General features: G+C 40.9%; 50 protein-coding genes, 1 riboswitch and 1 other annotated feature (1 of these 52 running past the window's edge). Of the genes, 43 read left to right on the forward strand and 7 right to left on the reverse strand.

The window, feature by feature from the left end; all coding sequences use genetic code 11:
* The first annotated feature begins 97 nt into the window (after positions 1-97).
* The 14 genes from PTI45_RS12165 (at position 98) to lipB (ending at position 19,643) form a co-directional block, all read left to right on the forward strand.
* Positions 98-2,092 (forward strand): heparinase II/III domain-containing protein, encoded by a 1,995-nt coding sequence (locus PTI45_RS12165; RefSeq protein ID WP_083243502.1) that lies wholly within the window; start codon positions 98-100, stop codon positions 2,090-2,092.
* 107 nt (positions 2,093-2,199) lie between these two features.
* On the forward strand, positions 2,200-4,167 hold the full coding sequence (locus PTI45_RS12170; protein WP_139129247.1) for a glycosyl hydrolase: 1,968 nt from the start codon (positions 2,200-2,202) through the stop codon (positions 4,165-4,167).
* Positions 4,168-4,469: 302 nt separating this feature from the next.
* Positions 4,470-5,402 (forward strand): carbohydrate ABC transporter permease, encoded by a 933-nt coding sequence (locus tag PTI45_RS12175; RefSeq protein ID WP_069327862.1) that lies wholly within the window; start codon positions 4,470-4,472, stop codon positions 5,400-5,402.
* A gap of 122 nt (positions 5,403-5,524) precedes the next feature.
* Positions 5,525-6,313, forward strand: coding sequence for a carbohydrate ABC transporter permease (locus PTI45_RS12180; RefSeq protein ID WP_069327984.1), 789 nt, complete (start codon positions 5,525-5,527; stop codon positions 6,311-6,313).
* A gap of 46 nt (positions 6,314-6,359) precedes the next feature.
* Positions 6,360-7,679, forward strand: a complete 1,320-nt coding sequence (locus PTI45_RS12185) for an ABC transporter substrate-binding protein (RefSeq protein WP_069327863.1) — start codon at positions 6,360-6,362, stop codon at positions 7,677-7,679.
* Positions 7,680-8,203: 524 nt separating this feature from the next.
* Positions 8,204-10,039: a cache domain-containing sensor histidine kinase gene (locus PTI45_RS12190; RefSeq protein WP_175425175.1), complete on the forward strand. Its 1,836-nt coding sequence runs from the start codon at positions 8,204-8,206 to the stop codon at positions 10,037-10,039.
* Positions 10,040-10,097: 58 nt separating this feature from the next.
* Positions 10,098-11,708 carry a response regulator transcription factor gene (locus PTI45_RS12195; RefSeq protein WP_175425176.1) on the forward strand — a complete coding sequence of 537 codons (1,611 nt, stop codon included), beginning with the start codon at positions 10,098-10,100 and terminating at the stop codon, positions 11,706-11,708.
* The gene (locus tag PTI45_RS12200; RefSeq protein ID WP_069327866.1) at positions 11,705-12,922 is read left to right on the forward strand and encodes a glycoside hydrolase family protein; all 1,218 of its coding nucleotides are present in this window, start codon (positions 11,705-11,707) and stop codon (positions 12,920-12,922) included. Before PTI45_RS12195 ends, PTI45_RS12200 begins: the two co-directional genes overlap by 4 nt.
* A 232-nt stretch (positions 12,923-13,154) precedes the next feature.
* Positions 13,155-13,370 (forward strand): hypothetical protein, encoded by a 216-nt coding sequence (locus tag PTI45_RS12205; protein ID WP_069327867.1) that lies wholly within the window; start codon positions 13,155-13,157, stop codon positions 13,368-13,370.
* Between the two features lie 184 nt (positions 13,371-13,554).
* Positions 13,555-14,979, forward strand: a complete 1,425-nt coding sequence (gene lpdA / locus PTI45_RS12210) for a dihydrolipoyl dehydrogenase (protein WP_069327868.1) — start codon at positions 13,555-13,557, stop codon at positions 14,977-14,979.
* A gap of 311 nt (positions 14,980-15,290) precedes the next feature.
* Complete coding sequence (locus tag PTI45_RS12215) at positions 15,291-16,319, forward strand: thiamine pyrophosphate-dependent dehydrogenase E1 component subunit alpha (RefSeq protein WP_069327869.1); 1,029 nt, start codon at positions 15,291-15,293, stop codon at positions 16,317-16,319.
* Complete coding sequence (locus tag PTI45_RS12220) at positions 16,319-17,305, forward strand: alpha-ketoacid dehydrogenase subunit beta (protein WP_069327870.1); 987 nt, start codon at positions 16,319-16,321, stop codon at positions 17,303-17,305. Before PTI45_RS12215 ends, PTI45_RS12220 begins: the two co-directional genes overlap by 1 nt.
* A gap of 100 nt (positions 17,306-17,405) precedes the next feature.
* Positions 17,406-18,875: a dihydrolipoamide acetyltransferase family protein gene (locus tag PTI45_RS12225; protein ID WP_069327871.1), complete on the forward strand. Its 1,470-nt coding sequence runs from the start codon at positions 17,406-17,408 to the stop codon at positions 18,873-18,875.
* A gap of 75 nt (positions 18,876-18,950) precedes the next feature.
* Positions 18,951-19,643 (forward strand): lipoyl(octanoyl) transferase LipB, encoded by a 693-nt coding sequence (gene lipB, locus PTI45_RS12230; protein ID WP_069327872.1) that lies wholly within the window; start codon positions 18,951-18,953, stop codon positions 19,641-19,643.
* Here the strand turns inward: lipB and prli42 are convergent.
* Entirely contained in the window at positions 19,638-19,733 is a 96-nt protein-coding gene (gene prli42, locus PTI45_RS23910; RefSeq protein WP_137220660.1) for a stressosome-associated protein Prli42, read from the reverse strand. The genes lipB and prli42 overlap by 6 nt on opposite strands.
* 139 nt (positions 19,734-19,872) lie before the next feature.
* Here prli42 and PTI45_RS12235 point away from each other — a divergent pair, with 139 nt between their 5' ends.
* The 7 genes from PTI45_RS12235 to PTI45_RS12265 all read left to right on the forward strand — a co-directional run bounded on the left by PTI45_RS12235 (position 19,873) and on the right by PTI45_RS12265 (position 26,530).
* Positions 19,873-21,012: a M20/M25/M40 family metallo-hydrolase gene (locus PTI45_RS12235; RefSeq protein ID WP_069327873.1), complete on the forward strand. Its 1,140-nt coding sequence runs from the start codon at positions 19,873-19,875 to the stop codon at positions 21,010-21,012.
* 44 nt (positions 21,013-21,056) lie between these two features.
* Positions 21,057-21,617 (forward strand): NUDIX hydrolase, encoded by a 561-nt coding sequence (locus PTI45_RS12240; protein ID WP_083243505.1) that lies wholly within the window; start codon positions 21,057-21,059, stop codon positions 21,615-21,617.
* The gene (locus PTI45_RS12245) at positions 21,614-22,813 is read left to right on the forward strand and encodes an endonuclease Q family protein (RefSeq protein ID WP_069327875.1); all 1,200 of its coding nucleotides are present in this window, start codon (positions 21,614-21,616) and stop codon (positions 22,811-22,813) included. Before PTI45_RS12240 ends, PTI45_RS12245 begins: the two co-directional genes overlap by 4 nt.
* Before the next feature lie 142 nt (positions 22,814-22,955).
* Complete coding sequence (gene fur, locus PTI45_RS12250; RefSeq protein ID WP_069327876.1) at positions 22,956-23,429, forward strand: ferric iron uptake transcriptional regulator; 474 nt, start codon at positions 22,956-22,958, stop codon at positions 23,427-23,429.
* Between the two features lie 90 nt (positions 23,430-23,519).
* Positions 23,520-24,419 carry a site-specific tyrosine recombinase XerD gene (gene xerD / locus PTI45_RS12255; protein ID WP_069327877.1) on the forward strand — a complete coding sequence of 300 codons (900 nt, stop codon included), beginning with the start codon at positions 23,520-23,522 and terminating at the stop codon, positions 24,417-24,419.
* A 28-nt stretch (positions 24,420-24,447) separates the two neighbouring features.
* A complete protein-coding gene (locus PTI45_RS12260; protein ID WP_069327878.1) occupies positions 24,448-25,638 on the forward strand; it encodes a phosphopentomutase in 1,191 nt (396 codons plus the stop codon).
* 67 nt (positions 25,639-25,705) lie between these two features.
* Positions 25,706-26,530 carry a purine-nucleoside phosphorylase gene (locus PTI45_RS12265; RefSeq protein ID WP_069327879.1) on the forward strand — a complete coding sequence of 275 codons (825 nt, stop codon included), beginning with the start codon at positions 25,706-25,708 and terminating at the stop codon, positions 26,528-26,530.
* A gap of 370 nt (positions 26,531-26,900) precedes the next feature.
* Here PTI45_RS12265 and PTI45_RS23720 read toward each other — a convergent pair whose 3' ends face one another.
* The gene (locus tag PTI45_RS23720) at positions 26,901-28,457 is read right to left on the reverse strand and encodes a M14 family zinc carboxypeptidase (RefSeq protein WP_083243506.1); all 1,557 of its coding nucleotides are present in this window, start codon (positions 28,455-28,457) and stop codon (positions 26,901-26,903) included.
* A gap of 282 nt (positions 28,458-28,739) precedes the next feature.
* On the opposite strand from PTI45_RS23720, the gene lysA reads away from it, so the two are divergent.
* From lysA to scpB, 11 genes are all read left to right on the forward strand, one after another.
* A complete protein-coding gene (lysA, locus tag PTI45_RS12275; protein WP_069327880.1) occupies positions 28,740-30,071 on the forward strand; it encodes a diaminopimelate decarboxylase in 1,332 nt (443 codons plus the stop codon).
* 260 nt (positions 30,072-30,331) lie between these two features.
* Positions 30,332-30,763 carry a peptidylprolyl isomerase gene (locus PTI45_RS12280; protein WP_069327881.1) on the forward strand — a complete coding sequence of 144 codons (432 nt, stop codon included), beginning with the start codon at positions 30,332-30,334 and terminating at the stop codon, positions 30,761-30,763.
* A gap of 153 nt (positions 30,764-30,916) precedes the next feature.
* Positions 30,917-31,966 carry a Kiwa anti-phage protein KwaB-like domain-containing protein gene (locus PTI45_RS12285; protein WP_069327882.1) on the forward strand — a complete coding sequence of 350 codons (1,050 nt, stop codon included), beginning with the start codon at positions 30,917-30,919 and terminating at the stop codon, positions 31,964-31,966.
* A gap of 27 nt (positions 31,967-31,993) precedes the next feature.
* The gene (locus PTI45_RS12290) at positions 31,994-32,656 is read left to right on the forward strand and encodes a hypothetical protein (RefSeq protein ID WP_069327883.1); all 663 of its coding nucleotides are present in this window, start codon (positions 31,994-31,996) and stop codon (positions 32,654-32,656) included.
* A gap of 30 nt (positions 32,657-32,686) precedes the next feature.
* Positions 32,687-34,288: an amidohydrolase gene (locus tag PTI45_RS12295; RefSeq protein ID WP_069327884.1), complete on the forward strand. Its 1,602-nt coding sequence runs from the start codon at positions 32,687-32,689 to the stop codon at positions 34,286-34,288.
* 467 nt (positions 34,289-34,755) lie between these two features.
* Positions 34,756-34,916, forward strand: a riboswitch (FMN riboswitch).
* 462 nt (positions 34,917-35,378) lie between these two features.
* Positions 35,379-36,479, forward strand: coding sequence for a bifunctional diaminohydroxyphosphoribosylaminopyrimidine deaminase/5-amino-6-(5-phosphoribosylamino)uracil reductase RibD (gene ribD, locus PTI45_RS12300; RefSeq protein ID WP_069327885.1), 1,101 nt, complete (start codon positions 35,379-35,381; stop codon positions 36,477-36,479).
* Between the two features lie 42 nt (positions 36,480-36,521).
* Positions 36,522-37,193: a riboflavin synthase gene (ribE, locus tag PTI45_RS12305; protein ID WP_069327886.1), complete on the forward strand. Its 672-nt coding sequence runs from the start codon at positions 36,522-36,524 to the stop codon at positions 37,191-37,193.
* 263 nt (positions 37,194-37,456) lie between these two features.
* Positions 37,457-38,098 (forward strand): 3,4-dihydroxy-2-butanone-4-phosphate synthase, encoded by a 642-nt coding sequence (gene ribB / locus PTI45_RS12310; RefSeq protein WP_083243508.1) that lies wholly within the window; start codon positions 37,457-37,459, stop codon positions 38,096-38,098.
* Between the two features lie 24 nt (positions 38,099-38,122).
* Positions 38,123-38,590, forward strand: a complete 468-nt coding sequence (gene ribH / locus PTI45_RS12315; RefSeq protein WP_069327887.1) for a 6,7-dimethyl-8-ribityllumazine synthase — start codon at positions 38,123-38,125, stop codon at positions 38,588-38,590.
* Between the two features lie 143 nt (positions 38,591-38,733).
* Complete coding sequence (locus tag PTI45_RS12320) at positions 38,734-39,528, forward strand: segregation and condensation protein A (protein ID WP_069327888.1); 795 nt, start codon at positions 38,734-38,736, stop codon at positions 39,526-39,528.
* Positions 39,497-40,234, forward strand: coding sequence for an SMC-Scp complex subunit ScpB (scpB, locus tag PTI45_RS12325; RefSeq protein WP_083243509.1), 738 nt, complete (start codon positions 39,497-39,499; stop codon positions 40,232-40,234). Before PTI45_RS12320 ends, scpB begins: the two co-directional genes overlap by 32 nt.
* A gap of 112 nt (positions 40,235-40,346) precedes the next feature.
* On the opposite strand, the gene PTI45_RS12330 is transcribed toward scpB, so the two are convergent.
* The 3 genes from PTI45_RS12330 to PTI45_RS12340 form a co-directional block, all read right to left on the reverse strand.
* Positions 40,347-41,357: a FecCD family ABC transporter permease gene (locus PTI45_RS12330; RefSeq protein ID WP_139129248.1), complete on the reverse strand. Its 1,011-nt coding sequence runs from the start codon at positions 41,355-41,357 to the stop codon at positions 40,347-40,349.
* Positions 41,354-42,370, reverse strand: coding sequence for a FecCD family ABC transporter permease (locus PTI45_RS12335; protein WP_069327889.1), 1,017 nt, complete (start codon positions 42,368-42,370; stop codon positions 41,354-41,356). The genes PTI45_RS12330 and PTI45_RS12335 overlap by 4 nt, the downstream gene beginning before the upstream one ends.
* Positions 42,371-42,447: 77 nt before the next feature.
* The gene (locus PTI45_RS12340; RefSeq protein WP_069327890.1) at positions 42,448-43,398 is read right to left on the reverse strand and encodes an iron-hydroxamate ABC transporter substrate-binding protein; all 951 of its coding nucleotides are present in this window, start codon (positions 43,396-43,398) and stop codon (positions 42,448-42,450) included.
* 340 nt (positions 43,399-43,738) lie between these two features.
* Between PTI45_RS12340 and PTI45_RS12345 the strand changes: the two genes are divergently transcribed.
* From PTI45_RS12345 to PTI45_RS12360, 4 genes are all read left to right on the forward strand, one after another.
* On the forward strand, positions 43,739-46,372 hold the full coding sequence (locus PTI45_RS12345) for a beta-mannosidase (protein ID WP_069327891.1): 2,634 nt from the start codon (positions 43,739-43,741) through the stop codon (positions 46,370-46,372).
* A 152-nt stretch (positions 46,373-46,524) separates the two neighbouring features.
* A complete protein-coding gene (locus PTI45_RS12350) occupies positions 46,525-47,247 on the forward strand; it encodes a pseudouridine synthase (RefSeq protein ID WP_069327892.1) in 723 nt (240 codons plus the stop codon).
* Between the two features lie 48 nt (positions 47,248-47,295).
* Complete coding sequence (locus tag PTI45_RS12355) at positions 47,296-48,012, forward strand: response regulator transcription factor (protein ID WP_069327893.1); 717 nt, start codon at positions 47,296-47,298, stop codon at positions 48,010-48,012.
* Positions 48,013-49,431: a HAMP domain-containing sensor histidine kinase gene (locus PTI45_RS12360; RefSeq protein ID WP_069327894.1), complete on the forward strand. Its 1,419-nt coding sequence runs from the start codon at positions 48,013-48,015 to the stop codon at positions 49,429-49,431.
* Between the two features lie 201 nt (positions 49,432-49,632).
* Here the strand turns inward: PTI45_RS12360 and serA are convergent, their stop codons facing one another.
* Positions 49,633-51,225 carry a phosphoglycerate dehydrogenase gene (gene serA / locus PTI45_RS12365; RefSeq protein WP_069327895.1) on the reverse strand — a complete coding sequence of 531 codons (1,593 nt, stop codon included), beginning with the start codon at positions 51,223-51,225 and terminating at the stop codon, positions 49,633-49,635.
* A gap of 213 nt (positions 51,226-51,438) precedes the next feature.
* Positions 51,439-51,668: a binding site (T-box leader), on the reverse strand.
* Between the two features lie 234 nt (positions 51,669-51,902).
* Here serA and PTI45_RS12370 point away from each other — a divergent pair.
* A complete protein-coding gene (locus tag PTI45_RS12370; RefSeq protein WP_069327896.1) occupies positions 51,903-52,496 on the forward strand; it encodes a type II CAAX endopeptidase family protein in 594 nt (197 codons plus the stop codon).
* Positions 52,493-52,936, forward strand: coding sequence for a hypothetical protein (locus tag PTI45_RS12375; protein ID WP_069327897.1), 444 nt, complete (start codon positions 52,493-52,495; stop codon positions 52,934-52,936). Before PTI45_RS12370 ends, PTI45_RS12375 begins: the two co-directional genes overlap by 4 nt.
* A gap of 104 nt (positions 52,937-53,040) precedes the next feature.
* Here PTI45_RS12375 and PTI45_RS12380 read toward each other — a convergent pair whose 3' ends face one another.
* Positions 53,041-53,946, reverse strand: coding sequence for a polysaccharide deacetylase family protein (locus PTI45_RS12380; protein WP_069327898.1), 906 nt, complete (start codon positions 53,944-53,946; stop codon positions 53,041-53,043).
* 398 nt (positions 53,947-54,344) lie between these two features.
* Here PTI45_RS12380 and PTI45_RS12385 point away from each other — a divergent pair, with 398 nt between their 5' ends.
* From PTI45_RS12385 to PTI45_RS12405, 5 genes are all read left to right on the forward strand, one after another.
* On the forward strand, positions 54,345-54,956 hold the full coding sequence (locus PTI45_RS12385) for a genetic competence negative regulator (protein ID WP_069327899.1): 612 nt from the start codon (positions 54,345-54,347) through the stop codon (positions 54,954-54,956).
* Positions 54,957-55,088: 132 nt separating this feature from the next.
* Positions 55,089-55,787: a glutamic-type intramembrane protease PrsW gene (prsW, locus tag PTI45_RS12390; RefSeq protein WP_069327900.1), complete on the forward strand. Its 699-nt coding sequence runs from the start codon at positions 55,089-55,091 to the stop codon at positions 55,785-55,787.
* Between the two features lie 195 nt (positions 55,788-55,982).
* Positions 55,983-56,627, forward strand: a complete 645-nt coding sequence (locus PTI45_RS12395; protein WP_069327901.1) for a flagellar brake protein — start codon at positions 55,983-55,985, stop codon at positions 56,625-56,627.
* Positions 56,628-56,738: 111 nt separating this feature from the next.
* Positions 56,739-57,440, forward strand: a complete 702-nt coding sequence (cmk, locus tag PTI45_RS12400) for a (d)CMP kinase (protein ID WP_069327902.1) — start codon at positions 56,739-56,741, stop codon at positions 57,438-57,440.
* A 3-nt stretch (positions 57,441-57,443) separates the two neighbouring features.
* Positions 57,444-57,671, forward strand: the start of a protein-coding gene (locus tag PTI45_RS12405; RefSeq protein ID WP_069327903.1) for a lysophospholipid acyltransferase family protein. 351 nt of this gene lie beyond the right edge of the window; only the first 228 of its 579 coding nucleotides appear in the window; it begins with the start codon at positions 57,444-57,446; its stop codon lies beyond the right edge, outside the window.

Below are 57,671 nucleotides of genomic sequence, written 5' to 3' on the forward strand. Positions count from 1 at the left end.
ATATGAAAAATTCATAATAGATATACATTTATCGTTGAAAGCGGTATCTTCAAAACAATCAACAATCAACAATCACAATATCAATGAGGTGAATTGAATGAGCATGTCTGCCAACGCTTCAACGTTTGCGTGGGGTGTAGATCATTTACAGCAACGATTACAAGATACATTAACAGATCCTGATTATGAAGTATGGTGGAGAGAGCTACAGAATCTAGCCAATCAAGCATTGATTACACCTATTCCGGTACTGACCTTTGAAGCATTTCGTGAATTTGCTGATCATGGAGGACGTGAAGAGTACCAGCGACTTTATTTTGAAAAAAGAGGACGTATTGGAGCACTGGCTATTGTCAGCTTGAATACAACCGATGATGTGACCTGTTACATAGAAGCATTGGAAGAAGCATTATGGGATATATGCAATGAGTACACATGGTGCTTGCCTGCGCATCTGCCTCCGTCGAATGAAGGTACAGAGCGAGCCGTATGGGAAGAAATAGATTTATTTGCAGCAGAGACAGTAGCCATGGTAGCAGAACTATATACTTTATTCGAGGGTCGGCTCGATAGTCGCATAATGAAGCGGATAGAACTCGAAGTGCAGCGACGGATATTTAAGCCGATGAGTGATCCTGAGCAACTTTTCACATGGGAAACAGCAGATCATAATTGGTCAGCGGTCTGTGGATCAGGATGTGGGATAGCGGCATTGTTGTTATTGAAATCAGATGATCCTGTACGTGGGCAGATTCTGGAACGAGTGATTGGGGCTATGGATCATTTTCTATCTGGTTATGGAGAAGATGGAGGGTGTGCAGAAGGACTAGGGTATTGGGTGTATGGATTCGGTTATTATACGTATTTTGTAGATATGCTTGTTCGATATGAGCCAGAGCATGAATGGAGATTGAGATCTACAAAGATGATGAAGATGGCGGCTTTTCCCGAGCATATCCATTTGTCAGAAGGTGTATTTGTTAATTTCTCGGATAGTGATGAGGAAGAGATATTACCAGCAGGATTATTATCTCGATTAAGTGAATGGACAGGGCATCATTATTCGTTACCTTTTCAAATGAATCGACTGATGGATGATCCTTGTCGCCGTTGGGCGCATTTGATTCGTAATGTGTTGTGGGCAGACCCGCGTTATTTTGCATCTACTGTAGTACCAACACCTTTTAACAATGTAAGTATATATTTTCCTGATCTCCAGTGGATGATCTGTAAAAGCGAACTTCCAGATTCACAAATCACGGTCGCTTTAGCCACAAAAGGTGGGCATAACGATGAACCGCATAACCATAATGATCTAGGTTCTTTTATTATTCATGCAGGTGGAGAAAATATATTATCTGATCTTGGAGCAGGGCTGTATACACAAGCTTATTTTGCAGCTGGTCGAGAACAGATTCTTAATATTTCGTCAGCAGGACATTCTGTACCACAGATTGATGGACAAGAACAACAAAGTGGACGTGAAGCTTATGCTAGCGTGGTAGAACCGCAGATATGGAAAGAAGAAGAGAAAGAATATGCGGTATGGAAAGTAGATCTGACTCATGCTTATGACCATCAGTCGTTGCACCAATATACACGTAGTCTCGATTGGCAAGTTCCGATCGGTCAAGAAGAAGTGACGATAGACTGTATAGATCAATTTCGCTTCTATAAGAATAACAATCTAGACGAGAATCATTCTGTTTCGTATGAAAATAGTTTGGATACATCAAGCTTTTCAAATCAGAACTATACTACAGCAACACCTATTATAGAACGTTTAATTAGTAAAATTAAGCCGATAGTCGAAGCAGATCAAGTACGTTGGCAAGGAAGAAAAGCAGAAGTGTGTCTGAATCTTTTGCATGCTCAGGATAAGGTAAATGTAGAAGTGATCGAACATGTCGATCATGAAGGACAAGCGCTAGTCTTATATCGAACATCTATTCAGTATTTGTCTTCTATAGAACAGAGTATATCTAGACCAGATATAGCTCAATCAGAACTTGTATCAGAAGATGTAAAGCCACAACAATCCGAATGGTTGGATATAGTAGTGGAGTTGCCATTTGTGATCCGACCTCTTTAATCTATGCTTGTAGCAGTAGAGTCAAGATTGTCGCTTAATCGGTCAAATCTGTGAATCGTATCGGAGAAAACAAGATGCTACACTGAACTCATGAAGTAAGCGTAATCATGATCATCAAAAGACCGAAAGAAGGGGTTATTTTGAAACAGTGGAATCGATGGAATCCGTCTTCTTATGGCTGGGCAAATGAAGCTCTCGCTTATGAACAGCAATTGCAACAGAGTCAGCCTTTACCAGCTTCAGATTGGACGAAAGAGCGAAAAGTACACATGTTAAGTCAAATGATAGATTATTATGCCACTCATCAGCAAGATAACGGAGCGATTATCGATCCCCATTCTGAAGCAGAACGTTATTATTCGACACCTTCGTACGCACTGGCGGCGGCTGTTCTGGTGAGCAGTGGGCGAGAAGACTTACTAGACTCTGCGGCAAAAGCTTTGACTCATAGTATTGAGTTACTGGTAAGTGAGCGAACACCTGATCAACATCCTGACTTTTTTATTATTATGATTATGGGTGCTTATCGTATCTTGAAAAGTAGACTGCCAGAACAAGCTGAATTATGGAAGCAATCGCTAGCTACGATTGAGCCTGAACAGACCTATCTATTTACAATGAGCAAAATGAAAAATCCTAACCGAATGATTAACTGGAATGCGATTATGTTATCTGGAGAAGTGATCCGACAAGCCGAAGGAATAGCACCTACTGATACCGCGTGGATAGATGATTATTTGCAACAATATCATCTGCCTCGATTCACTTCATTAGGATGGTACGAAGATGGTCCGCTAAATCGACCGAATAGCCCATTCGCTTACGATATTGCTACAAGGTACCATTTAAGTGTGATGATGTTATCCGGTTATCAAGGAACCACTGTATCTGAACTACAGACTCAGTTGCAACATGGAGCGATAAGTTCATTATTGACTCTATCACCACTTGGAGAATTGCCCCCAAGAGGACGTAGTGCACAACATCAATGGAATGAAGCCGCCGCCGCATTTATTTTCACAATGCAAGCGCAACAAGCTTATGCCGATGGAGAAGTACAGTGGGCAGGTGCATTTCGTCATGCGGCAGATCTGACATGGGAAGCAATCGCAAAATGGCAAATGCCTGATGGTTATGTACAGATTGTACGTAATCATTACCCGGCAGAGGAGCGGCATGGATATGAAGTATACAGCAATCATACGACTTACAATCTATGGACAGCCGCCGCTCTGGCGTATACGCTCTGGTATGAACAGGCGGAGGAGATCATGCCTTATCCGATTCCAGTAGAGCTAGGCAGCCGTACACTTCAGGCAGATGGTTGGTTTGAAACGGTATTTAGTTCTGTACCCGGTCAGCAGCTGGTGATCCATACGGCACTTAATGATCCATATATGATTCCGGGAGTAGCCCGTATTCAGCGAGCGGGCTTACATGCGAATCTAGCCACTTCTTCTTCAGGGCATCAGAATCAAGGATTTACAGAGTTTTCCATAGGTGATATATTCCCGCTGAGCCATATGCCGGCATGGCATACACAGGATCAAGTATGGCATCATCTAGCAGAAGGATTCCCAACGGTGTTTCCATTCGATCGAGATGCAGGGGTTGATCCATCGGATGGTGGAGGTTCGTATACGATTGCGGAGTCAGCAACCACCTCGGATCGTAGTCATCTTGTGATCAAGTGGCAAGGGCCGTTACAAGGAATCGACCATGTGATAGCGACCTATGAACAGTCTCCTGGGCATATCGTAATCACGTATGAAGTGGGGCATGACCAAGACAGCGAGCAATCCACACAACAGATTGATCATATCGGTGCTTGGATTCCGTTATTTCAATCGGATGGACAAGAATCTTCTGTGATAGAAACAGCTACTCAAGAATCTACCGAAGTCATTATACTGACGTATCGGGGACAACAATTACGAATCGTACCTGTAACACCGCACTCGATGATTACTTTTCCCCAAGAAGCAGAGCAAGTGGCTAGTCGGAATGGTCTGTTGCGCGGAGCGAGAATTGAAGCGCCAGGTCAGCGCATTTCGTTTGAAATCGGGTTACCGTAGAAATGAGTCATGATCCATAACGTGATCAGCATAAAAAGATAAAGAAATAGCTCGGGTAGCATAACCGGGCTATTTTTTGTTGTCTATTTTTATTTTCAATAAGAACAGTAGAGCATGTTAACCAAACAATCCTACCGTCCCAAAACATTATTTTAACCACAATAGGTAAAAATTGTTTGGAAACAGGTCAGTTCTGTGTCTTAAATGATCAGGCTTTCCACGATACACTTAGAACATAAGATATTAACCGAATAAGGCTACAGTCCGCGGCTGTTGCACTATTCTACAAGGAGGTACGACTCGTGGAGCGTTCTGCATCTCAATCTACAGCCTCATCGCAGTCCAAGAGCTGGCTATCAACCACAGCCAAAGAAACGATTGCAGGGTATCTATTTGCGGCACCGATGTTGATCGGACTGACTATTTTTATACTGATCCCGATGGTGTCGTTATTTTTTATTAGTTTGACCAAATGGAACTTTATTCAAGGATTCCGTGGTGTTGAAATGATAGGGCTAGACAATTTCCGTCATTTGTTTCAAGACAAATCATTCTTCGTCTCTATGCTCAATAATATCAAATTGTTATTAGCGGTTCCGTTCACTCTATTATTTTCACTGGTGATCGCTATTGTAGTCGATGAGAAAGTGTATTTTAAAAGCTTTTTCAAAATCATTTATTTTATGCCGTATATCTCAAGTGTTGTAGCTGTAGCGATAGTATTTCAGATTTTATTTCATCCTTCTCAAGGCCCTGTAAATGGTTTCTTAATGTCGCTGGGTGTCACCAATCCGCCGAAATGGTTAGCCGATCCTACGTATGCATTACCATCGATTATGATGATTACGGTCTGGACATCGATTGGCTTCAATATGGTGGTCTATCTCGCAGGGTTACAATCGATTCCGAAAGATCTGTATGAAGCGGCTGATATTGATGGTGCATCATCATGGCGTAAGTTTCGCTCCATTACCGTACCGATGTTATCACCGACTACGTTTTTCTTATTGATTACCGGTATCATTTACTCGTTCAAAACATTTGATCTAATTGCTGTTCTTACGCAGGGCGGACCTGCCAAGTCAACCAATGTGATGGTATATGAAATTTATGATCAAGCATTTGTGAATTTGAAAATGGGTTATGCCGCCGCAGAATCGGTATTTCTGTTTGCTGTTATTTTACTGATTACCGGTATTCAATTCTGGGGTCAGAAAAAATGGGTCAACTACTAATGAATAGGATCTATAAGGAGGTGTAGCTGTTGGAACATCCGATTTCAGCTCCAAATGTATCATCATTACATCGTCCCAAAAGAGCCAAGCTGTCTTTGACGAAAATAATTGTAACCGTTATCATGCTGGTGATAGGGATTATCTTTTTACTACCTTTTATCTGGATGTTATCAGCATCATTTAAGCCAGAAGCCGATGTATTCAAATATCCGGTTCAATGGATTCCGCATACATGGAATGTAGTCGAAAATTATCGTGCCGTATGGTTCGGTGATCCACCATTTATGCTGTATTACTGGAACTCGATCAAAGTCTCGGTGATGACTATCCTTATCTCAGTAATCACTTCAGCGATGGCAGCCTATGCTTTTTCCAAAATTAATTTTCGAGGTCGGGATACATTATTTATTATCGTGTTACTTACGTTTATGATTCCAGGGCAAGCGGTATTAGTGCCTCAATTTATTATGTATCGCAGTCTAGGATTGTTCGATACGCATATCGGATTGGTACTGCTTGAATCGTTCAGTGCGCTTGGTACATTTATGTTACGACAAGCATTTATGTCGATTCATAGTGAATTTATCGAGTCTGCCAAGATCGATGGAGCAGGGCATGCACGTATTTTCGCTCAAATTGCTTTGCCTTTAGTCCAGCCTTTTATTGCAACTTATGCCATTTTACGATTTATCTGGACATGGAATGATTATCAAGCACCATTGATCTTCCTACGTTCCCCTGAATTATTTACAGTTCAATTAGGTATTAACCGCTTTGCCGATGCTACAGGCGAATACTACTCACTGATTATGGCAGGCACATGCTCGGCGATTTTACCTTTACTGATCGTCTTTTTATTAGCACAAAAACATGTTATCGGTGGAATTGCACTCGGTGGCGTGAAAGGGTAACTGTTATTCATTTATATCAAATGTATATATCCTAAGGGGGATTATAATGAAGCTGAATCTAAAATGGAAATCGATGGTCATCATGAGTTGTTGTCTACTATTAATACTCGCAGGCTGTGGACAAGCCAAAGAAAGTGCCACAACAGCAGATGGCAAAACCAAAATCACATTTTACACATGGTATACCAAAGATCAATTCCACTGGGATGATGTCTATGCCGCATGGCAAAAAAAGAATCCAAATATCGAAGTTGAATATGTAGGTTTATCTGAAAAAAGTGATACCGATGAATATATCAAAAAGTTAGACCTTGCCGCAGGTTCGGGCGATCCTATTGATGTGGTGATGGTCAATAATGCGAATACGTACGCTCAACGTGTGGATATGGGCATGTTTGCACCACTGGACGATTTGATTGATTTTAAATATGAAGATGAATACTTAGCTGACTTCGCAGTCGATGGCAAACGTTACGCATTACCGGGTAAACGTGCGATTACGTATGTATTGCTCAACAAAGATCGTCTGGATAAAGCAGGCTTAAAAGTACCTACCGATTGGACATGGGATGAATTCCGTGAATATGCCAAAAAATTGACAGCACCGGATCATAGCTACTATGGTGTATACTTCCATACATGGGCATCTCAGACGTTACTTGAACTATTGAATCAACCTGAAAATAATAGCTATCTCAAAGCAGACGGTACATCCAACATGGACGACCCTAACTTCCGTGCATCTTTCGAACTGCGTTATCAAGCAGAACACGAAGATCATTCAGCCGTTCCATATAGCGATGCGATTTCACAAAAATTAAATTATCGTGATCAATTTCTAGGTGGATCAGCCAGCATGTTAGTTATGGGAAGCTGGATGAACTCCAATATCGCAGGAAGCAAAGAATCTGCACCTGACTTCAAAGTCGCTGTAGCACCTTACCCTAAAAATAACGCAGATACCAAAGAAATCTATTCAAGCAATGATTATGATTACTATGGAATAGGTGCAGGATCAGACAAACAAGACGCATCTATGCAATTTATCCGCTGGATGACAACAGAAGGTATTCAAGCACAAGGAACAGATATCTCCTCTTGGCAAAAAGCAGATGTTAGTAAAGCACTAGAAAGTATTATCAATAACGGTACACATCCAGAAAATGTCGATCTAGACTCACTCATCTACACCTTCAAAGTCAGCAAAGGCATTAACAAAGCGCCAGCTGTTCCATACCTGAGCGAAATCGAACAAGAAGTAAACGCTGAATTCGAAAAATATATCTTACAAAAACAAGACATCGACACCACCATCACCAACGCCAAAGCCATTGTCCAACAAATCATAGACGCTAACAAAAGCTAATTCGATAGCCTCTATTAAAGAATGACACTAAGCCGAAAATCATAAACCAAAACGAAAAGAAATAAAAATTCCTAAACTATAAAACAAGCCCGTATACCAACTAAAATAAGATCATACTAATTCATCTAAAATATTCTTATGTAATAACCAAAAACTCTATACTAAAGCTACAACAAAGAAATCCCAATCACTATCAAACCATACTTTAATCACTACAAAACCAATATTCTTGTAAAACAAACCAACTAATTCTTTTAGCACTAACACGGCTACCCCAAATTAAGAAAGCTTTACATCAAGAAATAGAGTGGTGGCTAGGGAGCACGGAGCGAAGGCAAAGGAATTGTCCTGAAAAAGCGAAGCGATCGCCTTTGAATAAAAATACCGACCGCCAGCGGTCAATCAAGGTATTTTTGTTCACCAGCGATGACAAGGACAATACCTCTGCCGCAGCGGATGATGCCCCAAAGCCCCATTCCATTTTTGATCTAAACTTTTAATCCAAAACGAAAGGTCATATGAGCATGAAGGCATGGAGGAGAATCTGGCATACTTCACTAAGGGGCAAGCTGATTGCCTCCGTGGCCTGTTGCTTGCTGTTAACGATCGGCGCAGGCACAATGTTATCCAGTTGGCTGACCAAAGACATGATGAAAGAAAACGTTTTGCAGAATGCAGGCAATTCACTGGATGCAGCGAATCTGTATTTAACCGATCAGATCAATCGCCTGATCTATATTTCCAACTATCTGTACTTGGATCAAGAACTCAATCTAGCACTCAAATATCGACGTAGTGGTATCTATGTAGGACAGACTGAAGCTTCGGATGTGACCAAGAAACTAGATAATCTTTCTTATGCAGGAGAACAAGTCTATATCTCGGTCTGGACAGGAAATGGTAAAATGATCTATAGCAATTTCCAGTCAGATCAATACCAGCTGGATAAGTTGGATATCCATCAACTGACCCATAGCGGTACATTTATCACAGGGGGTAAGCTTAACTTTTTGCTACATCCATCGTATCTGCAATCCAAAGACGAACCAACCACTCACATGCTCTCAGTGGCTCGCAGTTTACGCTTGTTATCAGGCAAAGTCTATGGTTATGTGATTGTTAGTATGAATGAAGAACAACTTAAAGCGGTACTGAATAAGTACGATTCTACCATTCAAATGATGATCGTAGGCGAAGATAATCAGATTATTTCTCATCCGAATAGCCAGATGATCGGTAATGATTTTAGTCAACTGTATCATCCACAAGAAGGGATTCTAGAACTGGAAAGAGATATGTCTGTGGCTGGATGGAGATTGGAAGGATTAGTGCCTTATGGCGTTGCTGCTGAAAAGATTAACCGAATCTATCAAGTGACGAATTTTGTACAGATGGCGGTATTGATCGTATTCCTGATTTTATTAGTGCTGGGGATTGCTCGTCTAACCCGTCCGATTGTCAAATTAACGCAGGTCGTCCGCAAAATTGATAATGATAATCTCAGTATTCGCTCTGGTATTCGAGGAGAAGATGAAGCTGGTGTGCTCGGTCAATCGCTCGATGCCATGTTAGACCGTGTCGAAGAGATGATTATCCAGATCGAACGCGAACAAAGTGAACGTCGCAAAGCAGAACTAGAAATGCTACAAGCACAGATTAACCCTCATTTTTTATTTAATATTTTGGGAGCGATTCGGATGGATCTGTTGTTAAAAGGTTCTGAAGACGCCGCTGTATTATTGGGTTCACTTTCTTCTTTACTACGAATGACTGTCAATCGAGGCAACGAATGTATTTCGCTTCAAGAAGAAATGGAAACCGTACAACATTATATTCGTCTAGTTGATTTTCAGCGAGAAGTGAAAGTGCACTTAGACATGGAAGTATCGCCAGATACAATCGACAAATTCGTACCTCGATTTATCGTTCAACCGCTTGTTGAGAACGCTTACCATCATGGGTTATCGAAGTATGGCGGTATTTTGTGGATACAATCTTGGTTGGAAGATCCATATATCTGGATCAGTATTCGTGATAGCGGAGAAGGTATGAATGCAGAACGTTTGCAAGCTGTACAACAAGTGATTGATCAGATTCAAAAACCAAACATAGAATATGCTCTACATCCTTTATCACGATCAGAATCTACACATACTGATTTATCCGAAACAGCATCATCTGATTCAATCCCGTTAGAACACCAATCAAGCTCACCACCTGTACCTGCTATTTCAGGAATTGGTCTGACGAATGTAATACGCCGTCTGCAAATGATCTATGGTTCTTCGGTACAAGTACACATAGAAAGTCATCCTGGTGAAGGCACAGAAATTAAGATCGGATTGCCACATAGACAATAGAATTGATCCATAGCAGGAATAGTATTTTATATGGTAAGAGTAAAGGAGGTTTATGATGATGTATAGTGTCATACTGGTCGATGATAGCATGCCCGTACTTCATTATTTGTCTCGTGCTGTACCGTGGGAGCAACTTGGCTTTCAATTAGCAGGTTCTTTCAGCGATCCAGAGGAAGCGCTTACTTATGGACAGCAACATGCTCCAGATGTATTAATTACCGATATCGGAATGCCCAAGATAGACGGTATTCAATTGATTGCTTCACTCAAGCAGACACAACAATCGCTGATGTCGGTCATTATTTCGTGTCATGGAGAATTTGCCTATGCTCAGCAGGCGGTAAAGTTAGGAGTACAAGATTATTTGCTCAAAGAAAATCTAACAGCAGATCAATTAGTACCTATTCTGGAGCAGATTCGGCAACGTCTGGATCAAGCACAATCGCATTCCAGTGAACATCAACGTCTACAAGAAGATCATTTGCGACATCGGCTCTTAATTAAGCGCAAATTTACCAGTGAATTGCTGTCAGGCAGTATTCAAGACCCAGAGTATGGTATTCAGCGATTGACTCATTTTGGATTGGATACGCGCGGTAAAATGATTCTGCCGGTCTATTACACCGTAACAGCCAATGAAGAACGCAAACAGCGATTCCATGATCTGGATTTGCTTTCATTTACCGTTGAAAATATCGTTGAAGAAATTGTAGAACATTCAGGAACAGCAGTGCATTTAAGTAAAAGTCCTGGTGAAGGATTTGTCTGGTTTGCTTTGCCTGTTCGTTCAGGTGCGCAACAAGAAATGATTGTGCATGAAGTGATGTACCAGTTGATTTATAGTGTGCAGAAATTTGCCAAAGCCGAGATTGTGACGGTATGTGGTTCGAAGACACTGCACTGGCAAGAAGCCATGAACGATGCGATTCAATTACAAGCGCAAGCAGATCGTTATTTTTATTTACCACCTTCTACATTATGTGATTCTACGCATCGTTTAGATTTTCAAAAAGAAAGTGATCTGTTTGCTAATTATGGAACAGCAGCAGAATCATTAGCACTTGCATTATTGCCAGATGGAGAAATTAACCTCTGGATTAACAACTGGATTGAGCGCTTAAAGCAAGAACGGTATCATCCCGAAACGGTCAAAACATTTATGCTCAAATTAGCGATTGACTGGCAATTGAAGCAACAGCAATTGCATGAGCGACCGTTTGCGTTTTCTGTAGAAGAATTACATCGTGAAATGGGACATATTCGTCATATCCATGAATTGACTGAATGGATGAATATCCGTTTTGGAGCGCTGGCAGTGCTATCACGTGATTGGACTTTACAGGCCAATTGTCGTTCAGAAATTATTCATGCGCGTAACTATGTCGAACAACATATGAATCGTCTGGTGAAGTTAGAAGAAGTGGCTGAACATTTACATTTGAATGCCAGTTATTTCAGCCGTTTGTTCAAAAAAGAAACAGGTGAGACGTTTATTGAATATGCGACACGGGTCAAAATGCAACGTGCCAAAGAATGGATTACCGCAGGCAATGGAACGGTAGATGAAGTATCACAGATGTTAGGCTATCAGTACAAAAGCTATTTTCTGAAGCTATACAAATTGTATACAGGACATACTCCTGTCAAAAGCAAAGGGGATACGATATGAATACAACAGCACCTACTCACTGGCAAAGTGAAGCATGGAATTGGGTCGTTCAACAAACATCCACCACCGCACAAGCGATTCAAGACCATTTTCCCCATGTTGCTGAACAAGGTGAATATGATCGTAGAGAAGCAGAGTGGTGGACAGCAGGCTTTTGGCCGGGATTGTTATGGTTAGTTCAATCGACACCTTCGTCATTAACGTTAGCCACAGAAGCAGATTCAGCCTACGCTAAAGAAATGTCTACTGGCGAACAGGCTACAGAGCGAAGTAGCGCCTTATCATCCTGGGCGGAAAGTTGTGAAGTACAACTGGAACAATGTCTTCATGATCCTGAAAAAGTCGATCATGATCTTGGATTCACATGGTTACTTAGCGGTGTTGCCCATTACCGATTGTCAGGTAACACAGAATCACGTCGTCGTGGATTGTTAGCGGCTAATCTTTTAGCAGCAAGGTATAATGTACGTGGTCGTTATATTCGGGCATGGAATTTTGGTTCCCCTTTGATGGATACACGTGGAGTGGCAATTATAGATAGTATGATGAACCTTCCTTTGTTATATTGGGCATCCAAAGAAACAGGAGACCCTCGTTATCAAGCACTTGCTATGGAACATGCAGATACTGTAGCCAAAGAATTTGTGCGGGAAGATCATTCGATTTGTCATGCAGTTGAATTTGATCCTTGGACAGGGGAAAAGTTGAAAGAACATGGTGGACAAGGGTTTGCGCCAGGTTCAGCATGGGCTAGAGGAACCGCTTGGGCGCTTCACGGGTTTACGTTATCTTATGCCTATACAGGAGAACAACGGTATCTGGATATTGCCAAACAAACAGCACAATTTTTTCTGACTGAATTAGGCGAAGAGATTGTACCTTTTTGGGATTTTCGAGCACCGGATGAACATCGTATTGCATGGGATTCATCCGCCGCAGCAATCGCCGCTAGTGGATTGTTAGAATTGGCTCGTCATGTACCGGAAAATGAACAATCGTTTTATCAGCGCGCAGGTGAATTGATCGTGCAAGGATTGTATGAACAATTTTCCTCGAAAGAAATAGGTGGCGAAGGATTAATTGCCAAAGGAACCGTGCATTATCCAGAGCAGAAATATTTGAATGTCTCGATTATTTATGGAGATTACTTTTTTGCAGAAGCGTTAGTGAAGCTTCAAGGCAAGCAAGGGTTATTTACACCCGATGCTTATTAAGAGTATGATCTATCTAGTAGTCACGTAAATAGATTGACGATTATGATCATTTGTGGAACTATAAAAGGTATGGTTAGCGTACCTAATTCGCATTTCTGTAACTTACTATTGAACCGGGCGCATACTGTTGCCCGGTTTGTTGCTGTTACCATAACATCATATTTTAAAAATAAATCAAACGTAATAGGTATACACAATGATGAATAATAATGTATGACAGAGGAGAATCATCATGACGGAAGAAGAACGTACAGTTTTGGAACAACAATTAAATGAGTTATTAACACGATCAGAATGGACAGCAGCAGATACTCCTTTAATTGAACAATTATTGCATACATTACAGACCGTTTCAGCTGAAAATAAACGCCTGCGTACAGCACTTCTTAAAGCGAATGCACAACAACCGAAAATGTCTAGTCGTTTACGTGATGCGTTGTACGAATAAGCTACCTTTACACCCTACATGTTAACAATGCTCAAGATATGGTAGAATAGACGTGCCTTAAATCAGACCATACATTATAGATGATCACTGTTACCTGTGGCTTAGAGTATGTGTAAGTATGACAGGTCAAGCCTACTTAATGATAAAGATTGTACTTATATAGAAAAGAGAGTGACTATTAACCATGACAATTAATTGTGATATCGCAATACTAGGTGGAGGAACAGGCGGTTATGTCGCTGCTATTCGTGCTGCTCAATTAGGTAAAGAAGTAGTCATCATCGAACAGGATAAATTAGGCGGAACTTGCCTGCATCGTGGGTGTATTCCAAGCAAAAGCTTACTGCGTAGTGCAGAAGTCTATGCATTGATGCAAGACAGTGAAGATTACGGTATAGCCGCTGAAAATATTACATTACAATTTGCCAAAGTACAGGCTCGCAAACAAGGTATTGTCGATCAATTGCATCAAGGCGTACAGTATTTGATGCGTAAAAATAAAATCAAAGTGGTACAAGGTAAAGGGCGCGTTATAGGCCCATCGATCTTTTCTCCGCAAAGTGGGGCAGTGGCTGTGGAATATGAAGATGGCGAAATGGAAACGGTCGTTTCCAAAAATCTGATTATCGCTACAGGATCACGTCCTCGTGTACTTCCAGGTCTAGAAGCAGATGGTCAATTGATCCTCAATAGTGATCATGCACTTCAATTGGAATCTTTACCTGAATCCATGCTGATTGTTGGCGGTGGTGTGATCGGAATGGAATGGGCTTCAATGTTAAATGATTTTGGCGTGAAGATTACAGTGGTTGAAGCCGCTCCTCAAATTCTGCCTGCGGAAGATCAAGAAGTCGCTCGCGAATTACGCAAATTGTTAGAACAACGTGGTGTAACGATCTATACGGATGCCACCCTGTTAACAGATACATATGCGCCAGCAGCGGATCAACAGGAGCTATCGATTACGATTCGTCATCAAGAACAAGAGCATGTGTTAAAGGTATCGAAAGTATTCGTATCGATCGGTCGTCAAGCGAATGCTGAAAGTATCGGACTTGCGAATACCGATGTACAGATTGTGAACGGATTTATCAAAGTAAACAGCAAAATGCAAACGACAGAATCTCATATTTATGCAATCGGTGATGTGATTGGAGGACTGCAATTGGCTCATGCTGCAAGTCATGAAGGCATTGCCGCAGTCAATCATATCTGCGGAGAAGAAGTCCATTATAATCCGCTCCAAGTGTCTCGTTGCGTGTATACACGTCCAGAAGTCGCAAGTACAGGCATCACAGAACAAGAAGCTACCACTCAAGGAATCGATGTCAAAGTAGGCAAGTTTCCTTTCAAAGCGATCGGTAAAGCATTGGTCTACGGAGAAAGTGACGGTTTTGTGAAAGTCATTGCAGATCGCAATACCGATGATTTATTAGGTGTTCAGATTATTGGACCACAAGCCACAGACTTGATCAGTGAAGCGGCATTAGCACAATTCCTGAATGCAACGCCGTGGGAAGTGGCTCAGACTGTACATGCTCATCCAACACTTGCTGAAATTTTAGGCGAAGCAATGTTAGCTGTAGATGGCAAAGCGCTCGGAATGTAGTCTGATTTTTATTCTTTTTGACCCTATATACAACGATGCATAAGCGAAGATGGAGAAATCCGTCTTTTCTTTTTGCCCGGGATGTGATTATAATAGGTTTAGGCTCAAGTCTTAGTACCAGGTTTTAAGACAAGCACTAACCTATACTTGAAGCTTCATTATCCGATTGTTGAATAATCTGTTCCAGTAGCTTAAAATAACTGATCAAGGTTGTTGTAGTGACGGATGCATATTGTACAATCTTCTATTTTTATCAAAATGACAAGCCATCTCTAATACAGAGCTTGTCTAATTTTAAGGAGGTACCTGCTATGAAAGCGGAAGGTACTATTGACCAACAAACTAGACATGAACAAATTGGATTGACCGACGCTCAAGCGATCGAGATGTACAAATATATGCTTTTAGCACGTAAGTTCGACGAACGTTGTCATTTACTACAACGTGCAGGTAAGATCAATTTCCACGTATCCGGTGTTGGACACGAAGCAGCGCAAGTCGGTGCTGCATTTGCTCTTGATCGGGAAGAAGATTATTTTTTACCGTATTATCGTGATTATGGATTCGTTCTGTCTGTCGGTATGACAGCACGCGAATTGATGTTGTCTGCATTTGCCAAAGCGGAAGATCCGAATAGTGGTGGACGACAAATGCCAGGTCACTTTGGTAGCAAACGTCTACGTATTGTGACAGGTTCCAGCCCGGTAACCACGCAAGTTCCTCATGCAGTCGGCGTAGCACTTGCCGCCAAAATGAAAAAGAAAAAGTTGGTTTCTTTTGTCACGTTTGGCGAAGGTTCAAGTAACCAAGGTGATTTCCATGAAGGCTGTAACTTTGCTGGCGTACATAAATTGCCAGTGATTATGATGTGTCAAAATAACCAGTACGCGATCTCTGTACCTGCACATAAGCAGATCAGTGGTAAAATTAGTGATCGTGCACTGGGTTACGGATTCCCGGGTGTACAAGTGGATGGTAACGATGTGTTAGAAGTGTACCGTGTGACCAAAGAAGCGCGTGAGCGTGCGATCAACGGTGAAGGTCCTACATTGATTGAAGCGATGTTATATCGCCTTTCCCCACACTCTACATCAGATAATGATCTAGCTTATCGTACTCAAGAAGAAGTCGATGAGAATTGGAAAAAAGATAGCTTGCCTCGTTATAAAAAATACCTGATCGACTGCGGTATTTGGAGTGAAGAGCAAGATGCAGAACTAAGCAAAGAATACGTTCAAATCATGAAAGAAGCTACGGAATATGCGGACAATGCCCCTTATCCGCGTGCTGAAGATACATTACTGCATGTGTTTGCAGGCGATGAGGAGGGTAATCAGTAATGGCGATGATGGAATATATTGATGCCATTCGTCTAGCGATGAAAGAAGAAATGGCGCTGGATGATAACGTATTTGTTTTAGGAGAAGATGTAGGGCTTAAAGGTGGAGTATTTACCACGACCAAAGGGTTACAAGAACAATTTGGCGAAGACCGTGTATTGGATACTCCGCTTGCAGAATCTGCGATTGCAGGGGTTGCGATTGGAGCGGCAATGTACGGCATGAAACCTATTGCTGAAATGCAGTATTCAGACTTTATGTTGCCAGCAACCAATCAAATTATTAGTGAAGCAGCGAAGATTCGTTACCGTTCTAACAATGACTGGAGTTGTCCGATCGTTGTCCGTGCCCCTATTGGTGGCGGTGTATTCGGTGGTCTGTATCATTCACAATGTATGGAGTCGGTATTTTTTGGTACAGCAGGTTTGAAGATTGTAGCCCCTTATTCAGCGTATGATGCTAAAGGTCTACTGAAAGCCGCTGTCCGCGATCCTGATCCAGTACTCTTTTTTGAAAATAAAAAATGTTACAAATTGATCAAAGGTGATGTACCTGATGATGATTATGTGGTGCCGATCGGTGAAGCGAATCTGCTACGTTCAGGCGATGATATTACTGTCATCAGCTATAGCTTACCGTTACACTTTATTATGCAAGCGGCAGAAGAGTTAGAACAAGAAGAAGGCATTACTAGCCATGTTCTGGATCTACGTACGATTCAGCCATTGGATCGCCAAGCGATTATTGATGCAGCTCGTCATACAGGTAAAGTATTGATCGTGCATGAAGATAATTTGACAGGCGGTGTAGGCGGAGAAGTAGCAGCGATTATTGCGGAAGAATGTCTATTCGATCTGGATGCGCCGATTCGTCGCCTTGCAGGGCCAGACACACCACCGATGCCAATTAACCCACCTCAAGAAAAGTTCTTTATGCTCAACAAAGATAAAGTCAAAGTCGCTATGCGTGATCTTGCTTTATTTTAAAATAAACAACGATAGCGCGGATTGATATCTAGCGTATCTATACAAAATGTGAAAAGATGTTTGCATAGCAAAATATCTAATCCTTTAGGAGTGAAATCATATGTCTGCAAAAGGAAATCCGACAGATGTGGTTATGCCACAACTTGCGGAATCTCTCGTATCTGCAACGATTGCCAAATGGCTCAAACAGCCTGGTGAATCTGTAGATCAATATGAACCGATCTGTGAAGTCATTACCGATAAAGTAAATGCTGAGATTCCTTCTGTATTAGAAGGAATTATGGGCGATATTATAGCATTAGAAGGTCAAGAAGTAGCAGTGGGCGAAGTGATCTGTCAGATCATTACCGAACAAGCTCCATCAGCAGGTACCGACCATATTGCACCCGCTTCACCAGAAATTACAGTGCATGATGATCTACCTGCTGAGACAGTAGCTACACCTGCTACGACACCATCTTCGTCACCTGTAGCATCAACACGTCCTGCTGGTTCTGCTCCACGTTCTGCTGAATCTGGAAATGGATCGATGAGTGGACGCTATTCCCCTGCTGTACAGTCTCTTGCTGCTGAACATGGAGTGAATCTATCTGGTATTCAAGGTACAGGCGCAGGTGGACGTGTGACTCGTCGTGATGTACTCAAAGCATTAGAAAATGGAACTGCTCATGATCCTGTAGCATCAGCATCCAATAATAGCAATGCAGCCCAACAAGCACCTTCAACACCAAGTAATACGACTGCACCGACAGCGGCAAGTATGCCTGCGGCTTCCACAGAATATCAAGTGCGTCATTCAGGTATTCATTTATCAGAGACACCAGCTATTGCTAAGATCGTGATGGAAGAAGATCAGGCGAATCAATTAGGTCAAAGTGAACATTTGATCAATGTCACGCCACTTCGTAATGCGATTGCACGTAATATGCGCCAAAGTGTATCCGAGATTCCTCATGCATGGACAATGATTGAAGTCGATGTAACGAACCTCGTGATGCTGCGCAACAAAGTAAAAGATGAGTTCAAGCGTAAAGAAGGTATTAACTTAACGTATCTATCGTTCTTGCTCAAAGCCGTTGTGAACGCAATTAAAGATTATCCGATTATGAACTCTGTCTGGGCAGTGGATAAAATTATCGTCAAACGCGATATCAATATTGCGCTTGCTGTAGGTACAGAAGATTCAGTCATGACACCGGTTATTCACAAAGCGGATCAAAAAAATATCGCAGGTCTTGCGCATGAAGTAGAAGATTTGGCACGCCGTACTCGTGATGGCAAGCTCAAATTGGACGATATGCAAGGCGGTACATTTACGGTTAATAATACAGGTTCATTTGGTTCGATTCTGTCGTATCCGATTATTAACTATCCACAAGCAGCGATTTTGACCTTTGAATCGATTGTCAAAAAACCAGTTGTGATTAACGATATGATTGCTGTTCGCTCGATGGCTAATCTATGTCTGTCTTTAGATCATCGTATTCTCGATGGTGTCATCTGCGGACGTTTCTTACAACGCGTTAAAGATAATTTGGAAAGTTATAATACCGATACAAAGTTGTATTAAGCACTTGAATACGGTAAATTAAGATAAAAGGTACACAACAATAGAATAGTCATCAGGGAAGGGACGTGTCTGCATATGAGTAAATTCATTCAAGTCTCCTATACGCCCTCGATGGATTACGCGCAAGCGTGGGAGAAGCAGAAGGAGATTGTTCGCGGGGTTGATACCGGTGAGCAAGAGGAACACCTTCTGCTTCTTCAGCATCCACCGACGTATACTATTGGCTCTCAGCGTCATCCAGAGCATTTGTTATGGAACGAAGAAGAGCTGGCAAAGCGAGGCATTACACTGTTTCAGATTGATCGAGGCGGTGATATTACATACCATGGCCCTGGACAGTTAGTCGGTTATCCGATTCTGTTACTGGATGCCGCCAAAGGCATAGATCCACACCGATATCTGAGAACATTGGAACAGGTGATTATTGATTATTTAGCAGAACAAGGCATTGAAGCCGGACGCAAAGAAGAATATACAGGCGTATGGATTGGTGATCTCAAAATCGCGGCGATAGGCATTAAATTTAACAAATGTCGTCATCGTAAAGGGTTTGTTACCAGTCATGGATTTGCGTTTAATATTTCTTCGGGGATTCAAAATGAAGGGTTTAGCGGTATTGTTCCTTGTGGCATTGAACAATATGGAGTGACTTCGCTTGAAGATATTACCGGCCGTACTTTTACCGTTGAGCAAGTGGCACAGGAGATATTGCCACATTTTATGCGCCATTTTGAGTATGCACAGCCGGAAGAACCATTATTCTTATAAAAACGGTTGAATGACCATCAGTAAAGTAGAACCGACCATTGCAATCAACATGATATAAATAAAGACTTTGAACCATTTTTTCTTTTCCATAAGTGTACTCCTTTATGTCTATAAAATAGGGATCGGTCAACAGAACCCATTCTCTTCATCATACCGATTATAAGGCTATTTTGCAAAAGGAGTCACTGCAATATGTGTATATTTACGTAAACTCAAAGGAGCGAATATTGTGATATCTGAATCCCGTTTAATTGAAGAATTTAAAGAACTTGTACAAATAGATAGTGAAACTAAACAAGAGCGTGCAATCGCAGATCGTTTGACAGAAAAGCTAATTGCACTTGGCTTTACCGTTATTGAAGACGAATCAGCTGCCAAAACAGGACATGCCGCAGGTAACTTGATTGCGACACTACCGGCTAATACTGATAAATCTATTCCTAAATTATTTTTTACTTCTCATATGGATACGGTAAAACCGGGTATTGGAATCGTGCCTGTGATGGATGCAGAAGGTTATATTACCAGCTCAACGGATACCATTTTAGGAGCAGATGACAAAGCAGGCATCGCTGCTCTTTTTGAAATGATTCGAGTGTTAAAAGAACAAAATATAGAGCATGGTCAGATTCAGTTGATTATTACCGCAGGTGAAGAATCCGGTCTGATGGGCGCACGTTCTATGGATTCCTCTCTCGTGGATGCAGATTTCGGTTATGCGCTGGATTCTAACGGAACAGTGGGAACGATTGCGGTTGCTGCGCCTACGCAAGCACGTATCGTGATGGAGATTTTCGGCAAATCAGCTCATGCAGGTGTCAATCCTGAAGATGGCATTAGTGCGATCCAAGTGGCAGGCAAAGCGATTTCACGAATGAAATTAGGACGAATCGATCACGAGACGACTGCGAATATTGGTAAATTCGAAGGCGGCGAAGCGACCAATGTTATCTGCGACTATGCACGCTTGGAAGCAGAAGCACGCAGTCTGGTGCACGAAAAAGTAGTAGTACAGTTAGCAGCGATGAAAGCATCGCTTGAAAATACATGTGCAGATTTTGGCGCTACAGGTAAATTTCAAAGTGTGATTGTATATCCGGGCTTCAAATTTACAGAAGATGATGCTGTTGTTCAATTGGCGCAACGTGCCGCAAGTAAATTAGGTGTACCGAATGATATTTTCCATACCGGTGGAGGCAGTGACGCTAATATCTTCAATAGCTTTGGAATTCCAACAGCCAATCTAGCGGTCGGTTATGAATTTATTCATACAACAGATGAGCGTATTCATAAAGACGAATTAGTACGTGCGGCACATCTAGTAACTGAAATTGTACGTGAAACATCCCAGTTAACGAAGTGGAAATAAGACGATATAGCATTCAACGATAAATGATACGTGGAGGAATTGAGATGACAGCGAATAAAGCTTTAGACGAGATTACATTATCCACCGAATCGATTTTTGAAGGGAAAGTCATATCTTTACAAGTGGATACTGTAGAACTTCCAAATGGAAATACGAGTAAGCGCGAGATTGTTCGCCATCCAGGAGCGGTAGCAGTACTGGCTATTCATAACGATCGTATGCTTGTAGTAGAGCAGTATCGTCAAGCACTCGGTCGTACCGAAGTGGAAGTTCCTGCTGGCAAATTGGAAAAAGGGGAACAGCCAGAGGAAGCCATCAAGCGTGAACTGGAAGAAGAAACAGGATATCGCTGTGAGCAAGTGACTTTGTTGAATTCTTTTTATACATCGCCCGGCTTTGCGGATGAGATTATCCATCTCTATCTTGCTGAAGATCTACAAGCAGGTGAGCTAAATCCAGATGACGATGAATTTCTAGAAGTGACCGAGATTACACTTGAAGAAGCATATGAACAGATTCGTGAAGGACATATTAGCGATGCGAAGACGATTATGGCGGTACAAGCTTGGCATCTGATCAAAGTTACAGGAAAACCTAGTCTGTGAGTGAATTGCAATCGATCTATGCTGATCTTCATATTCATATCGGTAGAAGTGAAGATGGACAACCGGTGAAGATCAGTGGTAGCCGTAATCTGACTTTTGCTAATATCGCCAAAGAATCTTCAGAACGCAAAGGAATCGGATTAACAGGAATTATCGATTGTCATTCACCTGGAGTACAACAAGATATTCGTAACTATATTGCCAGCGGTGAAATGGTTGAAATCGCTGGTGGGGGCATTCGTTATCAAGATACTACCATTCTACTCGGTTCAGAAATCGAGATACGTGAGCCGGGTTATCATGAAGCTCATGTGCTGGTTTATTTTCGCGATCTAGCCACAATCACGGACTTTAGTCAATGGATGAGCAAGCATATGAAAAATGTTCAATTAAGCTCTCAACGTCTACATGTGTCTTTTCAGGAACTGCAAGAGCAAGTCAAACAACGAAATGGTATTTTTATGCCTGCTCATATGTTTACTCCGCATAAAGGCATCTATGGAAGTACCGTAGCGCAGATGAGTGAAGTATTGGACTTGAATAGCATCGATGGTGGAGAACTGGGACTAAGTGCAGATACGACAATGTCCAGTTATATTAGTGAACTTGATCCGTATCCGTTACTTACCAATTCAGATGCTCACTCGCTTGGCAAAATTGGACGTGAATACAACCTTTTTGCGATGCGTGAAGCAAGCTTTGATGAATGGGTGGCTGTACTTCGGGGAGAAAACGGTCGCCATGTTATGGCTAATTACGGACTTGATCCTAGACTTGGTAAATACCATCGTACGTATTGTACCAACTGTAACAGTATTATAGATGATGCTTCTCCTGCAATTGAGCGTTGTCCTTATTGCGGTAGTACCAAGCTTACTATAGGTGTGATGGATCGGATTCTACAGATTGCCGATCGTGAGCAACCTGTTGTGAATGCTCATCGTCCACCGTATCATTATCAGGTGCCATTGTCGTTTATTCCAGGGCTAGGGCCTGCTAAGATGAACCGTTTGCTTGCAGAATACGGTACAGAGATGAATATCTTACATCAGACTTCTATAGAGCAATTAACAGATATCGTAGGTGCTGAAATTGCTTTGTTGATTGTACAAGCAAGAAACGGAGAACTACAGTTAAGCTCAGGTGGCGGCGGAACATATGGCAAAGTTATGGCGAAGCCAGAGAACAGAATATAGACGTTACAAAATCAGGGATTTGCTTTGAATTGGAAGCAAACACACGTGTTCTAAAAAGTTTGACTTTGTCAAAGAATTCCCCCTATAATAATAGAAGTGAGCATTTACACGATGCAGTGATTTCCACAGGGGGAGGTATAGAATGGAAGCACGGATCGATAAGATTAAACAGCAATTACAATCCAAAGGTTATAAATTAACGCCCCAGCGGGAAGCCACCGTTCGAGTGCTTCTTGAGAATGAAGAAGATCATCTAAGTGCAGAGGATGTCTTCATGTTAGTGAAGCAGAAAGCTCCCGAAATCGGTCTTGCCACTGTTTACCGTACCCTTGAACTTCTGAGTGAACTGCATGTCGTGGAAAAAATCAACTTCGGTGACGGTGTAGCGCGTTATGATTTGCGTACCGACACCAGCAAGCACCATCATCATCATCTTATATGCGTGCAATGCGGAAGTATGGATGAGATCCGCGAAGATTGGCTAGGACCACTAGAAGAACGATTGGATAAAGAATTCGATTTCACGGTTCTGGACCACAGACTCGATTTTTACGGAATTTGTTATCGTTGTAAAGACAAAAACGATATCAACAAAGACGAAAAACCTGACAACTAAAATGGATACCAGAGACTCTCGCCCGATATTTGGCTGTTCGGGAGAGAGTCTTTTTGCCGTAACCATTCCTATGAAGGGACCTGATTTCTGATGAATGAACATTTAGAGACATTTATCCGCTATTTGACGGAAGAAAAAGCATTATCTCGAAATACATTAGAATCGTATCGACGAGATTTGAATCAATTTCTGGAATTTGCTAGACAACGTGATTTGCAATTACCCGATCAAATTCGTAAAACACATATCGCCCTTTTTCTAGGAGAAATGAGACAGATGGGCAAAGCATCATCCACGATTACAAGGATGACTGTTTCGATCCGTTCATTCTGCCAGTATCTGGTGAGACAGGGCATGATTCAGCAAGATCCTTCAATACATATGGAAGCGCCCAAAGCAGAAAAGCGTCTACCGAATGTGATGACGATTGAACAAGTCGGACATTTGATTGATGCACCTGATCGCCAATCACCGCAAGGTCGACGTGATCGTGCGATGCTGGAATTGTTATATGCTACAGGGATACGCGTTTCTGAACTGATTTCGATCAATGTGGACGATGTGCGTCTGGATTTGAAGTTTTTACGCTGTGCGAATAATGCAGGCAAAGAACGGATTATTCCGATTACAGGAGTCACCGTGAAGCGTGTAGGTGAATATATAGAACAGGGTCGTCAGCAACTCATTCGTAATCATCCTGAAGAACTGGCACTCTTTGTGAATCAGCTTGGCACAAGACTTACACGACAAGGCTTTTGGAAAATGATCAAAAAGTATGCTCGTGAAGCTGGGATTGAGGCAGATATTACACCTCATACATTGCGTCATTCTTTTGCGACCCATCTGTTAGAGAGTGGAGCCGATTTGCGTTCGGTACAAGAAATGTTAGGACATGCTGATATTTCCACAACTCAGATTTACACACAGGTATCCAAGAAGAATATGAAAGATGTGTATGAAGCTCATCATCCGCGTGCCAATGTAACCTGATTCATCATCGAATAAGGAGGCATTGATCATGACACAATCAGACACACGTTTTAAACGAATTAGCGTTATCGTGATGGATAGCGTAGGAATTGGCGAATTACCTGATGCATCGAAGTTTGGTGATAAAGGTGCACATACATTAGGTCATATTTTGGAACAAGTTCCAGAGATCCAGATTCCTCATTTGCAACAATTGGGGTTGGCGAATATTACGTCTTTGGCCCCCCTTGAGCCAGCAGAACACCCACAAGCTTCTTATGGTAAACTGGCACAGACCTCTATTGGCAAAGATACGATGACCGGCCACTGGGAAATGATGGGCTTGCAAATCAGTTCTCCTTTTAATACGTATCCACACGGGTTCCCTCAGGATCTCATCACTGAGCTAGAGAAGCTTACCGGTAGACGTGTAATCGGTAACAAATCAGGTGCAGGGTTAGATATGATTGAACAATACGGGGAAGAACAGATGAAAAGTGGAGCATGGATCATTTATACCTCTGCTGACAGTGTGATGCAGATTGCGGCTCATGAAGATATTATTCCACTGAATAAACTGTATGAAGCATGTAAGATAGCACGTCAACTTACGATGTCGCCTGAACATTCGGTAGCACGTATTATTGCACGTCCTTATCGCGGAGCGCCTGGGCAATTTGTACGGACAGCGAACCGTCGTGATTTTGCTGTCAATCCACCTGAACCTACGGTATTGAATACATTGCAGAATTTTGGATACGATGTTATTTCTGTTGGCAAAATCAATGATATTTTCTCAGGGCATGGGATTACAGCTACCCATCCTACCCGTGGTAATGAAAATGGAATTCAAGTGACGATGGACGTGTTACGTCAAGATTTTAACGGATTATTGTTCACCAATCTGATTGATTTTGATTCGTTATATGGACATCGTCGTGATCCACTAGGATATGCCAAAGCACTGGAACAATTCGATCAAGCGTTACCTGATATATTATCTACTATCGGTGAACAAGATTTGCTGATTATTACCGCAGATCATGGGAATGATCCGGTACACAAAGGAACCGATCATACACGCGAGTATGTCCCTTTGTTAGTCTACAGTCCATCACTACAACAGTCTGTTGATCTAGGCATCCGGGCGACGTACAGTGATATCGGTGCAACGATCGCAGATAATTTTAGAACAGGTGGTCCATTGCACGGTGAAAGCTTTTTAGATAAATTAAAGTAAGATTGATCTGACTACGGATTTAAGATATTCATTTTATATAGCATAGATATTCAAGGAGGATACTTTAATGACAACTATTACACAAGCAACGATTCAAGAAGCAGCTGCTTATATTCGCAGTCAAAGTGATATCAAACCAGAGATCGGACTTATTTTGGGATCAGGATTAGGTGTGTTGGCGGATTTGATCGAAGATAGCGTAGCGATTGACTATCATCATATTCCACATTTTCCTGTATCGACTGTAGAAGGTCATGAAGGCGAATTATTGCTAGGTACGATTCAAGGTCGTCCTGTTGTTATGATGAAAGGTCGCTTCCATATGTACGAAGGATACGGCCCTGAAGTAACGGCATTCCCTGTACGTGTGATGAAAGAATTGGGTATTTCTACATTGCTGGTAACCAACGCAGCTGGCGGAGTAAATACTTCGTATGAGCCAGGTGATTTGATGGTATTGAGCGATCATTTGAATATGACAGGTCGCAATCCATTGATCGGACCTAACGATTCGGCTCTAGGTGTACGTTTCCCTGATATGTCAGAAGCGTATAGCCGTCGTCTACGTGCGGTGTTCAAAGAAACAGCTGCACAACAAGGATTAAAAATTCAAGAAGGTGTCTATGCTGGATTGCTTGGTCCAACGTATGAGACGCCTGCTGAGATCGTTATGCTACGTACATTAGGCGCAGACGCAGTAGGTATGTCTACCGTGTCAGAAACGATTGTAGCGCGTCATGCAGGAATTGAAGTTCTCGGTATTTCTTGTATTACCAATATGGCGGCAGGTATTCTGGATCAACCGTTATCTCATGATGAAGTGATGGAGACAGCAGACCGTGTTCGAGATCAGTTCTTGAAATTGGTATTGGCGATTATTCCTCAAATGTAATTGAATGTGGTTGGGTTGAAGATGGCTGTGCGGGGGAGTTAGACCGCTATAGGAAAAGAATTATTCTTGCCGTCGCTGGTGAAATGGAATCCCTTGATTGGACTGCTAGGCAGTCGGGATTCCACTTCAAAGGCGACTTTCAGAACAATTATTTTCCTTTCGCTCCGAGGTGGGAGCACAGTCATGAGATAAACGCCAACTTTTTGGTGGGTTGGCAGGTAGTGCGGTGGGAGTAAATAGAGGATATGGTCATGTGAAAAAGCTTCTGAATCCTATTTATAGGATTGGAAGCTTTTTTCGTTATTAGATGATATGGAAAGGGTGTAGTATTTGAGAGAGTTTGAGTTAGATGGAGAAAATACTGATAAACTTATGATTCTCCTACATCAGGGTCAGGGGCTACTGTGGGTTGATTGGGTACGGACTCTGGTGTAGGTGTTGGAGAAGGGTTGGAATTTTCTGTTGTTATTTCTGTTGCTGGTGATGGAGCGGCAGTGTCTGGACTGGTTAGTGTTAAGGTATCGCCTTTGTCATTAATATTAACGGCTATGCCTGTAAGCTGACTGATTAATGATGTTGGGACATATACGGTTCCGTCTAGATTTATTGGTGTGCCTTGAAGAGTTGACGATACGCCGTTGATCTCAGTTGCTTTTTGATTCAATGTAAATGTGGCTGTACCGGAAGCGCTGGATGTTGCTGTAATGGTCTGGTTCGCTTGATCCCAGAAAAAAGCAAATCCGTATGGAGTCAGCAAAGGTTTGTATGAGATATACGTGACTTTATTTTGAATAAAAGCAGGGATTTCTTTTTTGACATTCACTCCATCTAAAGTAACATTTAAAGATCGGCGTGATTGATTAGATGGTGGTGGCGTTGGTGTGGTCGGTGAAGCAGGTGTATTTGGATTCTTTTTCAACCAGAGTGAATAGCCTTCTTGTGCAATCCAAAGCCCTACTTTTTTATTGCGTCGCCATTCTTCGTTAAAAGCAGATAGGGGCAAGTTGGTTTCACCTGTTTTGATACCAATTTCCGGTGTAAAAGCAGGTCTACCAAACGTAGTGATAAACCAATCGGTATATCCGCCACCCGAAGGATTATTATTTGGGCGTACTTGGCGATAACCTGTAAACGTAGTGAATATATTAGCCAAACGTTTATCTCGACTTAGATTCTGTGTAAGCGTATGGAAGTTCCAGTAGAGAATACGACCGGCTGAATGATACGATACGGCGATTTCAGGATCAATATCGTAGGTGAATGAAGTGGTTGCTTGATTTTCAGCAGTCTGTACAGCAGTGGTTCCTTTATGATTTTTCCAAAATGGATATGGAATATTATCTTCAATCGTGCTCCAATATGCATCATATTGACGATTCGGATCAATACCTTGTGCATTGGCTTTCCAGCGTTTGAAGTTGGTACTACCCCCATTCATTTTGACTAAAGCTTGTCGAACCGAAGCCGGAAAAGCACTTGTTCCTTGTTGTTGCAAAGTTACTCCATCAGGATTAACCATCGGTACAAACCAAATGGTGGTTCGATCTAAAATTTGGCGAGTATTATATCCTTCAAAAGGTCGATTGGCGGTATACGCTATCGCATATTGTTCTAACATGTACATATTGATTGTCGTTGTCATCCATTCACGAGCATGATGAGAACCGTTAATAAATACGGTTGCTTGTCCATGCCCAAGTCCAACTGCCCAGATATCACGACCATACTTGGTTTTACCAATAGATTTGTACTGAATCAAGTCAGGATATTTCTGAGCCAATGACTGAATATGTCGGGTCATGGCTGCATATGTATACGTGACAGACGGGTTAACTACCGTGCTACTTGCTGCTTCAGCTTGGCTTTGGAACAGCAGAGTAGGGACAAATAGTATAAATGCAAGCATAAGACATCCAATCTTTTTCAATGCCATCCTCCTCTAGAAAAATGATATACAATTGTTAGTACCCTAAATGTTTAAAATCCTTGATTTAACGGTATATTAGAGTGTCTCTCTCAAGAATAGTAGCATCTTATTTGAAGTGACGTAAATGCTTATTTTTTCCATATGTAAGTACATTAATAAGCAAATCCATTCATTGGAATCTCACATAAAACACAAATGTTCAGCAAAATAGTCCATTCTGCTATAATATGCACAATGGTTATACTGACTATACACTTCAAGTGAATGAACGGAGGACAACAGATGTATTTACATGGAACAAGTCAAATTAATGATCAAGGTCATCTTGTGATCGGTGGTTGTGATACCGTTCAACTTAAAGAACAATATGGTACGCCTTTATATATTATGGATGAGCATTTAATTCGTAGTCGTTGTCAGGAGTATATGCAAGCTTTTCAAGCATCAGGATTAACTTTTCAAGTGGCGTATGCTAGCAAAGCATTCTGCACGATGGCGATGTGCCGGATTGTAGAAGAAGAAGGATTGTCGATGGATGTAGTATCTGAAGGAGAACTGTATACAGCAATGCAAGCAGGATTTCCTGTTGAACGCATTCATTTTCACGGAAATAACAAAACGCCAGATGAATTAGAAATGGCTTTGGATGCAGGGATCGGTTGCTTTGTTGTCGATAACTTTGTGGAGTTACAAGTGTTAAATGCGATTGCGGCTTCTAAAAAAATGATGCCTAATATTCTGTTACGGGTGACTCCGGGTGTAGAAGCACATACTCATGAATACATTTCGACCGGTCAAGAAGATTCCAAATTCGGATTCGACGTCGGGAACGGAACAGCTTATCAAGCGGTGAAAGAAGCTCATTCACTGGAACATGTCAAATTATTAGGGATTCATTCTCATATCGGATCACAGATTTTTGAAGTGGATGGTTTTCAAGTAGCGGTTGAACGTGTAGCTGCATTTGCACTTGAAGTACAGCAACAAGAAGGCATTTCATTTACAGTCATTAATCTGGGTGGTGGATTCGGTATTCGCTATACATCCGAAGATACGCCGCTTCAAGTATCTGAATATGTAGAAGCAATCACCACAGCGGTTAAAGAGCACTTTTCCAAATTAGAAGGAGCATTACCGCAAATCTGGGTAGAGCCCGGTCGTAGTATCGTTGGGGATGCAGGAACAACGTTATACACAGTAGGTTCTAACAAAGATATTCCCAATGTACGCAAATATGTATCGGTTGATGGCGGTATGACAGACAATCCACGTCTAGCTCTGTATGAAGCGAAATATGAAGCTGTGATTGCCAATCGTGCCAATGATGAAGCAACAGAATTGGTATCGGTCGCTGGTAAATGTTGTGAAAGTGGCGATATGCTCATCTGGGATATTGAACTGGCTTCGCCTGTAGCAGGCGATCTGTTAGCAGTAGCATGTACAGGGGCTTATAATTATTCTATGGCAAGCAATTACAATCGGATTCGTCGCCCGGCAGTCGTCTTAGTTAAAGACGGCAAAAGTGATGTGATTGTAGAGCGGGAAACATTTGAAGATATTACAAGCAATGATGTGATTCCAGCTCGTCTAACTCGTACAACGATCACTACGTAGAGACTGAATCTTATTTATATGATTAGTATCTAATGTATGAAAATGTTTATCATGATTGTACAGATGGTGACTCTATATATCGGTATCATGAACGGAATGTAGCGAAAAAGAAGTGAACATGCCTTTGCGCAGAATCGCTTTTCATAGTAAACTAAAGAGGATGCTGTCCTACAGATCTATTTCTCGCTTAATCGTACTCTGGTGAAGTAGAGGCATGCGTCCTAATTTCTGTTTTTAATTGAGAGGAGATTTATTATATTATGTCTAAACAAGCGAACATCAAACTTGCAAACGGTGGAGAGATCGTTATCGACCTGTTTGATCAAGATGCACCGAATACGGTTGCTAACTTTGAAAAATTAGCAAATGATGGTTTCTACAACGGATTAACATTTCACCGTGTAATCCCTGGTTTCGTAGCTCAAGGTGGATGCCCTAACGGTACAGGTACTGGTGGACCAGGCTACACAATCAACTGCGAAATCAACCCGAACAAACACGAGCGCGGTTCTTTGGCTATGGCTCATGCAGGACGCAATACAGGCGGAAGCCAGTTCTACATCTGCTACCAACCACAACCACACTTGGATGGACAACACACTGTGTTTGGTAAAGTAGTTAAAGGTTTGGAATATGTTGATGCTCTTAAAGGCAGCGACAAAATGGAAACTGTTGCAATTGTAGAAGCGTAAGCTTTTTTCAAGAACAATAGCTTCACTTTTTTATCATCAAGAACTTGTTCTCTTTAGAGAGCAGGTTCTTTTTTTATTCATTTTGACTTTATTCCCTTTGATGTGAATAATGGTATGTATCGAAACAATTGGATAAAAAAGGAAGTCGAGCCGATGAATATTAATCATGCTGAACATCCTGTACAGCTTTTAATAGCATGCGATACCGAGGAGAAGCAATCTCAAATCGATCTCAAACTTTTTGTTGTTCGCAAAGAGAAAGAAGCTGACCATTATTATCGGAGCAAGGTGATTACATTAGCAGAAGAAGTCACCAGCTGGTTAAAAGATCAGTTAATTCGTTCTTTTAAAAGCTTTCAGCAACCAGAAGGTGATGAATCTAAGTTTGCGGTCAGTGATTATCATTTGGAAGTACAAAAAAATGAGCAACTGGCTAAGCTAGTGATCCAAGAACAACATAGTACATTGAATGCGCGCAAAAACGGTCTACTGCATGCATTAACAGAAACAGATCAAAGTATTGAAGAACGGGATACCCATTTTCAAATCATACGATTAGATATAGAACAACATAAAGTATATTGTTGCTTTTATCGTAAACCCAAAGTAGGAACCAAAAAGAGAAGATTAGCGATAAAAGACTCCAATGTGTTTCATTTTGTCAGCGATGATTTGTTAGAATTAGGTGGGAAAATAGATTTTTTTATCTTCAATAATGAGATCTATATTTCCAATCTGTTATCTTTTGAAAATATGTTTGATTATCGTGATCATATTAACGAAGCTAGAGATTATAATCTGCATCAAATTGTGAATCTTCCTTTTTTTGCCGCAGAAGAGTCCAATAAAGACATATTTGAGCAACATTGCAAGCAACATGTGTATTCTAGAAGTCTGGCACAATTGAGCGCAGACAATATAGCAGCGTTAGAGGATAATTTTGAAGAACGATGTGATGAGCTGAAATTAATTAGAAAAAGGTTACCTCGAAATGCTCAAAAAGCAGAAGAATATAGAAAAAAATATGCCGCGATCTGGGAGTTATATTCGTTTCTGGATCTGGAACATTACCAAATCAAATATGAACCTGATCAAAAACCAACCACTTTAATTCATTTTTTTGCTGATAAAATAAAACAATCTTTTTTAACTAAAAACTTTAGTATTGCTGTAGATATAGATCCATTAGAGAATGATTCATAATTTACAAATTGGAGAAGGAGACTGATAATGTGGTCTAAAAAAGAGCAACTTATTTTATGGATAACCGCTTATTTTCCACTTCTGTTTTTAATTGTCGCTGGATTTTTGTATGAAAATAATCTTCTACCTTCATGGCTTCAGAAGAAAAATGTAGCGTTATGGTTTGCTCATCAATGGACAGGTGAAGCACTGTTTATCATCATTGTATTGGTGTTGTCTATTGTATTGTACCGGATTGTGATTGTATGGTTGCTGGCTGGTATAGAACAAAAGTTATTGTCTAAAAAGGTCGGAAATCAATATGCTGTGCGCCACTTTGAGAAATTATCAGCTAGCGAATATTCTTTCTTTTTGATCACATTATTATTGCCTCGTATTGCATTAGATTATTCATCAATCATGAATGTAGCTCTTTCTTTATTAGTGATTATTTTTATTATTTCTGTGTATGTCAAAACAGATACGATCTCTTCATGCCCACTATTTTTTGTATCAGGCAGACAGGTGCTAAAAGGCATCATTTCAGAGCATACATTAGAAGAAGAACGTGAACATCCCGAGTATCGTAAACATGTGATCTGTCTTGTAAAAGAAAAAGATTTGGATTTGTCGACTTCATATAGAGGGCAACATCTAGTGAGCAATATGTATATGATTGCTAAAGAAAACTCTATCAAGTACATTAAATAAATAGATCTATGAAATAAAGGAGAATGATCAATGGCAGGCACATTATTTACACATGGAACATTTGCATTTAGTACTCATCTTCAACCCGATGCAGATGCAATCTACATAGACAATGGCATTATTCAGGCGATTGGTACCACTTCAGAATTATCACTACAGTTGTCTGGCAAAGACTATCGCCAAGTGGATTGGGATGGTGCTCATGTATTGCCCGGATTAACGGATTCTCATATGCACTTGTCGATGCACGGAATGAAGTTATCGATGCTCGATTTCTCAGAAGTGACATCCAAAGAAGAAATGATCAGCCTGATTCGTCAGCGTGTAGCTATGACACCAGCAGGGCAATGGATTGTAGGCTTGAACTGGAATGAAAATAACTTTAACCCACCGATTCCACCTTTACGAACAGAGCTAGATGAGATTACAACAGAGCATCCTATTTACCTGACGAGAACGTGTTTTCATGCTTTTCTAGGCAACAGTCTAGCCTTTGCCAGAGCAGGGGTAACCTCTTCTTCACCAGATCCTGAAGCAGGCTCCTATGGTCGTGATGAAGCAGGAGAATTAAATGGCTGGATTTATGAAGAAGCTTCAGCGGCTTTTACCGCAGTACAACCAGAACCTGATTATAATACCAAAAAAGAAGCGATTCGGTGCGCTTGTCAGGATGCGCTTCGATTGGGATTAACAGCGTCACATACGGAAGATTTACGGTTTTTGGGAAGTATAGAGACCATGTTGCAGATTTATCGTGAATTGCATGCAGAAGGGCTACATTTCCGAACACATCAATTGATTTTTTATACTCATTTACAAGAAGCGCAAGCATTGGGCTTACGAGCAGGGGACGGAGATGAATGGTTGCGCATTGGTGCAGCCAAATTGTTCTCAGACGGAGCGATTGGTGGACGTACGGCGCTACTCCAACAACCGTATAGCGATGCACCTCACACACGAGGAATGGCAATTCATACAACTGCTCAATTGAATGAAATTACATCGTATGCACGTTCGCTTGGTTATCCGATTGCGGTACATGCGATCGGGGATGGAGCAGCTGACCTTACTTTATCGGCGATGGAAGCTCATCCACTGCAAGGCATTTCCCATTTACCAGATCGATTTATTCATGCTCAAGTACTGGATCAATCATTGCTAAAGCGTATGACTCAATTGCCACTGATTGCAGATATTCAGCCTCGATTTGTAGCCAGTGATTTCCCATGGGTGATGGAACGTGTGGGTGCAGAGCGTACAGATTATTTGTATGCTTGGAAAAAGTTAATAGACGCAGGAGTAATCTGTGCTGGTGGAAGTGATGCACCGATCGAGCCACTTGATCCGATGCTTGGTATTCATGCGGCTCTCACTCGTCGCAAACCTCATAGTGCAGAGCCTGTAGAAGGCTATTTACCGCAGGAGCGACTGACTATAGCGGAAGCTGTACATTTATTTACAGTCGGTAGTGCACAAGCGGCAGGCGAAGAACAAGAGCGAGGAAGTATTCAAGTTGGCAAAGCCGCTGATTTTACAGTACTGGATCGAGATATCGCAACAGATTCAGAGTCTTTGTTGCAGACTCAAGTTAAGATGACCATTGTTAATGGACATATCGCTTATCAAGCCTAGTAAACTGTAGTTATTCTATTTAGCACATCATGAACTCAAAAAACACCTATACATGATCTGCTTTTTTGGACAGAGCTTATGTATAGGTGTTTTTTTATATTGGATTAACGAATAATATGGTGTTGCAAAAAATCTAAAAAGTCTTGTTGCATGGTGCCGAGTGGCAAGATTTTTTTGATGATTCGAAACCGCCAACGTTGATCGTTACTTTGAAATGACCATAAAGCATCTTTCTATGTGAATAATAAAGAACTTACAATGGGCAACAACATACATTATCTAACTATAAAAAAGTCAATTTATTATACAATATTAGTAATAGACAAGTCATGCGACAAGTCATTTTCACAAGAATAATCGTCATGTGACTATCTATAAAAAAGTTGAAAATGGAGCTTTCTTGATTTTTAATTGTTTCGATGATATGATTTCAGCATCACAGCAAAATCGTGATTATAATTTCATACGTTATCCTTCGGGGCGGGGCGCAATTCCCCACCGGCGGTGTTGAGATCAAGTTTGTATAGGTCTCTAAGTCCGTGACCCGGCTATGTGTTGTATAATCATAGACGGTGGATCTGGTGAGAATCCGGAGCCGACAGTATAGTCTGGATGGGAGAGGGATACAGAAGTCGCTTGCATAGCGATTTCTGAATTAAGATGCACTTATTTGAGTGTATAGTTTACTATTTTCAGGAAGCAATAATCTGTGGATAACAGGTTTATTTGGTCTCTGATGATAGTCTATATATTGAAAATATGTTGATATTGGATCAGTGGATCAAGCTGAGCCGATAGTAGATATACAGTTTTGTGCTGTACATTTACAGACATACGATCGCCATCAAATAAGCACATTCCATTCTTACTCCTATACATGAAGATGTTAAGCCCTGTAAACATTCGGATATTATTCCGGTTTACAGGGCTTTTTGCTTGTCATTGTATCATTTTAACCTTTATAATTTAGTTATTAAATTATGAATAGTAACTAAATATGAGGATACGAATATGTGAAATCATTACCGTATAGATGATCTATTGCATGGTGCGGTATGAAAGACCTATTGTATCGAAGGAGCCCTTAATCATGAACGTAATCAATGATGAATTTTACATGACACTAGCGCTAGATTTAGCAGAAAAGGCTCAAGGGCAGACAGATATCAATCCTGTTGTCGGTTGCGTAGTCGTCAAAGACGGCAGAATTGTCGGCATGGGAGCCCATTTACAACGTGGAACCGGACATGCTGAAGTCCATGCGCTCAATATGGCAGGAGATCAAGCAGAAGGTGCAACAGCGTATGTGACATTAGAGCCATGCAGTCATTATGGCAAAACGCCTCCTTGTAGTGATCGTCTGATCAAAGAAAAAGTGAAGAGTGTTGTGGTGGCAGCAGTAGATCCGAATCCACAGGTAGCTGGTTCAGGTATCGAAAAGCTACGCAGTCATGGGATTGAAGTGGTGACAGGAGTACTGGCTAAGCGATCAGAACGACTGAACGAAACATTTAACAAATATATTACAACAGGGCTACCTTTCGTAACGCTCAAAACAGCCAGTACGTTAGACGGTCGTCTGGCTTCTCGCACAGGGGATAGTAAATGGATATCCAATAGCGATGCTCGTACGATCGTTCATACGATGCGTCATCGTCATCAAGGCATTATGGTAGGCATTGGTACAGTATTGGCTGATGATCCTGAGCTGACCACACGTACAGAAGTGACAGGTGTTCAGCCGACTCGAATTGTGATTGACTCGCAACTTCGTATTCCTGATACCGCCAAGTTATTAAATACAGAAGTGGCTCCTACGATTATTGTCACAACATATCAAGCGAATCGAGATCGTATCCATGAACTACAAGAACGTGGAATCACAGTCATTATCTGTGGTAGCGGCCCGTATGTGGATCTTCCTTTTGCAATGAAAAAGCTTGGCGAACTGGAGATATCTTCGATTCTGTTAGAAGGTGGCGGTACGCTGAACGGTTCGATGCTTGAAGCTGGATTAATCGATCGAATCACTTTATTTTTTGCTCCCAAAATTATCGGGGGTACATTATCCACTTTTGCATTTGACGGATTTGAAAAAATGAATCAAGCAGTCACTTTAGATGAACTCGAAATAGAGACGTTAGAGGACAATGTTTATATCAGTGGATTACCACGTTATCATCACCTATAACCTTGGAGCAGATCAGCTTTATCGAAAGGAGGATATCTATCTATGTTCACCGGATTGATCGAAGAAATAGGAACACTGAGACAAAATGGACGACGTGGTGAAACGATGGTTCTGGGTATTAACGCATCACGTATTATGGACGGGCTTCAAATTGGAGACAGCGTAGCATGTAACGGGGTCTGCTTAACAGTAACCACGATTGCAGGTTCGATGTTTACAGTAGACGTAATGCCAGAGACTTATCGGTCGTCCAGTCTTAAAGAACTGACGACAGGCAGTCCGATTAATCTAGAGCGGGCGATGATCGCTAACGGACGCTTTGGAGGGCATATTGTACAAGGTCATGTCGATGGAACAGCGCATATTGAGCAGATACAGAGTAACCAGAATGCTGTGATTTTCCAGATTGAACCGACAGATCATGATTTATTTCGTTATATCATTCCTAAAGGTTCAATCACAGTCGATGGAATCAGCTTAACGGTAGTATCGGTAACCAGCACTTCGTTTACAATCTCGATTATTCCTCATACGCTTAAAGAAACAGTGCTTGCTTACCGCAAAGCAGGCGACATGGTCAATATTGAATGTGATGTGCTTGGTAAATATGTCGAACATTTATTACAGTACCAATCGAATACAGCTAATGATGCAACCCATCAGAAAAAGCCATCAATCACCAGTCAATTTTTGCAGGAAAATGGATATATGTAAGCGCTTGGCAGTATAAGCGCGAAAGAGTTCAATAAAAAAATGATTTTTGCAAAGCAAAATATCTTACAGTAAGCGCTTGGCAGTATAAGCGCGAAAGAGTTCAATAAAAAAATGATTTTTGCAAAGCAAAATATCTTACAGTAAGCGCTTGGCAGTATAAGCGCGAAAGAGTTCAATAAAAAAATGATTTTTGCAAAGCAAAATATCTTACAGCAAGCGCTTGGCAGTATAAGTACGAGAGAGTTCAAAAGGAGGTTATATCAATGAATCATGCATCTACCCACTTACATTCTATCGAAGAAGCATTAGAAGATCTGAAGCAAGGAAAAGTGATTATTGTAGTTGATGATGAAGATCGGGAAAATGAAGGCGACTTTATCGCTTTAGCTGATCGTGCGACTCCTGAAGTCATCAATTTTATGGTCACTGAAGGTCGTGGTCTGGTATGTGCTCCGATCACGAGTGAGCGTGCGACAGAGCTAGAACTGATTCCTATGGTTGCGCAAAATACCGATTATCATGGCACGGCTTTTACAGTATCTGTAGATCATATCAGTACATCTACAGGAATCTCTGCACAAGAGCGATCCATGACCGTCATCGGTCTGACCGATCCAGAAGCAACAGCATCTCATTTTCGCCGTCCAGGTCATATGTTTCCATTGATTGCGAGTGAAGGCGGTGTACGGCAACGTGCAGGACATACAGAAGCCGCTATTGATTTGGCTCGCTTATGTGATGCTCCACCTGCCGGTGTGATCTGTGAAATTATGAATACCGATGGTACGATGGCACGTTTGCCAGAATTACAGAAGATCGCAACACAACATCAGCTCAAATTGATCAGCATTCAAGCGTTAATTACCTATTTGGAACAGACATCTCCAACGCTTCATACTAACTAATTTATCGAAAAGAGGATGAACACTATGGCTAATATTTTTGAAGGACATTTAATCGCGCAGGATCTTAAATTTGGTATTGTTGTTGGACGTTTTAATGAATTTATTACGACCAAACTTCTAGGCGGAGCACTGGATGCACTCAAACGTCACGGAACCGCTGAAAATGATATTGATGTGGCATGGGTGCCAGGAGCATTTGAAATTCCTTTGATTGCACAAAAGATGGCTGAAAGTGGAAAATACGATGCAGTCATTACACTGGGTACTGTGATTCGTGGTTCTACTACCCATTATGATTATGTATGTAATGAAGTCGCCAAAGGCGTATCTGCTATTAATTTAAAAACAGGTGTACCTGTTATTTTCGGAATTGTAACGACTGAAAGTATCGAGCAAGCGATTGAACGTGCAGGAACCAAAGCAGGCAACAAAGGCTGGGATTCCGCAAATGCAGCTATCGAAATGGCGAATTTAACGAAAATGATGAAATAAGATGTACTGTATAATAATCAAATAGAAAGCAAAAAAAGGGCAGAAACAGGATTTGCCCTTTTTTTGCTGAATATATACTGTGAAAAGTGCGCGATTGAGATACAATAAGAGATGAGAATCTATTGATTAAGAGGAGTGGTCCAGTGACGACTGTACTGTACAAACTGGAAACGTTTGAAGGGCCGCTCGATTTGTTGCTTCATTTAATTGATGAATCCGAAATTAATATCCAGGATATTCCGATCAGCAAAATTACAGATCAATATCTGGAATATCTTCATAGCATGAAAGAATTGGAACTTGAAGTGACCAGTGAATTTCTAGTGATGGCAGCGACATTATTGTCGATCAAAAGCAAGTTGCTATTGCCACGTCCGCCTGTGATAGAGATGGATGATTTTGATTATTATGAGGAAGACGATCTGGACCCGCGTGCAGAGTTGGTACGCAAGCTGGTAGAATACCGTAAGTACAAGGGAATTGCGGTTCATTTACGGGAAATGGAAACCGAGCGTAGTCTGATTTTTACAAAAGAACCGGAAGACTTAACTGCTTTTATGCCGAAAGATGATGTGAATCCAGTAGAAGGACTGCACACGTTAGACTTGATGGAAGCTTTTCGCAAAGCGCTTCGTAAAGTCGTTCGTCGTACACAAGTCACAAGGATTCAGCGCGATGAGATTTCGGTCAAAGATCGGATACGTGAAGTCTCTACCCGTTTTCAAGGATTAGGTAAAGGAGAAAGCTTGTTGTTTTCCAAACTGCTACACCAGGAAATGTATCGTCATGAGATCGTGGTGACTTTTTTGGCTGTGCTGGAATTAATGAAAATGAAGCAAATTTCCTGCTACCAAAGCCGGCTTTTTGACGATATCGTGATGGAGTGGAGAGGTGAAATAAGTAACAATGAAGTCCCAGAAATTGAAGTCGATTATTGAAGGTATGTTATTTCTGGCTGGAGAAGAAGGATTGAATGCGAAGCAAATTTCAGAAGTAACCGATCAACCGGTACAAACGGTACAGATCGCTATCGAAGAATTGCAAGCTGATCTGAAGAAAGCAAGACGGGGGATTCAAGTCGTTAATATTGCAGGAGGGTATCAGTTATCAACGATACGTGCCCATGCGGAATATTATGAACGATTGGCATATTCGCCTTCCCGTTCTTCATTATCTCAAGCCGCACTTGAAACGTTATCTATCGTAGCGTATCGTCAGCCGATTACACGTATCGAGATTGAAGAGATTCGTGGTGTCAAATCAGAGCGTGCGATCTATACGTTAGTGAACAAAGATTTGATTCAAGAAACAGGGCGTGCTGAAGCGATTGGACGACCTATTTTATACGGTACAACCAAATCGTTTTTGGATTACTTTGGTCTTGGTAATATTCGTGAACTCCCTGATGCGTCTGCTTTTGAAAATGCAGATGATTTAGAAGGGGAAACACAGTTATTATTCGATCGTTTGGAAGAGAAAGTGCATAGTGAAGATATAGTAGAGCTAGAAGCATTAGGTGAAGAACTGACTGGAATTGCAGAAGATATTCTTTCAGAATCCATTTCGAGTACAGAGCAATCATCATCAAAAGAGACTACACTACCATCATCCACGTCTTCCAAAGATACATCGATCGAAGACTAAATCGTATATCCTCATAAAAGGATACGATCCGAGCAATATCATCTCATAAACGAAAAAAGCAAAAACGATTTCGAGAATATCCGAAATGGTTTTTGCTTTTTTTTGTTAGCATTTACTTTTTCAATAGCAAATAAAGAAAATAAGGAGCTCCGATTAAGGCTACAACAATCCCCGCGGGCAACCCATCAGGATCAGACAGGTTGCGACCGATCGTATCTGCAACCAGTAATAACCATCCACCGATCAGAATAGCTACAGGCACAAACAATTGATGACGTGGCCCGACAAGCGCTCTAGCGATATGAGGAGCCATCAGTCCAATAAAAGCAATACCGCCTGTTACAGATACGGCAGACGCAGCAAGCGCCACAGCAGCTAACATGAGTAAAATACGATCTTTTTGAATCGGTACACCCGCACCAATCGCAGTACCTTCATTTAGCGCTAACAGATTCAGAGAGCGACATTTATACAGTATAAAGGGAGTCAGAATAATCAGCCACGGTAATAGAGCGATGACAAACGGCCAATCGGTTCCCCATACATTGCCAGCTAACCATCTTGAAATAAAATCGACTTTTACCCGATCTACCGAGGAGATTAATACGATCATTACACCGGATAAGGCGAGAGAAAATCCAACACCTGTAATAATAAACTTCATCGGTTGCATGCCTTCTACACGATTATACGAAAATAGATAAATGAATATCGCTGTAATCAATGCCCCTAAAAAAGCCACGATAGGTAATATGTAGACAAACGTCCCCACTTCAAGCGGTGCAAATAAGAAAAATACAGTAACCCCTAGACCTGCTCCTGCATTAATCCCGATAATACCCGGATCAGCAAGTTCATTACGGGTGACTCCTTGCAATACACAACCAGACAAAGCCAGTGCCATTCCTGCAAGTAAAGTCACCAACATACGGGGTAATCGAATAGAAAAGAGTACAAACTCATCTACAAAAGTACCTTGTCCAAGCAATGTTGGAATCAGCCGATCATACGATACCGAAGAAGACCCAACACTCAAAGCTAGTACCATCGTAATCAAAATAACAACGGTGAATACAACAAGAATCATTTTTTGGTAACGGGCAGGTTGTAATTGTTTTATCATAATGATCGCACTCCTTTACGTACAATCAGTAGAAAGAAAGGTAGACCTATAATCGCGACAATCGCTGCTAATGGTGTCTCAAAAGGAGCATTGATCATGCGTGCAAATGTATCTGCAAATACCATAAATGTTGCGCCTGCAATCGCAGATAGTGGCAAAATTGTTCGATAATCGGTACCTGCAATCATACGTACCAGATGAGGAATCATTAGCCCGATAAAAGCTAGATTTCCAACCAATGCGACGGATGCACCTGCAAGTAATGTAATTAATACAAACAACACCATTTTGATCTGTTGCGTTTGCAGTCCTAATCCCACAGCAGTACTTTCATTCAAGCTAAGGATAGTGAGTTGTCTTGAACATAGAATAGCAATCACAATACAGATCACTATAACAGGTGTAATACTTTGAATCTGTCCCCATGTTGTACCGATCAATCCGCCAGATGTCCACATCGTGACACTTTTCGAAATTTTGAATTGTAGACTAACTCCTTCAGCCACAGCAGATAACAAGGCTGAAACGGCTGCTCCTGCTAGCACCATACGTAGCGGTGACATATTGCGTTTACGAATAGCGGTTAATCCAAATACGAGAAGCATACCTACCGCTGCTCCGATAAAACAAGCGATCATAATACCAAAATATCCAATCGAAGGTAAAAAAACTAAAGCGATAGCAAGTGCTGCATTCGCACCGGAACTTAATCCAAGTAACCCGGGATCAGCCAAAGGATTACGAGTTAATCCTTGCATAATCGCTCCAGCCACAGCAAGTGCTGCTCCTACCAAGACACCTGCAACTTCGCGTGGAAGACGAAGTTCACGAATAATAGAGATATCTCCACCGGTCACTTGAGGATGAAATATCGCATTCCAGATATCAGATAGTGAAATACTTTTAGCACCCACCATAATAGCGACGACGAACACAACAACAAATAACAATATCATCAGTACCAATTTGATAAGAAAAGAACGGAAATGTTTTGCAGTCATATCATTTTTCATTATACGGATCGTTTCCTTCTCTGTATTTAGAAAAGAAGGAACGCTAGGCGCCCCTTCTTTTCATTTTTAATTTAGATTTAAGACTGACCTAGCAACGATTTCGTAATAAAGTCTAACTGATAATCTAAAGATGCCGCATCATTGAAATAGAATCCACGTGCATCGACTTCAAATACATGTTTGTTTTTAACCGCAGGAATATTTTTGTACGTATCTGTATTCTGGAATGAAGCATCTACACTTGGATCTTTACTATAGAATACATAATCGCCTAGATATTCAGGTAATACTTCAAGCGATAGATCATAATATCCTTTTTCAGAGGTCATTTCTTTCACTTTATCAGGCATTTTGAGACCCATTGCTTGATAAATGATCTCAGTACCACGTCCCCAAGCACTACCGAATATATAGAGTTGCTTGGAATCGCCTTCCATCACGGTTACAGTAGCATCATCGCCAATTTTAGCTTTGATTTCTGTACCTGCTTTTTGTGCACGTTCTTTAAAATCAGCGATCCATGCAGCGCCTTTATCTGCTTGGTTCACCGCTTTAGCGATTTCTTCAACCTGTTTCAAATAATCGACTTTGTTATACGTATAAGCAACAACTGGAGCAATTTTTTTTAATTTATCCATGTTTTTAGTATCGCTTGCAGCAATAATCAAATCAGGTTTGAGTTCAATCATTTTTTCTATATTTTCATCTGATACTTCAGCGACATCTTTTAATTGTTCTGCAAAGTTAGGATCAGCTTTGGTCCATGAATCCACACCAACCAGTGGAACACCAAGAGCAATTAAGTTGCCTGCATAACCTGCTAAAGCAATAACACGTTGTGGGTTAGCTGGAACTTCTACAGGGCCTGTCTCAGATTGATATGTAATGGTACCTGTAGCTGCTGGAGTAGAAGTGCTTGCTTCTGAAGAACTTGTATTGCCTGTAGTTGCCTGCTTTTCCGACGTATTACCACATGCGCTTAATACCAACACAATCACCATCATTAATGGTAACAACAATTTTTTCATACGTTAATTCCCCTTTTAGATAGAATGAAATTGATAATCATTATCATACAATGACTCTCAAACTTTAAATCCAAGCGTTTTTTTTGTCAATATTTATTTTAAATATGATCCTAAAATAACGCTTAAATATGGTAAATACTACAGATGAAATACAGATAGCGAAATAGATTGGATAAGCTAGTATATAAAATAGCAAAACGGTGTATTCTATTGCAAACTGCCGTATTTAGTAATGAAATACCGCAACATAGACGTTATAGCATATCAGCCGATTTGCTTCTTAAATCTAGTCGTAGTAAGGTGTACTCATAACCTAATATTGGAAGGATGAATTTGTCTTATGACTAATTTGCAAGCGCTACAATTTCGTCAATCATTAAAGCAATGGACTTTCAAAGCTATCGATGAATCAGAGTGGTTACCAGCTACTGTGCCAGGGACAGTGCATACTGATTTATTAGATAATGGTAAAATTTCGAACCCTTTTTATGGTACCAATGAGAAAGACGTGCAATGGATTGATAAAAAGGACTGGGAGTACATAACAACAATTGATGTGGAAGAAAATGTGATGAATCATTCGCATATTGAACTTGTTTTTGCAGGTCTGGACACCTATGCAGAAGTATATGTAAATGAACAACATGTATTGTCAGCCGATAATATGTTCCGTACATGGCGTGCAGATGTGAAGCCTTACATCCAATTAGGTGCCAATCATATTCGTATTCATTTCCGTTCCCCGATTATGGAAGACTTACCGAAGCTTGAAGCTTTAGGTTACGGATTACCGGCAACCAATGATCAATCTGAAGTCGGCGAGCTAGGAGACAAAAGAGTTAGCGTTTTTGCTCGTAAAGCGCCTTATCATTATGGATGGGATTGGGGTCCACGTTTTGTTACGAGTGGAATCTGGCGTGAAGCCGAATTAGTGGCATGGTCAGATGTGCGTATCGAAAATGTATATATTCGTCAAAATCAAGTGCATGCTGAATCTGCTGATCTAACAGCAGTGGTGCAAATTTATTCCGAACAAGAACGTCAGGTTAATTTGCGTGTCTATGCTGACGGACAAAATTGGGAGCAGATTGTAACTTTGGCTGAAGGCACAGATGCTGTACAGATTCCTTTAACGTTAAATAATCCTAAATTGTGGTGGTCTAGAGGACTCGGCGATGCTTATCTGTATACGTTTACAGTAGAAGTGTTAGAGCAGAATCAGACACTAGCTGTCAAATCAGAACGCACAGGTATTCGCGCTATTCGTCTGGTTACCGAACCACATCCTGATTATCCAGGAACTTCGTTTTATTTTGAACTGAACGGTGTACCGGTATTTGCCAAAGGAGCTAACCATATTCCAAATGACAGCTTTTCACCACGAGTGACATTAGAGCGCTATCGTCATGAGATTGTGACTGCTGTGGAATCGAATATGAATATGCTTCGTGTATGGGGCGGCGGTATTTATGAAAATGATGAGTTTTATGACCTCTGTGATGAGTACGGTATTCTGGTATGGCAAGACTTTATGTTTGCTTGTAGTATGTACCCGGGGGATGAAGAGTTCTTAGATAGTGTGCAAGCAGAAGCAGAAGATAATATTCGTCGTCTACGCAATCATCCAAGTATTGTGCTTTGGTGTGGTAATAATGAGATTGATTCAGCTTGGTCTCAATATGTTGAAGATGGCGGTTGGGGTTGGAAAAAAGATTATAATGCAGAACAACGTACTCAAATCTGGGCAGATTATGAAGCACTGTTCCATGAGTTATTACCAGAAGTCGTGCAAACCGAACATCCAGGGATCTCGTATTGGCCTTCTTCACCTATAGTTGCAGTGACAAATAACGAAAAACAGCATACCCATGGTATTACAGATTCTGGAGATATTCATTATTGGGGAGTATGGCATAACAGCGAACCATTTGAGCGGTACAATACGTATATTGGACGCTTTATGAGTGAGTACGGTTTTCAATCGTTCCCAGAGTACAAGTCTGTTCGTACGTATGCTGAAGAATCAGATTTGGAATTGGAATCTGAAGTAATGCTACGTCATCAGAAAAATGGTGCAGGTAATCGACTAATCAAAGAATATATGGATAAATATTTACCAGCACCTAAAGATTTCCCTTCCTTCTTATATATGAGTCAAGTTCTGCAAGCCGAAGCGATGAAAACAGCGATTGAAGCTCACCGTCGTCGTAAACCTTATTGCATGGGAACATTATACTGGCAAATGAATGATTGCTGGCCTGTAGCATCATGGTCAAGTATGGATTACTATGGTCGCTGGAAAGCAGTTCAATATTATGCCAAACGTAGCTTTGAAGATATTTTGATCTCGATTGATCAATCGGTCTCAGGCAAAGTTGATATTCATCTAGTTTCGGATCTAATTGCACCCAAGTCACTCACTGTACGCGTGAAAGTACTTGGACTGGATGGAACGTTGTACAAAGAAATGCCGCAATCTCTTACACTTGCAGGTGGAGAAGCGATCAAAGTATTGTCTGTGACGACAGAACAGTTACTTGGAGATGTTCATCCAGCTGAAGCAATACTGGTAGCCGAATTGGAGCATGAAGATCAATTGATTCATACAGAGATCGCTTACTTTGTGTCTGCGCCTGAGCTAGCATTGCAACAGCCACATCTTCAGATCGTAGAAACAGAAGTCGATGGTGTGGTTGCCTATCAATTGACTACTGATGTATTAGCACGTCAGGTCTGGTTATCTAGCGAAAATGAAGGAATCTTTAGTGATAACTTCTTTGATCTGATTCCTGGCGTGACGAAGATTGTTCAATTCAAGAAGTTACAGACACTACAAGAAGTGGAAGAAGCCGCTCATAGCCATGTGGAGTCTAATATTGTGCAGAAACCTGTACCTCATTTACCTCATTTTGTTCCTGCAAAGCCAGAAGGTTTGCAGATTCAATCGATGGCAGATTTTATTCATCTTTCATAAGAAGCGATCTATATGGATTGAATCGACAGTTTTCCTTTTAAATATATCCTTTCAAAATCACATGAAACTCCCTAAAATCACAATAAACTTGGGGAGTGTCTTGTGATTTTGTGCATAGATGAGTATCATTAGTGTGAGGTGAATTAACTATTATGGAACGATTGCAAAAAATATTAGCACAAGCAGGTATAGCTTCCCGACGCAAATGTGAAGAGTTAATTGTTGCGGGTAAGGTAACTCTGAACGGCGAAGTAGTAACTGAGCTTGGAACCAAAGCAGATCCAACAGTGGATGAGATTATTGTCAACGGACGATCAATTGCTGCGGAGAAAAAAGTATACATTATGTTCAACAAACCTAAAGGTGTAATTACAAGTGCTTCTGATCCAGAAGGACGTAAAATTGTAGGCGATTATCTTAAAGGTGTTCGTGAGCGTGTATATCCTGTAGGACGACTGGATTATGATTCAGAAGGTCTTTTGATTTTGACCAATGATGGGGAATTAGCTAATCGCTTAACTCATCCAAGACATCATGTACCCAAAACGTATCATGTAACCGTAGAAGGCGTACCACACGGTACAGCACTAGAGAAGTTCCGCCAAGGGATTCAATTGGAAGACGGTATGACTCAACCTGCTGAAGCAGATTATTATGATATCGATACAGAGAAGAAACAAGCTACGATACGTGTAACGATTCATGAAGGTAGAAACCGTCAGATTCGTCGTATGTTTGAAGCGTTATCTCATAAAGTAGTGCGTTTGAAACGTATTTCTTTTGGCGAGTTACTGATCGGTAATTTGAAGCGTGGTCTTTATCGCCATTTGACCAAAGAAGAAATTGATAAGCTAAAAAGCAGCGGTAAAGCATAACATAGAGATCATTTATATCCATTGATGACAGCTAGGAGGCTTTAGTGAATGAGTGACCAGATGAATCGCATTTTAGTAGTAGATGACGAAGAACGTATTCGCCGTTTACTACGCATGTATTTGGAAAAAGAAGGTTATGAAATTGATGAAGCGGAAGATGGTGAAGCCGCTCTACGCAAAGCAGTCGCAGAAGATTACGGATTAATTATGCTTGATTTGATGCTTCCTGGTATAGATGGTATCGAAGTATGTAGTCGTTTACGCCAAGTGAAATCAACACCGGTATTGATGCTAACCGCCAAAGGCGAAGAAGTGAACCGTGTGCAAGGATTTGAAGTCGGTGCAGATGATTATGTGGTCAAACCATTTAGCCCGCGCGAAGTGATCTATCGGGTCAAAGCGATTATGCGTCGTTCTTCAGCAACCGCTTATCTGTCTCAAGAAAACAATTCAAGTAATAATATTGTATTCCCGAATTTGATTATTGAGCATGATGCGCATCGTGTCACTGCAAGTGGGCATGAGATTAGCTTGACTCCGAAAGAATACGAATTGCTACATTTTCTAGCGGTATCACCGGATAAAGTCTTTTCACGTGAAGAATTGCTCAAAGATGTCTGGAATTATGAATTTTTTGGTGATTTGCGTACTGTAGATACCCATGTAAAACGGTTGCGTGAAAAACTAAATAAAGTATCACCTGAATCAGCCGCAATGATCACTACGGTATGGGGCGTTGGTTACAAGTTAGAGGTTCCAAAGTAAGTGGACTTCTGGAGAACGCTTGTCGGTAAGTTGTGGCTGACGATTAGCGCATTAGTGGCTTGTGTACTTTTAACACTTGGTTTATTTTTGTTGCCTTATATTGATAGCACATTTACCAATTCCGGTTCAATCAAGCGTTTATTTACTTATGTTTCTATCGTAGGATTCTCGATGACTACCTTTTTCGCTCTTTTTTTATTGACCAAAATTACACAACCGATGCAGCAATTAATTCAAGCCGCAGACGGGATTCGCAAAGGAAAGTACAATACACGTGTTTCTTTGCAAACCAGTGATGAAATTGGGCAATTAGCGAGCGCCTTTAATCATATGGCAGAAGAATTGGAAAAGAATATTCAGAATTTACAACTGGAAAAAGAACAAATGGCAAGTATACTCCGCAGTATGGGAGATGCTGTGATTACATTCGATAAATCTGGGAATATGATTCTGCATAATCCACCAGGCGAAATGATTATGGATACATGGCACAAAGCAGGCTGGGAACGTCAAGAACAAGATGGAATCACAGCTGATACCAAAGTGCCCGAACCACTATATCCGATGTTCCAGAGTGTGATAAGTGAACGTCAGGATCAAAGTTCGAATATCCATGTCAAACAACAAGTCTGGTCTGTTAATATGGCTCCGTTGTACTCAGGAGATGATGTACGTGGAACGGTATCTGTGCTTCGTAATGTAACGGATGAAGTGAAAGCAGAGAAGATGCGACGTGATTTTGTCGCTAATGTTTCTCATGAGATTCGTACACCATTACAGATGATTCAAGGTTATAGTGAAGCATTGCTTGATGGGATGGCAACATCCAAAGAAGAAAGCGATGAATTGGTGCAGGTCATTTACGATGAATCTCTACGTATGGGGAGATTGGTGCAAGATCTATTAGATCTAGCGCGTATGGAAGCCGGACATATTGATATGAACTTCGATCAGATTGATCTGAATGAATTGATGGATCGAGTATATCGTAAATTTACAGTGCGAGCCAAAGAACGAGAGCTCAAGCTGAACTTTGTACGGGACGATTCTCTACAGTTGTATGCAGATGTTGATCGGTTAGAGCAGATCTTCACCAACTTGCTAGATAATGCTTTTCGTCATACTTCTGCCGGTGGCATCATTACAGTAACTGCTCATAAAGAAAAAGAAGTGATTCGTGTCGTATTCCAAGATACAGGTGCAGGGATACCGATTGATGATCTTCCTTTTATTTTTGAACGCTTTTACAAAGCAGACAAAGCTCGTGTACGCGGCGAAGCTGGCGGTACAGGTCTAGGTCTTGCGATTGTACGTAATATCGTAGAAGCCCATCATGGAAGTATTACAGCGGATAGTATATTAGGTAAAGGTACTGAATTTACATTATTACTTCCGATTAAGCATCCTGATGAAGTCTAATCAGATTTGATTTTGAGTATCATCCCCTCCCAGTAGACAGTGAAAAAAGAGATATTATTCAATGATCTCAACGCTGAAAGCTAGAAGGGGATTTTTTGTATATACAAAACAAGCACTGTTTAAGATAATGGACAAAATAAAAAAGCTGCTCGATACAATAATATCTTGTATCAAGCAGCTTTCTTTTATTTAGACTATAAATTATACCAATACCACTTCTTGTGCTTTGTTCAAGTTAGGTAAGTCGACAAGTGCAGATAATACATCTTTGTTAACATCTTTATCTACCGTCAAGATCATAATTGCTTCGCCGCCTTCTTGCTTACGTCCTACTTGCATGGATGCAATATTGACATCTTTTTGACCGAGTAGTGAACCCACATTACCGATAATACCTGGCTTATCGGTATGAGAGATAAGAATTTGGTGACCGCTTGGCAATACATCGACAGAATAATCATTAATACGCACGATGCGCTCGCCATAACCAGCTAACAATGTACCGGCAACACGAGGTTCTTCGCCATTTTGTCCTTTTAGGCTCACCGTAATCAAGTTCGTAAAGCCTTTCGTCGATGGAGCACTTGTAATGATCACGTTAAGATCTCGTACTTTAGCAAGGTGCATCGAGTTCACGATATTTGCTTCGTCTCCCATATGACGGGAAAGAATACCTTTTAGAATATAACGAGTCAACGGTTGAGTATCGACTTCAGATAGGTCACCTGCATAATCAATGCGGATTTCTTGAATCGCTTGTGTTGCCATTTGAGCCGCAAAGCTACCTAATTTCTCACCGAGGGAGAAGTAAGGTTGCAGTTTGTTCATCACACTTGCTGCGACTGGAGGCATGTTAACAGCATTTTTGAAAGGCTCATCACGCAAAATGTGCAATACTTGCTCAGATACATCAATCGCTACATTTTCCTGTGCTTCAATCGTAGATGCACCTAAATGCGGAGTTACGATAATTTGCGGATGGCTCAAAAATGGATGATCGGCTTGAGGAGGTTCACTTTCAAATACGTCAAAAGCAGCACCAGCTACAATACCTTCATTCACAGCTGTAATTAAAGCTGTCTCATCAATAACCCCACCACGTGCACAGTTAATAATACGCATGCCTTTTTTCATGACCTGGAATTGAGCAGTAGAGATCATATGTTTTGTTTCTGGCGTTAACGGTGTATGTACCGTCATAAAATCAGCATTGCGGATAATTTCGTCTACACTTGCGAGTGTTACACCCATTTTATCTGCACGTTCTTGCGTTAAGAATGGATCGTATCCCAAAATTTCCATCCCGAATGCTTTGGCACGCTTCGCCACTTCGCTACCGATGCGACCCATACCGAGTACACCTAACGTTTTGTTACGAAGTTCAACACCGAGGAAAGATTTACGATCCCAAGTACCGCCGATAGTTTTGGCATATGCTTGAGGAATATGACGAGCTAGAGCCATCATCATTGCAAAAGTATGTTCACAGGTAGTGATTGTATTACCGTCTGGTGCATTGATAACAATGATACCGCGTTCTGTTGCAGCATTCAGATCAATATTGTCTACGCCTACACCTGCACGTCCAACGACTTTGAGCTTGGTGGCAGCGTCCATTATTTTTTTAGTGACAGTTGTTTGACTACGTACAAGTAAAGCATCGTAGTCGCCAATAATAGCCACTAATTCATCTTCGCTAAGTCCAGTCTGCTTATCCACAATAATATCTTGAGCGTCTACCAATTGCTGAATTCCTAGATCACTAATCGGGTCTGATACCAATACCTTAAACATAATTTCTTTCCTCCTCCAAAATGGTCAGTCTCTGTACAATCGTTATTTGTCATTTATATAAACACTCGCATCTGCTGTCAGCGCTGAAAACAGCTATGCTATGCTAATATCTATCGTACACATTCTTTTTGGCGAGTTCAATGAGTGAACGCACTACCGCATGAAAGTGAAAATCATACAAAAAAAGCACCCATCCGCACACTACTACTGTAGCAAAGGGACGAGAGCTGTCGTGGTACCACCCTAATTCGCTGTTCTTTCACAAGAATCAGCCTTATGGTCAATGTATTGACCGGATCGCTAACGGGATCAACCGACTGTACCTACTTGAGTTCAATACAGTGACTCAGGATCGCTCAAAGATAACATTTGGTTTACCGATTTGCACCAACCATCGGCTCTCTGAAAACCATCATGTACCTTTTTTCCTTCATAGACGTTAGAATCATTTAATTTTTCATAATGTAACATGGGTTACATATCATGTCAATACAGCAAAGTGAGAAAGTCATAACAAAAGTCCAAAATGAATTTTATCTGAAACGACAAATGTATTCAAACGTAAAGATGTGAGATAATACAATCGTAAATAATTAGGAGCAGAGATAGAAGCTTGTATCCGATAAAATGATATAATAGACAGATACACTATTTTACGTAGCTAAAGGATTGTGATTATGAAAAAAAGCAAGTTTCGTTCATTTAAGATCAAACGAGTACAACCTGAACAATTAACCGATAAATTATTATTGATTAATTTGTATTTAACTCAAGGATTAACACTACTTGTGGGACTGATATGGATATGGTTACAAGGTCGTAATCCATTTACATTGTTAAAGTTACCACAAGAGCTTACATTTATTTTTTGGGGATTAGGACTTGCAGCGCTAATGCTAATTGTTGATCTGTTTATTTCCAAAGTCGTGCCTGAAAATAGTATGGACGATGGCGGAATTAACGAAATGATCTTCAAAAATCGTCCAATCTGGCATATTATTATCATTACACTACTGGTAGGGGTCTGCGAAGAGATTTTGTTTCGGGGAGCTATTCAATATGCAGTAGGTCCTTATTGGACTAGCATTATATTTGCAGCTATTCATTTCCGTTATCTACGACATTGGATTCCTACAGCTTGGGTATTCGTCAGTAGCTACGCACTTGGGTATATATATATTGAATCCGGAACATTGTGGGCACCTATATTATGTCACTTTGCGATTGACCTGATATCCGGTCTAATTATTTCATTGCGGAGGGAAAAATGAGCGAGCGCCTAAGTAGGTTAGAACGTTATAGTAATACAGCAACAACACGAGAAACAAAACAATCCAGTAGAGTAGCCAAATACAGTAGTGGCGAAGAAGGACTTCTTACAGGAGGCCGTATTCGTTTACCAGCAGGTCGTAAAAAGAATGCTGCACATACCGTTCGTAGAGCTGTAAATGAACAAGGGGTATTGACGCGATCTAGAACAGGCGAAGTTAGCGAAACCGATGAAGAAGAGAACGAAAAAGATAAAGAATATGTACCTCGAAGTACAATTTATCCATCTCGCAAAATCAAAATTGCTAAGTTTTTTTATGGTTATCTTATTTTCTTGTTTGTTGCCTTGACGATTATGTTGTTATGGTGGGGGATTAAGCTATCTGGATTTATGCCGAATTGGTATTGGCTTCAGAATTTAGCAGGTCGTTCCGGTTTATAACTTCATGAATGTTGAACACATCAATTCATCCAACAAAAAAAGCAAGGGTCACAGTTATTACACTGTAACTCTTGCTTTTTCATTATTCGCTCAAAAGAATGATATTAACGCGCTTTAGGCTCAATCGCATTCGGATCAACAAAAGTATATCCTTTAGCTTCAAGTTTGGTTAATAGTTCATCCAATGCTTCGACAGTCCATGGCAATTCATGCATCAAAATAATACTGCCTGAATGTAATTGATCCATTACGTTAGAAATCACAGCATCTGGATCTTTTTGATTTACCCAGTCCAGTGAACCTACAGACCAGTTCATATACAGCATATTATGTTTTTTCGCTAAGGCATGCACAGTATCATTGGTAGCACCATTTGGAGCACGAAGGAAGCGCGGTGATTCATCAATTGTATCTTCGATCAGCTTCTGAGTGTCCTCGATTTGTTGAGTAACTTTGGCTTTGGATTCATGTTTGAGCACGATATGATCTTGTGTGTGATTACCGATAATTCCACCACGATCATGAATCAATTTCAGCAATTCAGGATGAGTTTTGATTCGATAGCCGTTAACGAAGAAAATCGCTTTAGCATTATGTTTGTCTAACGTATCCATCATGCTGTCGATCATTTTTTTCTCTTTCGGACCATCATCGAAAGTTAAAAGAATCACTTTTTTAGGCGTTTCTTTTGATTCTTTGTTAGGTACGATATCATAATTTTTGTTCATATGATATGTATATTCAGCAGGAGCTGTAGCTTCGCTGTCTTTGGCAGATGTACTTTCAGAAGATTGTCCAGTTGTCGTTCCTTCTGTAGAAGTCGCAGGAGTTGCCGGAGTCTCTGATGTAGCTGTCTCGCTACTTTCAGGTGTTGTTGCCGTTGGAGTGCTAGTATTACTTTGTTCTGTGCTTGTGGTAGGTGTTTCTGTAGTATTTGCCGGTGCTTGATTGCTACAAGCAGACAATATAATCACAGATAACAACAACCAACTTGCTGTTTTTTTAAACATACATTCACGCTCTTTTCTGTCTGAATTGTGAGAAAATAACATCATTAAAAACACGGTGGTGCAAAATACCGCATATGTAAATTAAATCCTTAAACCCTGTGCAAGGTCAACCACAAATATAAAACAATAAGTTACAATCTAGCTATAAATAGGACAAGACCTAAAAAGCACAAACTATTCTTTAAACAAAATAGGTAGTCGCTGAAACATTTTTGAGACAAAATAGTCTACCCTATGTATTATTCGTAATCAAGCGTTTTAGTGCGTGCATTTAAGGATAATAAATGGTAACATACCTAATATAGCATTGCTATATTTATCATCGATATGAATAGGCAGTGACATAACCTATACTAATATAGCGGTTATGACCTATGTTTTCCAAGGGGGATCCTATTATGAAAATAGAACGATTGAGCTCAGACAAAATACGGATTTTCCTTACGTTTGATGATCTCACTGAGCGTGGAATTCAAAAAGAAGACATGTGGCAGGAAATTCCTAAAGTCCATGATCTTTTTACGGAAATGATGGATCAAGCTTATAGCGAGCTTGGATTTGATGCTACCGGTCCGCTTGCAGTGGAAGTATTTGCACTTCCTGCACAAGGAATGGTTGTTATCGTGACGCGTGGCAAGTATGACCAACACTTGGGCACGATCAATGAAGAAGATATGGCTGACGAAATATATGAAATGGAAGTTACGCTTGAAGAAACTGATTTTATAGCGTACTCTTTCAAAGATTTTGAAGTTCTTATTGAAGCAGCTCATACTCTCTCCAAAAATGTCACTGAAGCCGGACGGCTGTACCATTATAAAGATAAATGGATTTTGACGATGGATCCAGCTGATGTAGATCTAACAAAACACGCTGCATTGATCGCTGTATTGGCTGAGTTTGGTGATACAACATCATTAACAGAAGCTGTTTTAGAAGAATACGGCAAAGTCGTCATGGCTGAAAATGCAATCGCAACAATCTGTGAACATTTTGATCGTAACGACTAAGCCTTATATAAAGGCACTTCAGGTATATCCTTCGTATGTATAGCGTGAACCGACCGGAAGGAGTTCCTAATCGTATCAGCATTTGGCACAACGTCGGACGGGGTTTACGCAAGAATGGAGGGAGAATATCGAGTGTCTTTATTTTCGATCATGATGGCAGCAATAGCTCCGGGTATTGCTCTGTTGATCTATTTTTACCTCAAGGACAGATATGAACCAGAACCACTCCATTTGGTGATCAAATTTTTTTTCTTGGGCGTAGCTATCGTATTTCCGCTTATGATCATACAACGGACTATGGTGCTTGGACTCGGCGATAGTCCTTATGTATTTTCATTTTTAACGTCAGCAGGAGTCGAAGAATTCGCCAAATGGTTTATTATCTATCATATTTTGTATAACCATACAGAGTTCGATGAACCTTATGATGGAATACTCTATACTGTCGCACTATCACTTGGTTTTGCGACATTAGAAAATGTACTATATGCCTTATACAATTCCATGTCAGTGATGTCTTTACTATTAAGAGGATTACTTCCTGTTTCCGGACATGCTTTATTTGGAGTGATTATGGGCGATTATATCGGCAAAGCCAAATTTACGACAACAAAGCGTAAACGTAATATATTCCTTGCTTTAGGATTAATACTTCCTATTTTCTGGCATGGATTATATGATTTGATTTTGCATATGATGAGCCAATATTGGTTATGGTACATTATTCCGTTGATGATCGTTCTCTGGTATGGAGGAATGAGTAAGATCACAAGAGCAAGTAACCGTTCACCTTTCCGCTTTATCAAACGTGAGGAAGAAGTTAACTTGTAGTATTTTCATAAAAAGTAATCAATCGATCTGTTGCTATAGTGCAGAGAAGGTTGATTGCTTTTTTTTGTGTAAAGTGGCAAATTAATACGTATCATTTATAGCGCAAAATGGTATAATTCGTATAACTATAAACGGTGTTGATCACATCAGGGTATCAGTAGAAATGGTTGGATATTGTTCAAGGAGGAAGAAGGTATGTCGGTTCAATCGGGGGATATTATTTATTTTCAATTTCAAGCGGTAGAAGGAGATCAGACAGAGATTTATCAAGCGATCGTAGGACGTGTAGATGATGATTCTTTGTATATCGGACAGCTCAGTCACAAAAAGTCTTCTTCTGTTAAAAAATTAGTCTTAGGTGAAGAGTTGTATGCTTATTATTTGATTGATAATGAGATCAAACATTATTTTAGCACCATCGTAACAGGCTTCGATTCCACCTCTTCATTCAGTCGTATTCGCAAACCTCATCAAGAAGAAATTTCAGTGGTTCAAAGACGGCAATATTTGCGTGTTAAAGCTCAAATCGAAGTTGCAATCAAAAAAGAAGATCATCGCTTTGTGGCTATTACGGACAACGTAAGTGCAGGCGGTCTTTCTTTTACAACAGATATCATGAATAAAATACAGAAGAATGATCTGCTAGAATGTTGGTTATTGCTTCATATGAAAAATGGCAAGATTGATCATATTCCTCTAACAGCCAGAGTGATGAGTGTGATTGATTCTACATCGCTGACTCCTAGATATTTAGCAGAGTACACTGTGATATCGGAAATGGATCGACAAAAAATGATACGGTATTGTTTTGAACGTCAATTCGATTTTAGAGTGCTTTAATTGACGTATGGTTTTTGCATGTTATATTGTACTGTGGTATAATTTGCTTGTCGCAGGCAATGCCTGCTTTTTTAGTGAGTTGTAGTATGAAGTGTTGAGGGGGATTCCCGATTGGTGCGCCAAGGATTAGAACATAGCGGGAAAATGAACATTGCGATTGACGGCCCTGCTGGGGCTGGTAAAAGTACAATAGCCAGGTTGGTAGCTAAACGTCTCGGTTACGTATATGTGGACACCGGTGCAATGTACAGAGCAGTAACATGGCATATGTTAGAACGAAATATCGATCCAGAAAATACTGTAGAAGTGCTTCAAGAGGCACAAAATCTGGTGATTGAATTAATACCGGATGAAGAAGGGCAAAAAGTCCTTGCTAATGAAGTAGACGTTACAGCAGATATTCGTAGCCTTGCCATAAACCGGATTGTTTCACGATATGCGCAAATCGAGGGGCTGAGAGTGAAGCTTGCAGCTTTACAGCGGCAAATGGCTTTGCGTAAAGGCGTTGTGATGGATGGACGCGATATCGGTACTCATGTGCTTCCGGATGCAGAAGTCAAAGTTTTTATGACTGCTACTGTACAAGAAAGAGCAAGACGCAGATACGCAGAAATGAATGCTTCGGAAAGTATTACATTAGAGCAACTTGAACGTGAAATTGCAGCGCGCGATCAATTGGATGAACAGCGTGAATTTTCTCCGCTCGTTTGTGCAGAAGACGCAACAGTGCTTGATACTACTTTGATGCCTATTGAAGAAGTGGTCGAGAGTATTATTGCAATGGCACAGAGTGTGCAGTCAGGGAGAGTCTGATTCATGGTATATACCATCTGTAGCACCATTTTACGCATCTTGTATGTTTTTCTATTTAGACTTAAAGCTGTAGGTAAAGAGCACGTTCCCGAGCAAGGTGGAGTATTACTTTGTTCTAATCATATTAGTAATTTGGATCCGCCTACTGTAGGCATTCTGCTAAACCGTAAAGTTCGCTTTATGGCAAAGGAAGAGTTATTCAAAGTTCCTGTTCTGGGTCCATTGATTAGA

Source organism: Paenibacillus nuruki, from assembly GCF_001721045.1.
Taxonomy (GTDB): Bacteria; Bacillota; Bacilli; order Paenibacillales; family Paenibacillaceae; genus Saccharibacillus; species Saccharibacillus nuruki.

Excerpts from the sequence above, each read along its gene's own strand:
- ribH (WP_069327887.1), top strand. The coding sequence starts at position 38,123 with ATGGCTAATATTTTTGAAGGACATTTAATCGCGCAGGATCTTAAATTT.
- PTI45_RS12180 (WP_069327984.1), top strand. The coding sequence starts at position 5,525 with ATGCTGGTGATAGGGATTATCTTTTTACTACCTTTTATCTGGATGTTA.
- PTI45_RS12355 (WP_069327893.1), top strand. The coding sequence starts at position 47,296 with ATGAGTGACCAGATGAATCGCATTTTAGTAGTAGATGACGAAGAACGT.
- PTI45_RS12215 (WP_069327869.1), top strand. The coding sequence starts at position 15,291 with ATGAAAGCGGAAGGTACTATTGACCAACAAACTAGACATGAACAAATT.
- PTI45_RS12285 (WP_069327882.1), top strand. The coding sequence starts at position 30,917 with ATGAATATTAATCATGCTGAACATCCTGTACAGCTTTTAATAGCATGC.
- PTI45_RS12345 (WP_069327891.1), top strand. The coding sequence starts at position 43,739 with ATGACTAATTTGCAAGCGCTACAATTTCGTCAATCATTAAAGCAATGG.
- PTI45_RS12225 (WP_069327871.1), top strand. The coding sequence starts at position 17,406 with ATGTCTGCAAAAGGAAATCCGACAGATGTGGTTATGCCACAACTTGCG.
- PTI45_RS12330 (WP_139129248.1), bottom strand. The coding sequence starts at position 41,357 with ATGATAAAACAATTACAACCTGCCCGTTACCAAAAAATGATTCTTGTT.
- PTI45_RS12185 (WP_069327863.1), top strand. The coding sequence starts at position 6,360 with ATGAAGCTGAATCTAAAATGGAAATCGATGGTCATCATGAGTTGTTGT.
- PTI45_RS12220 (WP_069327870.1), top strand. The coding sequence starts at position 16,319 with ATGGCGATGATGGAATATATTGATGCCATTCGTCTAGCGATGAAAGAA.
- PTI45_RS12290 (WP_069327883.1), top strand. The coding sequence starts at position 31,994 with ATGTGGTCTAAAAAAGAGCAACTTATTTTATGGATAACCGCTTATTTT.
- PTI45_RS12385 (WP_069327899.1), top strand. The coding sequence starts at position 54,345 with ATGAAAATAGAACGATTGAGCTCAGACAAAATACGGATTTTCCTTACG.
- lipB (WP_069327872.1), top strand. The coding sequence starts at position 18,951 with ATGAGTAAATTCATTCAAGTCTCCTATACGCCCTCGATGGATTACGCG.
- PTI45_RS12170 (WP_139129247.1), top strand. The coding sequence starts at position 2,200 with ATGATCATCAAAAGACCGAAAGAAGGGGTTATTTTGAAACAGTGGAAT.
- lpdA (WP_069327868.1), top strand. The coding sequence starts at position 13,555 with ATGACAATTAATTGTGATATCGCAATACTAGGTGGAGGAACAGGCGGT.
- PTI45_RS12195 (WP_175425176.1), top strand. The coding sequence starts at position 10,098 with ATGTATAGTGTCATACTGGTCGATGATAGCATGCCCGTACTTCATTAT.
- ribD (WP_069327885.1), top strand. The coding sequence starts at position 35,379 with ATGAACGTAATCAATGATGAATTTTACATGACACTAGCGCTAGATTTA.
- scpB (WP_083243509.1), top strand. The coding sequence starts at position 39,497 with ATGAAGTCCCAGAAATTGAAGTCGATTATTGAAGGTATGTTATTTCTG.
- PTI45_RS12165 (WP_083243502.1), top strand. The coding sequence starts at position 98 with ATGAGCATGTCTGCCAACGCTTCAACGTTTGCGTGGGGTGTAGATCAT.
- serA (WP_069327895.1), bottom strand. The coding sequence starts at position 51,225 with ATGTTTAAGGTATTGGTATCAGACCCGATTAGTGATCTAGGAATTCAG.
- PTI45_RS12280 (WP_069327881.1), top strand. The coding sequence starts at position 30,332 with ATGTCTAAACAAGCGAACATCAAACTTGCAAACGGTGGAGAGATCGTT.
- PTI45_RS12395 (WP_069327901.1), top strand. The coding sequence starts at position 55,983 with ATGTCGGTTCAATCGGGGGATATTATTTATTTTCAATTTCAAGCGGTA.
- PTI45_RS12350 (WP_069327892.1), top strand. The coding sequence starts at position 46,525 with ATGGAACGATTGCAAAAAATATTAGCACAAGCAGGTATAGCTTCCCGA.
- PTI45_RS12340 (WP_069327890.1), bottom strand. The coding sequence starts at position 43,398 with ATGAAAAAATTGTTGTTACCATTAATGATGGTGATTGTGTTGGTATTA.
- PTI45_RS12370 (WP_069327896.1), top strand. The coding sequence starts at position 51,903 with ATGAAAAAAAGCAAGTTTCGTTCATTTAAGATCAAACGAGTACAACCT.
- PTI45_RS12375 (WP_069327897.1), top strand. The coding sequence starts at position 52,493 with ATGAGCGAGCGCCTAAGTAGGTTAGAACGTTATAGTAATACAGCAACA.
- PTI45_RS12260 (WP_069327878.1), top strand. The coding sequence starts at position 24,448 with ATGACACAATCAGACACACGTTTTAAACGAATTAGCGTTATCGTGATG.
- PTI45_RS12295 (WP_069327884.1), top strand. The coding sequence starts at position 32,687 with ATGGCAGGCACATTATTTACACATGGAACATTTGCATTTAGTACTCAT.
- prli42 (WP_137220660.1), bottom strand. The coding sequence starts at position 19,733 with ATGGAAAAGAAAAAATGGTTCAAAGTCTTTATTTATATCATGTTGATT.
- PTI45_RS12240 (WP_083243505.1), top strand. The coding sequence starts at position 21,057 with ATGACAGCGAATAAAGCTTTAGACGAGATTACATTATCCACCGAATCG.
- lysA (WP_069327880.1), top strand. The coding sequence starts at position 28,740 with ATGTATTTACATGGAACAAGTCAAATTAATGATCAAGGTCATCTTGTG.
- PTI45_RS12200 (WP_069327866.1), top strand. The coding sequence starts at position 11,705 with ATGAATACAACAGCACCTACTCACTGGCAAAGTGAAGCATGGAATTGG.
- PTI45_RS12335 (WP_069327889.1), bottom strand. The coding sequence starts at position 42,370 with ATGAAAAATGATATGACTGCAAAACATTTCCGTTCTTTTCTTATCAAA.
- ribE (WP_069327886.1), top strand. The coding sequence starts at position 36,522 with ATGTTCACCGGATTGATCGAAGAAATAGGAACACTGAGACAAAATGGA.
- PTI45_RS12190 (WP_175425175.1), top strand. The coding sequence starts at position 8,204 with ATGAAGGCATGGAGGAGAATCTGGCATACTTCACTAAGGGGCAAGCTG.
- xerD (WP_069327877.1), top strand. The coding sequence starts at position 23,520 with ATGAATGAACATTTAGAGACATTTATCCGCTATTTGACGGAAGAAAAA.
- PTI45_RS12380 (WP_069327898.1), bottom strand. The coding sequence starts at position 53,946 with ATGTTTAAAAAAACAGCAAGTTGGTTGTTGTTATCTGTGATTATATTG.
- PTI45_RS12265 (WP_069327879.1), top strand. The coding sequence starts at position 25,706 with ATGACAACTATTACACAAGCAACGATTCAAGAAGCAGCTGCTTATATT.
- ribB (WP_083243508.1), top strand. The coding sequence starts at position 37,457 with ATGAATCATGCATCTACCCACTTACATTCTATCGAAGAAGCATTAGAA.
- PTI45_RS12205 (WP_069327867.1), top strand. The coding sequence starts at position 13,155 with ATGACGGAAGAAGAACGTACAGTTTTGGAACAACAATTAAATGAGTTA.
- fur (WP_069327876.1), top strand. The coding sequence starts at position 22,956 with ATGGAAGCACGGATCGATAAGATTAAACAGCAATTACAATCCAAAGGT.